At 25.0% G+C, this 57671-nt stretch carries 48 protein-coding genes and 1 riboswitch (2 of these 49 running past the window's edge); of the genes, 25 read left to right on the top strand and 23 right to left on the bottom strand.

Annotated features, from left to right (window positions below):
- The 4 genes from MTABA_RS02035 to MTABA_RS02020 all read left to right on the top strand — a co-directional run.
- Positions 1-130: the 3' end of a hypothetical protein gene (locus MTABA_RS02035; RefSeq protein WP_100679536.1), read on the top strand. Its footprint begins 386 nt before the window's first position; only the last 130 of its 516 coding nucleotides appear in the window; its start codon lies off the left edge, out of view; its stop codon occupies positions 128-130.
- 105 nt (positions 131-235) lie between these two features.
- Entirely contained in the window at positions 236-2857 is a 2622-nt protein-coding gene (locus MTABA_RS02030; RefSeq protein ID WP_100679535.1) for a valine--tRNA ligase, read from the top strand.
- An 85-nt stretch (positions 2858-2942) separates the two neighbouring features.
- Positions 2943-5456 (top strand): hypothetical protein, encoded by a 2514-nt coding sequence (locus MTABA_RS02025; RefSeq protein WP_100679534.1) that lies wholly within the window; start codon positions 2943-2945, stop codon positions 5454-5456.
- A 107-nt stretch (positions 5457-5563) separates the two neighbouring features.
- A complete protein-coding gene (locus MTABA_RS02020; RefSeq protein WP_100679533.1) occupies positions 5564-7867 on the top strand; it encodes a BspA family leucine-rich repeat surface protein in 2304 nt (767 codons plus the stop codon).
- Between the two features lie 58 nt (positions 7868-7925).
- Here MTABA_RS02020 and MTABA_RS02015 read toward each other — a convergent pair whose 3' ends face one another.
- On the bottom strand, positions 7926-8630 hold the full coding sequence (locus MTABA_RS02015) for a hypothetical protein (RefSeq protein WP_100679532.1): 705 nt from the start codon (positions 8628-8630) through the stop codon (positions 7926-7928).
- 102 nt (positions 8631-8732) lie between these two features.
- On the opposite strand from MTABA_RS02015, the gene MTABA_RS02010 reads away from it, so the two are divergent.
- From MTABA_RS02010 to MTABA_RS01985, 6 genes are all read left to right on the top strand, one after another.
- Positions 8733-9644, top strand: coding sequence for a hypothetical protein (locus MTABA_RS02010; protein ID WP_100679531.1), 912 nt, complete (start codon positions 8733-8735; stop codon positions 9642-9644).
- Complete coding sequence (yqeH, locus tag MTABA_RS02005) at positions 9629-10726, top strand: ribosome biogenesis GTPase YqeH (protein ID WP_100679530.1); 1098 nt, start codon at positions 9629-9631, stop codon at positions 10724-10726. The genes MTABA_RS02010 and yqeH overlap by 16 nt, the downstream gene beginning before the upstream one ends.
- Before the next feature lie 28 nt (positions 10727-10754).
- A complete protein-coding gene (locus MTABA_RS02000; RefSeq protein ID WP_100679529.1) occupies positions 10755-11009 on the top strand; it encodes a DUF896 domain-containing protein in 255 nt (84 codons plus the stop codon).
- Positions 10993-12960 carry a transketolase gene (gene tkt / locus MTABA_RS01995; protein WP_100679528.1) on the top strand — a complete coding sequence of 656 codons (1968 nt, stop codon included), beginning with the start codon at positions 10993-10995 and terminating at the stop codon, positions 12958-12960. The genes MTABA_RS02000 and tkt overlap by 17 nt, the downstream gene beginning before the upstream one ends.
- Before the next feature lie 36 nt (positions 12961-12996).
- On the top strand, positions 12997-13248 hold the full coding sequence (locus tag MTABA_RS01990; protein ID WP_100679527.1) for a YneF family protein: 252 nt from the start codon (positions 12997-12999) through the stop codon (positions 13246-13248).
- A gap of 143 nt (positions 13249-13391) precedes the next feature.
- Positions 13392-13892, top strand: coding sequence for a helix-turn-helix domain-containing protein (locus MTABA_RS01985; protein WP_100679526.1), 501 nt, complete (start codon positions 13392-13394; stop codon positions 13890-13892).
- A gap of 376 nt (positions 13893-14268) precedes the next feature.
- Here MTABA_RS01985 and guaB read toward each other — a convergent pair whose 3' ends face one another.
- From guaB to MTABA_RS01920, 13 genes are all read right to left on the bottom strand, one after another.
- On the bottom strand, positions 14269-15399 hold the full coding sequence (gene guaB, locus MTABA_RS01980; protein WP_167373323.1) for an IMP dehydrogenase: 1131 nt from the start codon (positions 15397-15399) through the stop codon (positions 14269-14271).
- A 2-nt stretch (positions 15400-15401) separates the two neighbouring features.
- Positions 15402-16943: a glutamine-hydrolyzing GMP synthase gene (guaA, locus tag MTABA_RS01975; protein WP_100679524.1), complete on the bottom strand. Its 1542-nt coding sequence runs from the start codon at positions 16941-16943 to the stop codon at positions 15402-15404.
- A 55-nt stretch (positions 16944-16998) separates the two neighbouring features.
- A riboswitch (nucleoside riboswitch) is annotated at positions 16999-17061 on the bottom strand.
- 208 nt (positions 17062-17269) lie between these two features.
- Entirely contained in the window at positions 17270-17500 is a 231-nt protein-coding gene (locus tag MTABA_RS01970) for a helix-turn-helix domain-containing protein (RefSeq protein ID WP_100679523.1), read from the bottom strand.
- Positions 17487-18572: an HU family DNA-binding protein gene (locus MTABA_RS01965; RefSeq protein ID WP_100679522.1), complete on the bottom strand. Its 1086-nt coding sequence runs from the start codon at positions 18570-18572 to the stop codon at positions 17487-17489. Before MTABA_RS01965 ends, MTABA_RS01970 begins: the two co-directional genes overlap by 14 nt.
- A gap of 76 nt (positions 18573-18648) precedes the next feature.
- Positions 18649-18885 carry a hypothetical protein gene (locus tag MTABA_RS01960; RefSeq protein WP_100679521.1) on the bottom strand — a complete coding sequence of 79 codons (237 nt, stop codon included), beginning with the start codon at positions 18883-18885 and terminating at the stop codon, positions 18649-18651.
- 20 nt (positions 18886-18905) lie between these two features.
- Positions 18906-20498, bottom strand: a complete 1593-nt coding sequence (locus tag MTABA_RS01955; RefSeq protein WP_100679520.1) for a hypothetical protein — start codon at positions 20496-20498, stop codon at positions 18906-18908.
- A 27-nt stretch (positions 20499-20525) separates the two neighbouring features.
- On the bottom strand, positions 20526-22523 hold the full coding sequence (locus MTABA_RS01950) for a hypothetical protein (RefSeq protein WP_100679851.1): 1998 nt from the start codon (positions 22521-22523) through the stop codon (positions 20526-20528).
- Positions 22524-22560: 37 nt separating this feature from the next.
- Entirely contained in the window at positions 22561-24375 is a 1815-nt protein-coding gene (locus tag MTABA_RS03930) for an MFS transporter (protein WP_100679519.1), read from the bottom strand.
- Positions 24376-24410: 35 nt separating this feature from the next.
- Positions 24411-26282 carry a hypothetical protein gene (locus MTABA_RS01940; RefSeq protein WP_100679518.1) on the bottom strand — a complete coding sequence of 624 codons (1872 nt, stop codon included), beginning with the start codon at positions 26280-26282 and terminating at the stop codon, positions 24411-24413.
- 1 nt (position 26283) lies between these two features.
- A complete protein-coding gene (locus MTABA_RS01935) occupies positions 26284-29172 on the bottom strand; it encodes an ATP-binding cassette domain-containing protein (protein ID WP_100679517.1) in 2889 nt (962 codons plus the stop codon).
- Between the two features lie 400 nt (positions 29173-29572).
- Positions 29573-29809, bottom strand: coding sequence for a S1 RNA-binding domain-containing protein (locus tag MTABA_RS01930; protein WP_099651182.1), 237 nt, complete (start codon positions 29807-29809; stop codon positions 29573-29575).
- Positions 29810-29937: 128 nt separating this feature from the next.
- Complete coding sequence (locus MTABA_RS01925) at positions 29938-30429, bottom strand: isochorismatase family protein (RefSeq protein WP_100679516.1); 492 nt, start codon at positions 30427-30429, stop codon at positions 29938-29940.
- Between the two features lie 51 nt (positions 30430-30480).
- On the bottom strand, positions 30481-31257 hold the full coding sequence (locus MTABA_RS01920; RefSeq protein ID WP_100679515.1) for a glycerol-3-phosphate acyltransferase: 777 nt from the start codon (positions 31255-31257) through the stop codon (positions 30481-30483).
- 103 nt (positions 31258-31360) lie between these two features.
- On the opposite strand from MTABA_RS01920, the gene MTABA_RS01915 reads away from it, so the two are divergent.
- Positions 31361-31669, top strand: a complete 309-nt coding sequence (locus tag MTABA_RS01915) for a hypothetical protein (RefSeq protein WP_100679514.1) — start codon at positions 31361-31363, stop codon at positions 31667-31669.
- A gap of 40 nt (positions 31670-31709) precedes the next feature.
- Here MTABA_RS01915 and MTABA_RS01910 read toward each other — a convergent pair whose 3' ends face one another.
- Positions 31710-32720, bottom strand: coding sequence for a hypothetical protein (locus MTABA_RS01910; protein ID WP_100679513.1), 1011 nt, complete (start codon positions 32718-32720; stop codon positions 31710-31712).
- 127 nt (positions 32721-32847) lie between these two features.
- Here MTABA_RS01910 and MTABA_RS01905 point away from each other — a divergent pair, with 127 nt between their 5' ends.
- From MTABA_RS01905 to MTABA_RS01860, 11 genes are read left to right on the top strand one after another with little or no spacing between them, the layout of a single operon-like run.
- A complete protein-coding gene (locus MTABA_RS01905) occupies positions 32848-33672 on the top strand; it encodes a riboflavin kinase (protein ID WP_100679512.1) in 825 nt (274 codons plus the stop codon).
- A gap of 4 nt (positions 33673-33676) precedes the next feature.
- The gene (locus tag MTABA_RS01900) at positions 33677-34558 is read left to right on the top strand and encodes a deoxyribonuclease IV (protein ID WP_100679511.1); all 882 of its coding nucleotides are present in this window, start codon (positions 33677-33679) and stop codon (positions 34556-34558) included.
- 39 nt (positions 34559-34597) lie between these two features.
- Positions 34598-35002, top strand: coding sequence for a transcription antitermination factor NusB (gene nusB, locus MTABA_RS01895; protein ID WP_100679510.1), 405 nt, complete (start codon positions 34598-34600; stop codon positions 35000-35002).
- Positions 35002-36216: an exodeoxyribonuclease VII large subunit gene (gene xseA / locus MTABA_RS01890; protein ID WP_100679509.1), complete on the top strand. Its 1215-nt coding sequence runs from the start codon at positions 35002-35004 to the stop codon at positions 36214-36216. Before nusB ends, xseA begins: the two co-directional genes overlap by 1 nt.
- A complete protein-coding gene (gene xseB / locus MTABA_RS01885) occupies positions 36206-36412 on the top strand; it encodes an exodeoxyribonuclease VII small subunit (RefSeq protein WP_100679508.1) in 207 nt (68 codons plus the stop codon). Before xseA ends, xseB begins: the two co-directional genes overlap by 11 nt.
- On the top strand, positions 36412-37215 hold the full coding sequence (locus MTABA_RS01880) for a TlyA family RNA methyltransferase (RefSeq protein WP_100679507.1): 804 nt from the start codon (positions 36412-36414) through the stop codon (positions 37213-37215). The genes xseB and MTABA_RS01880 overlap by 1 nt, the downstream gene beginning before the upstream one ends.
- Before the next feature lie 16 nt (positions 37216-37231).
- The gene (locus tag MTABA_RS01875) at positions 37232-38344 is read left to right on the top strand and encodes a Y-family DNA polymerase (RefSeq protein WP_100679506.1); all 1113 of its coding nucleotides are present in this window, start codon (positions 37232-37234) and stop codon (positions 38342-38344) included.
- Between the two features lie 56 nt (positions 38345-38400).
- Positions 38401-39321: a hypothetical protein gene (locus MTABA_RS01870; RefSeq protein WP_100679505.1), complete on the top strand. Its 921-nt coding sequence runs from the start codon at positions 38401-38403 to the stop codon at positions 39319-39321.
- A 1-nt stretch (position 39322) separates the two neighbouring features.
- Positions 39323-39889 (top strand): lipoprotein, encoded by a 567-nt coding sequence (locus MTABA_RS03885; protein ID WP_167373322.1) that lies wholly within the window; start codon positions 39323-39325, stop codon positions 39887-39889.
- Positions 39850-40650 (top strand): SGNH/GDSL hydrolase family protein, encoded by an 801-nt coding sequence (locus tag MTABA_RS03880; protein WP_167373356.1) that lies wholly within the window; start codon positions 39850-39852, stop codon positions 40648-40650. Before MTABA_RS03885 ends, MTABA_RS03880 begins: the two co-directional genes overlap by 40 nt.
- Positions 40638-42665, top strand: a complete 2028-nt coding sequence (locus MTABA_RS01860) for a lipoprotein (RefSeq protein ID WP_100679504.1) — start codon at positions 40638-40640, stop codon at positions 42663-42665. The genes MTABA_RS03880 and MTABA_RS01860 overlap by 13 nt, the downstream gene beginning before the upstream one ends.
- Before the next feature lie 15 nt (positions 42666-42680).
- On the opposite strand, the gene MTABA_RS01855 is transcribed toward MTABA_RS01860, so the two are convergent.
- On the bottom strand, positions 42681-43316 hold the full coding sequence (locus MTABA_RS01855; RefSeq protein WP_100679503.1) for an MFS transporter: 636 nt from the start codon (positions 43314-43316) through the stop codon (positions 42681-42683).
- Positions 43309-45540 (bottom strand): SF1B family DNA helicase RecD2, encoded by a 2232-nt coding sequence (gene recD2, locus MTABA_RS01850; protein WP_100679502.1) that lies wholly within the window; start codon positions 45538-45540, stop codon positions 43309-43311. Before recD2 ends, MTABA_RS01855 begins: the two co-directional genes overlap by 8 nt.
- Before the next feature lie 111 nt (positions 45541-45651).
- Between recD2 and MTABA_RS01845 the strand changes: the two genes are divergently transcribed.
- Complete coding sequence (locus tag MTABA_RS01845) at positions 45652-46206, top strand: hypothetical protein (protein WP_100679501.1); 555 nt, start codon at positions 45652-45654, stop codon at positions 46204-46206.
- Positions 46207-46254: 48 nt separating this feature from the next.
- Here MTABA_RS01845 and MTABA_RS01840 read toward each other — a convergent pair whose 3' ends face one another.
- Together MTABA_RS01840 and MTABA_RS01835 are read right to left on the bottom strand one after the other, a co-directional pair.
- A complete protein-coding gene (locus MTABA_RS01840) occupies positions 46255-47220 on the bottom strand; it encodes an IS30 family transposase (protein WP_100679500.1) in 966 nt (321 codons plus the stop codon).
- A gap of 137 nt (positions 47221-47357) precedes the next feature.
- Positions 47358-50492 (bottom strand): AAA domain-containing protein, encoded by a 3135-nt coding sequence (locus MTABA_RS01835; protein WP_100679499.1) that lies wholly within the window; start codon positions 50490-50492, stop codon positions 47358-47360.
- A gap of 155 nt (positions 50493-50647) precedes the next feature.
- On the opposite strand from MTABA_RS01835, the gene MTABA_RS01830 reads away from it, so the two are divergent.
- The gene (locus MTABA_RS01830) at positions 50648-51787 is read left to right on the top strand and encodes a DUF1700 domain-containing protein (protein ID WP_100679498.1); all 1140 of its coding nucleotides are present in this window, start codon (positions 50648-50650) and stop codon (positions 51785-51787) included.
- A gap of 4 nt (positions 51788-51791) precedes the next feature.
- Positions 51792-52100 (top strand): PadR family transcriptional regulator, encoded by a 309-nt coding sequence (locus MTABA_RS01825; protein ID WP_100679497.1) that lies wholly within the window; start codon positions 51792-51794, stop codon positions 52098-52100.
- Positions 52101-52116: 16 nt separating this feature from the next.
- Here MTABA_RS01825 and MTABA_RS01820 read toward each other — a convergent pair whose 3' ends face one another.
- The 4 genes from MTABA_RS01820 to MTABA_RS01805 form a co-directional block, all read right to left on the bottom strand.
- Positions 52117-53076 (bottom strand): hypothetical protein, encoded by a 960-nt coding sequence (locus tag MTABA_RS01820; RefSeq protein WP_157799982.1) that lies wholly within the window; start codon positions 53074-53076, stop codon positions 52117-52119.
- Positions 53077-53222: 146 nt separating this feature from the next.
- Positions 53223-54245 carry an alpha/beta hydrolase gene (locus MTABA_RS01815; RefSeq protein ID WP_100679495.1) on the bottom strand — a complete coding sequence of 341 codons (1023 nt, stop codon included), beginning with the start codon at positions 54243-54245 and terminating at the stop codon, positions 53223-53225.
- A 76-nt stretch (positions 54246-54321) separates the two neighbouring features.
- A complete protein-coding gene (locus MTABA_RS01810; protein ID WP_100679494.1) occupies positions 54322-55119 on the bottom strand; it encodes a hypothetical protein in 798 nt (265 codons plus the stop codon).
- A 26-nt stretch (positions 55120-55145) separates the two neighbouring features.
- Positions 55146-57671, bottom strand: the 3' portion of a protein-coding gene (locus MTABA_RS01805) for a BspA family leucine-rich repeat surface protein (protein ID WP_100679493.1). 486 nt of this gene lie beyond the right edge of the window; 2526 of the gene's 3012 nt are visible here — the last part of the coding sequence; its start codon lies off the right edge, out of view — the gene reads right to left on this strand; it ends in the stop codon at positions 55146-55148.

Genomic DNA, 57671 nt, shown 5'->3' with positions numbered 1-57671 from the left:
ATCAATGATCAACGAAGAAGGTTTTGTTGACGAAGATAAATTTGATGTATTGATTTATCAATTTAGAAAATACAAAAAAATTAATAATACTGAATTAGGAAAATCATTTAGATATATACCTTGTAAATAATAAAAAATCATTAAAAAGTGAAACTTCTACTTAAAATTGGAAGTTTCACTTTTTGTTAAAGAGTAAATATTATAAAATTAATATATTGAAATGGAGATAATAGAAATGAAAAAAGAATTAGAAGCTAAATATAGTTATGAAATAGTTGAAAAAAATAGATACGAATGATGAATTCAAAATGAGTATTTCAAAGCTAATCCAGATTCTAAAAAACCAAAATTTTCAATTGTTTTACCTCCACCAAACGTAACAGGTAAGCTGCACATTGGGCATGCATGAGATGGAAGTTTGCAAGATGCCATTATTAGATTTAAAAAATTAAATGGATTTGATGTACTTTATTTACCAGGGATGGATCATGCTGGTATCAGTACTCAAGTTAAAGTAGAAGCAAAACTTAGAGAACAAGGTATTAGTCGTTTTGAATTAGGAAGAGAAAAATTCTTAGAACAAGCTTGAAAATGAAAACATGAATATGCCGCAATCATTAGACAACAATGATCTAAATTAGGTCTTGCATTTGATTACAGTATGGAAAAATTTACATTGGATGATGATATTAATAAAATAGTTACAGAAATATTTGTTGATTTTTACAATAAAGGATTAATATACAAAGGTAAAAGAATAGTTAACTGAGACCCAATGCAAAAAACTGCAATTTCAAATGTTGAAGTTATTTATAAAGAAGTTGAAGGGTTTATGTATCACTTTAAATACATGATTCAAGGAACTAATGAATTTTTAAATGTTGCAACAACAAGACCAGAAACAATGTTTGCTGATCAATGTTTAGTTGTTAACCCTAAAGACGAAAGATATACATCATTTATTGGGAAAAATGCGATTAATCCAGTTAATAAGCAAGCAATTCCAATTATTGCTGATGATTATGTAGAATTAGATTTTGGTACTGGAGTTATGAAATGTACTCCAGCACATGATTTAAATGATTTTGAAATTGCTGTTCGTCATAATTTAGAAAAACCAATATGTATGAATGAAGACGGAACAATAAATGAAATGGGTGGACAAGAATACCAAGGTTTAGACCGTTTTGAAGCAAGAAATAAAATTATTGAAAATTTAACAAAAGAAAAAACTTTTATTAAAGCAGAACCTATGATTCATCAAGTTGGATTTAGTGAAAGAAGTAATGCAATAGTAGAACCTTATTTAAGTGATCAATGATTTGTTAAAATGGATAGTTTTGCTGACATGATTTTAAAGCTTCAAGAAAGCAATGATAAGATTAGGTTTTTCCCTGAACGTTTTGATCAAGTATTAAAAAAATGAATGGAAAACATTCATGATTGAACTATATCAAGACAATTATGATGAGGTCACAGAATTCCAGCTTGATATAACAAAGAAGATAAAACAAAAATTTATGTGGGTATGGAAGCGCCTAAAGATGCAGAAAATTGAATTCAAGATGAAGACGTGCTTGATACATGATTTTCATCTGGTTTATGACCTTTTGCCACATTAATGCGTGGAGAAGGATTTGAATCTAAATATTTTAAAGAATATTTACCAAATGGTGTTTTAGTAACCGGTCATGATATTATTTTCTCTTGAGTTTCAAGAATGATATTTCAAACAATTGAATATACTGGGCAAATACCTTTTAACGATGTATTAATACATGGTTTAGTAAGAGATGAACATGGAACAAAAATGAGTAAATCATTAGGTAATGGGATTGATCCAATGGATGTAATTGCTAACAATGGTTCTGATTCATTAAGATTTTCATTATTAACTAATTCAACACCTGGACAAGATATCAGATATAGTGATTCTAAAGTTAAAGCTGGTTGAAATTTCATTAATAAATTATGAAATGCATCAAGATATGTTTTAATGAATTTGGAAGAAGACTTTAAACCTTGAGAAGAACAAGCAATCTTAAATTCAAATTCTCTAAACGAAACTGATAAATGAGTTTTAACAGAATTTAGCAAAGTTTCAAAACAAGTTAATTACTTAATAGATAAATATGAATTTGCAATTGCTGGTAAAATGCTTTATGACTTTGTGTGAAATACATACTGTAGTTGATATATTGAATTTGCAAAAGTTAATTTAAATAATCCAAAAACAAAAGAAGCTACTCAACAAACAATTGTTTATTTATTAAAAAATATATTGATTATGTTGCATCCATACTTGCCATTTGTAACTGAACATATTTATAAATCATTAGACATGAAAAACTCTATTTTAGAAGAAAGTTGATTTGATAAAGAATTTATATTTGAAACAGATTACATTAATGTTGTTATTGAATTAATTAATTCAATAAGAGAATTTAGAGCAGCAAATAATATTAAGAATAATGTGGTTTTAAATTGAAATGCAACTAATGGTAATTTAGAAATAATAACTAAATATAATTTAGAAATAAATAACTTTTTAAATGAGTTTCTTAATGCAAATTTATCAATCAATGAATCTTTGATTAGCGAAACAACAAGTTTGTCTGTACTTGACTTCTTTATTGAAATTCCTAACGATGATTTCATTGATAAAGAAAAAATGTTAGAAGAATTAGCAACTAAGAAAAAAGAACTTGAAAATGAAATAAATAGATCTGAAAGAATGTTAAGTAATGAAAATTTCATATCAAAAGCAGCTCCTTCAAAAATAGAAGAAGAAAAAGAAAAATATGAATTATACAAACAACAATTAGAACTAATTCAAGATAAACTAAATAAAATGTAAAAAAACGGTAAAAACACCGTTTTTTTGTTATTTCTAAATAATAAAAAATATGTAAATAAAGTATAATTTAATAAAAGAGGTTAATATGAGAAGAGTTTCAATAGAATTAATAAATAAAATAAATAATTACATCTTAAAGCAAAAATTTTCAGCTGATGCAACTTTAGCAATCTTAACTAAAGAAATTTCAAATTATGATAAGCAAATTCAAGAACATATTAAAAAGTACACACTTTATTTAATATGATTGGATGATAATAAAAAAGATTCAACTAATGCATGAGAAAAATATGTTGCAAGACTTGAAGTTTTAGAAGCTAAGAATAATGTTAAAGTAGTTAATGAAAAACAAACAGAAAAATTAATTAAAGACTTACAAGATCCTTTTAGCAAAATTAATCAAAATAAACAAAAACGTAGCAGATTAAATTCTTTATCTAATAACCTATGAAAAAGACAAGAAGAAGAAAAACCAAAACAAATAGCATTTGAAGAGGTTTTATCAGATGAAGGTGAAATTTTAATTACAAATATTGTTAGTGAAACAATCGATAATGAACTTACAGAAGAAACTATTGAAGAAGTTACAGAAGATAACACATCAAAAACTTTTGAAAGTGAATCTGATGATGCTTCAGCGTTAATTGATTCAATTAATAGAACAATAAGTAATAATTTTGATAAAGCAGAAGAATTAAGCTTTGATGATGAATTAATAGATTTAACATCAACTTTTGAAGAATTAAAAACAAGTGGATCAGCTCATGATGGTGAAAAAACAATTAGTGAAATCATTTCAGCAACGTTACAAGCAGATAAAACACAAATTTTATTAGATGACTCAACAGATCCAATTTCTTATGAATCTGATAATGAAGATTTAATTTTTGAAGATTATGATGAATTACCTGAAGATGAAAAAACTTTATCATTATTTGATGACAAAATAGATGATTATTCAACAATCGATATTCTTGGTGAAATAGAGTATTCAGATGAAGAAGAACAATTAAATGTTTTAGATGATTCTTTAAAAACTGAGCATGATGATACATTCTTAAATACAGCTGATTTAAACGAGCAAAATGATGATTCTATTCAAACAGCTGATTATAATGAGTTAAATGGTGAAACATTATCATTTGAAGAACCTAACAAAGAAATTAGATTTAATTCTGAAGAAGATAAAGTTCATTTCTTACATGAAAAAGCATACATTAAAGAAGGTGTTAATAAACCATTTAAAAATGTTGTTTTAGAAGAAGAAACTGAATTAGTTGATTTCACTTTTGATCAAGATGTAATTAAAACAGAAGATTATGAAGAATTAGAAGAAGAAACATTAGCTATATTTGAAGAATCAGAAGATACAAAACATGATGATACATTCTTAAATACAGCTGATTTAAATGAGCAAAATGATGATTCTATTAAAACAGCTGATTATAATGAGTTAAATGGTGAAACATTATCATTTGAAGAACCTAACAAAGAAATTAGATTTAATTCTGAAGAAGATAAAGTTCATTTCTTACATGAAAAAGCATACATTAAAGAAGGTGTTAATAAACCATTTAAAAATGTTGTTTCAGAAGAAGAAACTGAGTTAGTTGATTTCACTTTTGATCAAGATGTAATTAAAACAGAAGATTATGAAGAATTAGAAGAAATGACAACAGCAAGTCTTTTAGGAACTGAAGAAGATAGTCTAAATAGCTTTGAATTTGATACAGATAACAGTATCTCAATAATTGATGAAGACGAGTTTGATTCTTATGATGAAATAGAAGAATTAAGTATTAAAACTGTTAATAATGAAGAAGTTCCTCATTTATCTGAGTCAAAAATTCTATATGGTGACATTGATGAAAATTTTGATCATGAAATTGAAAAAGAATTAACACAAATTGAAGAAACAATTAGCAATCTTGAAAGCTATACTGAAAAAGTTAATGGCGACCTTGATGAATTAATCTTTAGTGAAGAAGAAAGAACTCTATTTCAATTTGAACCAGAAGATTTAGATGTTGATGATACAATGTTTGAAAACGTTACACTATCATCTGGAATTGATCAAGAAACTAGCACAATGGATGCTTTAAAATTCTTAGACGATGTTGAAGATAAATATGAAAGTTTATTAACTCTTGATTTAGATGATGATAATGAAGTAAGTTCAACAATGGATGCTTTAAAATTCTTAGACGATGTTGAAGATAAATATGAAAGTATACTAAATCAGTCATTAAAAGATGAAACATTAGAAGAAAGTGAAACTGATTCAACAATGGATGCTTTAAAATTCTTAGATGATGTTGAAGGAAAATATTCAGATTTATTTGAATCAATGGATGATGATGAATTAGGTACAATTGATAACTTAAATTGACATTCTGATGATGAAGTTGATCAAATAGATATAATCAGACTTGATCATATAGCTAAAGTTGGAGAAATTATAGATTACAACAATACACAATATGTTGTTGTTGGTATGAGCGAAAAAACAAACGACTTAGGTGAAACAATTGAAACAGTATTAGTTAGTGAAAATGGAGATATCGATAACTCTATTGAATTAATAATTGAAATAAAATAAAAAACAATATTTTTTAAATCTTATTACAAGAGAAATGGATTTTTACATTTCACTTGTTTTTTTTTTTTTTTTGCAATAATTAAAATAATAGAAATGACGAGGAAAAAATGAAAGTATTATTAGGTTTTTTATGTGCTTTAAGTTTAACAACAAACGGTGTTATTTTAGCTGTTTCTTGTAGTAGTGAAAATGTAACAAATAAGAAAATTGATTTGCCAGGCTTAATTTTAGAAAAAGATTTAGGTAAATTAGAAAGTGATGATAAACAAATTGTAGAAGATGCTTTATTAAAACAAAATCCTAAATTAAAAATTAATGAAGTAAAATTAACAATTACAGCTATACCTAAAGGTTTAGAAATAAAAAAATACACAGTTACAGTTGAACCAATTGAAAATTCATTGGTCTATTCTGGTAAAGTTGAAGATATCACTTTTTACACAGAAGCTATTTATCTTGACGATTTGTCTAGCGTAATTTTAGAAAAAGATTTAGGTAAATTAGAAAGTGATGATAAACAAATTGTAGAAGATGCTTTATTAAAACAAAATTCTAAATTAAAAATTAATGAAGTAAAATTAACAATTACAGCTATACCTAAAGGTTTAGAAATAAAAAAATACACAGTTACAGTTGAACCAATTGAAAATTCATTGGTCTATTCTGGTAAGGTTGAAGATATCACTTTTTACACAGAAGCTATTTATCTTGACGATTTGTCTAGCGTAATTTTAGAAAAAGATTTAGGTGAATTAGAAAGTGATGATAAACAAATTGTAGAAGATGCTTTATTAAAACAAAATCCTAAATTAAAAATTAATGAAGTAAAATTAACAATTACAGCTATACATAAAGGTTTTGAAATAAAAAAATACACAGTTACAGTTGAACCAATTGAAAATTCATTGGTCTATTCTGGTAAAGTTGAAGATATCACTTTTTACACAGAAAAAAACTATCTTGACGATTTGCCAGGCTTAATTTTAGAAAAAGATTTAGGTAAATTAGAAAGTGATGATAAACAAATTGTAGAAGATGCTTTATTAAAACAAAATCCTAAATTAAAAATTAATGAAGTAAAATTAACAATTACAGCTATACCTAAAGGTTTAGAAATAAAAAAATACACAGTTACAGTTGAACCAATTGAAAATTCATTGGTCTATTCTGGTAAAGTTGAAGATATCACTTTTTACACAGAAAAAAACTATCTTGACGATTTGTCTAGCGTAATTTTAGAAAAAGATTTAGGTGAATTAGAAAGTGATGATAAACAAATTGTAGAAGATGCTTTATTAAAACAAAATCCTAAATTAAAAATTAATGAAGTAAAATTAACAATTACAGCTATACATAAAGGTTTTGAAATAAAAAAATACACAGTTACAGTTGAACCAATTGAAAATTCATTGGTCTATTCTGGTAAAGTTGAAGATATCACTTTTTACACAGAAAAAAACTATCTTGACGATTTGCCAGGCTTAATTTTAGAAAAAGATTTAGGTAAATTAGAAAGTGATGATAAACAAATTGTAGAAGATGCTTTATTAAAACAAAATCCTAAATTAAAAATTAATGAAGTAAAATTAACAATTACAGCTATACCTAAAGGTTTAGAAATAAAAAAATACACAGTTACAGTTGAACCAATTGAAAATTCATTGGTCTATTCTGGTAAAGTTGAAGATATCACTTTTTACACAGAAAAAAACTATATTGATGATTTAACATACTATATAGATATAGATAGTGAAAAAGAAATAAGTATAAAGGGCTCTGCGCCAGATGGAACAAAAATAGTTACTAATATAGGTTATGATAAAAATGGTTTAGCATATAAATTGCCTAACTCCATAGAGCAAGTTCCTAATTCAGTAAGCAAAAATATAACAAGTTTTAAAAATTTATTTAGGTTTACTAAAAATTTTAATCAAGATATATCAAGTTGAGATGTATCTAATATTATTGACATGTCGTATATGTTTGCTTATTCAAGTTTTGACAGTAATATATCGATCTGAAATGTGTCAAAAGTGAAAAATATGGAAGCAATGTTTACTGGAACTAATTTTGACCAAACAGTTATTGATTGAAAAGTTTCAAATGTTACTAATATGTCATATATGTTTGCTTTAAATTATAATTTTGATCAAGACTTGTCAAAATGAGATGTTTCGAAAGTCACTAATACAAAGAAAATGTTTCAAAATTCTATTTTTAATCAAAATATATCAGAATGAAATGTTTCAAATGTAACTGATATGTCTTATATGTTTAATAATTCTAATTTTAATAATGATATATCAAAATGAAATGTATTAAATGTTCGAAATCATCAAGGGTTTGATGAAAATACAAATTGACAAAATGAATATAAACCAAAGTTTAAAGACATGAGTAAACTAAATTAATTAAAAAGTAGCCTGTAGAAAAGAAGGTTACTTTTTTAATTTAAATGCATAATTATTTTTAAATTTTATTAATAACCTCGATAAACTTAATTAAAAAATTTATTGAAGTAGACATTTGTGATATTCTAATAATTTCGTCAACATCATGCATTTCTAAAATGGAATCAAAATTTATTGAGCTTAATAATTTTTCTAGTTGTTCTTTCTTATCATTTAAATTTAATTTTTCAAATTCATTGATAAATACATTTTCTAAATCTAATAAGTTTGAACTTAATTCAATATCTTCTCTTATTTTTTTAAATCTTCTTTCAATATTAAAATCAACTAAAGAATAAAACTCAATTTTATTATTTTCATTTATTTCAACGTCATTACCCATTTTTTCTAGGATTCAGTTTAAAGATATAATTATTTTTTTATAGTTTAAAAGTTTATTTTGAATGAAAATAATGAATTCAAAAACTCTTTTTTTATTTTCTTGTTCTTTTGAATGATTTAATTTAAATGTTTGCTTTTCATCAATTAACATTTTACTTACCTGCTGAGTAAAATCTTCTATAAAAATATTTATTGAAGAAAGAACATTATCTAGTTCGAACAATTCTATTAATTTATTATTATAAATCTCATGCAAATTATTGAAATTATAATCATTACTCTGGTTCAATTCCTCAACTAAATTCATATTTTTAATGCAAGAATTTATATCATCAATTAATTCATTAATTAAAATGTTACTAGTTAATTTACTTAATATCATTAAAAATGCCTCCATTTAGTGTTTATAACCTATAAATAAGATTATACAACAATGAAATAATATATTAATTTGTTAAAATATAAAAAGGAAAAGAAGAGAACTATGAAGTATAAAAATTTGGAAATTAAAGATAATTCGATAAAACTGAATAAATACCAATCAATTCATTTTAATTTTGAAGGTTTACAAAATAAATTAAAAGAAATAAAATTTCCGGTTCTAATACTAGATACAGAATTTTTTAATCGTAGTCATGACTTTGAAAACATAAAACCTAAATTATACAGTGAAGAAGAAAAAGATATAGTTTATTTAATGAACTATTCATTTGCTAAAAATTTTAATGAAGTTTTAACTAGAAATAATCATAAATCAATAAACAGTTTATCAATTAAAAGAAAAATCAATGATGATAAATATGATTTTAAAAATCAATATCAGTCAATGATTAAAAGCTTTATTAATATGTGTGTAAACAAAAACATTAGAACAATTATTTTTGCAGGACAAGATAATGATAAAAAAATAATCGAACAATGAATTAATACATACAAAGCTTTATTTAAGAATAAAAAAACTGATTTATTTATTTTCAATAAAGATACAAAAAGCTATAAGTTAAATAGTTTTGATATATATGATGCATTAGAGCAAAATTTAAGTTTTTCTAATTATTCAAAAAATGGTGAAAAATTTTATAATGAACAAAACCTTAAAAAGGGTGATGTAGATGATTCTATTAAAATAAGAAGTTTAAAAAAATTCTTTGACTACACAGAAGAATTACATAATAAATATAATTTTAAAGATGATAACATAACATTCTTGTGTAGTAGAGCTTTAAAACTATTTAGTTTAGAAAATGTTTCACAATATGAACATAATAAATTATCTAAAAGTTTAAAAGAAGCTAGATCACATTGTTATGATGATGTATTAAAAATATTAGTTTTAATAAAGTTCTTAAGTTATATTATGAACAAACAAATGGGGGAAACATGAGCAAGTGTATAGGTTGTGGAATTTTAAAACAAAATAAAGATCAAAATAAACCTGGTTATGTTATTAAACCAGAAAATGAATATTGTTTAAGATGTTTTAAAATTAAAAACTATAATGAATTAATTAATCAAGAAATAAATGCTGAACAATTTATTTTAAAACTAAAAACTTTAATTCAAAATGATAAACCAAAAGATATAGAATTCTTTTATATAATCGATATTTTTGATTTAGAAGGAAGTAGAGTTAAAGAAATTGAAGAAGCTATTAAAAGATACCCAGTTACAATTGTAGTTAATAAAATAGATTTACTCCCTAAAGCTGTGAAACTAGCAAAAATAAGAAGATATATAACTGATCTATTCTCAAAAAGTGCTATATACGATGCAAACATTATTTTAAATACAAGTTTTAAAAATAATTTTACAAATAGTTTGTTAAACAAAATTAAGAAAACTAAAACTAAAAAATATTTCATTGGTAGTTCTAACGTTGGTAAATCTTCAATTATTAATTCACTTTTAAGAGCTAACAATTTGATACCTCAAATAGTTGAATCTAAATACTTTAATACAACATTAGACTTCATTCAAATTAAATTATCAAGTGATGATATTATATTTGATACACCAGGAATTGCTAGAAGCAATTCTGCTGCTAACTTGTTAGATAAAGAAGAATGAAAATATATTTACTTCAATAAAGAAGTTGCACAAAATACTTTTCAATTAAAACCATTTAACTCAATTTTTTATGCAGGTATTGCTTGAGTTGATTTTGAATGAGAAAGTGATGAAATTAACAGTTTTCATTTCTTCAATAACAAAGAAATCAAATTACATAGAACTAATACAAAAAATGCGTTTGATTATTACACAAGAAATAAAGAAAATATTGTTCCGTATAATTTAGACAATAACTTTGTTAAAAGAGAGTTTATATTTAGTGAAAAAGATATAAACAAAGAATTTGAAATATCTATTTCAGGATTAGGTTGATTTAACTTTAAAGTTAAAAATCCAATGAAAATAACAATAAATATTCCTACAAGCAATGTTGAAGTTGAAACAACATTAAGAAAACCATTAGTTTAGTATAAAATAAGTTTAAAGGGGTATTAAAATGAGTCAATCAAAAGAAATGTCAATGCCAGAAGTTATTCAAGAAATAAATCGTTTGGCAAAAATAAAAAAAGATCGTGAACTGACATCAGAAGAAAGCACATATAGAGAAGAATTAAAAGCTCTATACTTAAAATACTTTAGAAGTGGTTTTGAACAACAATTAAAAAGCACAAAAGTAATAGATGCACAAGGAAATGATGTAACACCAAGCAAACTAAAAAATGAAGGAGATAAATATGATAAACAAAAATAACAACAATTTAAATGCTTTAAGAATTTTAGGGGTTTCTGCAATTAATAAAGCAAATTCAGGTCACCCAGGTATTGTATTAGGGGCTGCACCAATCGTTTATACTTTATTTAACAAAATAATGAAACATAATCCTAAAAATCCTAAGTGATTTGATAGAGATCGTTTCGTATTATCAGCAGGACATGGAAGTGCTTTATTATATTCAGCATTACATTTAGCTGGTTATAATTTATCAATGGATGAAATTAAAAACTTTAGACAATGAAATAGTAAAACACCAGGTCACCCTGAATCTCACTTAACTGAAGGTGTTGATGTAACAACTGGACCTTTAGGTCAAGGAATTGCTATGGCTGTTGGATTGGCAATTGCTGAATCTCATACAGCATCAGTATATAATCAATCAGATTTAAAATTAGTTGATCACCATACATTTGTTTTATGTGGTGATGGAGATTTACAAGAAGGTGTAGCTCAAGAATCAATTAGTTTAGCTGGTAGATTAAAATTAAATAAATTAATTATAATTCACGACTCAAATGATATTCAATTAGATGACAAAGTTGAAAAAGCTCAAAGTGAAAATATGCACGAAAGATTTAAAGCTGCTCAATGAAATACTTTAAAAATTAATGATGGTGAAGATTTAGTAGCTATTGAAAAAGCTATTAATGATGCTAAAGCATCAGATAAACCTACATATATTGAAGTTAAAACAATTATTGGTATAGGAGCCACAAAACAAGGGACTAGTGCAGTACATGGTGCCCCAATTGGTTCAGATATTGAAACTGTTAAAAATGCTTTTGATTGAAAATATAATGATTTTGAAATCCCAAATGAAGTTTATTCACATTGAAACGAAAATATTTCAAAAAACTTATCTATTGAATCAAAATGAAATGAAGATTTAAATAAATTAAAAGCATTAAAACCAGAATTAGCAAAACAATTTGTGAATGCGCTTAATAAAGAAATTAATTTTGATTATGAAGAATTACTTGCAAAAGCACCAGAAAAAGCTGAAGCTACAAGAGTTAGTTCAGGAAACATTTGAGACAGTATAAATGCTCAAGTTAAGTTCTTAATTGGAGGATCAGCTGATTTAGTATCATCAACAAGAATTAAAGGTGCTGATGGTCAATTTGATGTTGATAACAGAAGTGGAAGAAACATTCTTTATGGTGTTAGAGAATTTGCAATGGGTGCAATTAACAATGGTATTCATCAACATGGTGGATTAATTCCGTTTTCAAGTGGATTCTTTGTATTCTCAGATTATATGAAACCAGCAATGCGTTTATCATCAATTATGAATTCTCAACAATTATTTATCTTTACTCATGATTCGGTTGCTGTTGGAGAAGATGGCCCAACTCATCAGCCAATTGAACAATTAGCAATGATCAGAAGCATACCTAATCATATAACTTTTAGACCAGCTGATTATGCTGAAACATTAGCATCATACAAAATAGCATTACAGGATTTAAAAAACTGCCCTTCAACTTTAGTTTTAACTAGACAGGATTTAGTTCAATTACCACATAATGATGTTTATGAAGAAGTTAAAAGAGGTGCATATTTAATGTTAGATCAACCAAATGCTACTATAACTTTAATTGCAACAGGAAGCGAAGTTGGATTAGCTATGCAGACAGCTGCTAAACTAAAAGAAGAAGGTATTATTGCTAAAGTTGTATCAATGCCGTCAACAAACTTATTTGATCAACAAGAGCAATCATATAAAGACAAAATTATTGATAAATCAACTTTAAGAGTTTCAATCGAAATGGGAACAACTTATGGATGAAGCAAATATACTGCTGATAATGGCTTAAATATTGGAATCGATATTTTTGGAGCAAGTGCACCAGCTAATACAATAATTAATCAATATGGATTTACAAGTGAACAAATTTTTAATAAAATTAAAAAGGTTATAAAATAATTTTAAAATAAAGAAAAAATAGAATAGAGTGAATTTATGGTACTATTAACAACAGAATTTTCAGCAGGAGGATTAGCAGGAATGCTAATTGGAGTTATCTTAGGAGCAATTATTTTAGGAGCAATTATTGGATTTTTCATTACTAGATCAATGGTTAAAAAACAATTAAAAGATAACCCACCTGTTACAGAAAAACAAATTCGTGCAATGTACATGAGCATGGGAAGAAAACCAAGTGAATCAGACATTAAAAAAACAATGCGTGCAATGCAACAAGCTAAAAAATAATATATAATTAAAAAACTCATTTAAAATGAGTACGAATTAAAATTGGAACTGCAACACTTATGAGAAAATAATCTCATTGGAATTGCAGCTTTTTTTATACAAAAAAAGCAACTTCTGACCGATCAAAGCCCAAAGGAGTTACCATGAATAATTATAAACAAATATCTTTAAAAGAAAGAACTTTAATTGAATATCTATTAAATGTTCAAAATAAATCAGTTTTTTTCATAGCTAAAGAACTAAATAGAAATAGATCAACTATTTACAGAGAAATTAAAAGAAATAAAGCAGCTATGATTTATAAAGCCAAGGATTCACAATTTACTAGAGATATTAATAATACCTTATCTCATCAAAATAAAATAAGTAAATATAATGAATTCTTGAAATTTCTTTATATTAATTTTAATCCAAAAAGTTTTAGCATTGATGTTTGTGTTTTTAAAGCCAAAGAACTTGGGATTAAAACACCAGCAACCCAAACTGTTTACAATTGAATTAAGAATAAGCAAATAAAAATTAAATCAAAAGATTTATTGAGACCTAGGTTTTGATGAAAAAAGTCTAGTAAATATAAGCATTATCTATGAGAAATATCAAAAATGAATTCCATTCTAATTACTTATATACCTAAAAAATATTAATCAAAGAAAAGACATTGGTCATTTTGAAATTGATTTAATTGTTAGTTCTGGCAATAGTTCAAAAGCCATAATGACACTAGTTGAAAGAGTTACTAGAAAAGGTTTTGCAATTAAATTAGAAAATAAAACTATGAAACATACAAAAGAAAATTAAAAGAATTAATTGCAAAAGAAAATTTAAATGGTTTGATCAGAAGATATTTACCTAAGAAAACTAATTTTACAAATTTAAAAGGTGATATTAAATGAAATAAATAAAATGCCTCGTAAAATCCTGAATTACAAATCAGCTCAGAAATTTTATGAGACATTCGGTTAGAAGTGTTGCACTTTCATTTACAATTTATACTCACTTTTATAACAAAGTGAGTTTTCTTTATTTATAATTAGGAGCTTCAGCTGAAATTTCTACATCATGAGGATGAGATTCTTTTAAACTAGCTCCTGTTATTTTAACAAATTTAGCATTTTGTCTTAAGCTATCTATTGTATTAGAACCAGTGTAACCCATTCCACTTCTTAGACCACCAACTAATTGAAAAATAACTTCTTCTAAAGTTCCTTTAAATGGAACAACAGCTTCAATCCCTTCAGGAACTAATTTTTTAGCTCCCTTTTGAAAATAACGATCACTACTTCCACGTTTCATTGCTGCTAAAGAACCCATACCAACATAAGTTTTATATCTTTTATTATTGATAATAACTTCTTGACCAGGAGCTTCTTCAGTTCCAGCTAACATGCTTCCTAACATTACAGAATGAGCACCTGCTGCTAAAGCTTTAACAACATCTCCAGAGTATTTAATTCCACCATCTGCGATTAAAGTTACATCTTTATTAATAGATCAATTATAAACATCATTAATTGCGGTAATTTGAGGTACTCCAACTCCAGCAACTACTCTAGTTGTACAAATACTTCCAGGACCAATTCCTACTTTAATACAATTAGCACCTGCATTGTATAATGCTTCAGCACCTTCGACTGTACAAATGTTTCCTGCAATAATATCCAAGTTAGGATATTTACTTCTAATTGACTTAACAACATCAATAATGCCTTTACTATGACCATGAGCTGAATCAACTACTAAAACATCAATACCAGCACTTATTAGGGCCTCTAGACGAGTTAAAGTTTCATCATTGACTCCAACAGCTCCACCAACTCTTAAAGAACCCTTAGCATCAATACATGCGTTTTTATATTCTTCAGAGGGCTTTGATGATTTAACTATTTTGATTTCTTTTGCTTGTTGTTCAATTGTTAAATTTTTATGAACAATTCCAATACCACCAATATTAGCAATAGCAATAGCTAGTTCAGATTCAGTAACAGTATCCATAGCTGCAGAAATGATAGGAATATTTAATTCAATATTTTTAGTTAACTTAGTTTTTAAACAAACTTCATGTGGTAATACTTCTGAGTAATTGGGCACCAAAAGTACATCATCAAAAGTTATTGCTTCATTTATAATTTTTCCGTTTAAATCTTTGTTCATTTTTACTCTCATTCTATTGTTCCAGGAGGTTTTGATGTGACATCATAAACAACACGGTTAACATTATCTACTTTATTTATTATTTCATTTACTACTTCGTCTAAAAACTCTCAAGGAAGATGTGTACTTGTTGCTGTCATGAAATCAATTGTATTAACGCTTCTTAACGCAACTACATAATCATAAGTACGATTGTCTCCCATTACACCAACCGTTTTAACAGGTAATAAAGTTACAAAAGCTTGTGAAACTGAATTATATAAGTTTCAGTCTCTTAATTTTTTAATGAATATAGCATCTACTTCTTGTAATATTGCTACTTTATCTCTAGTGACTTCTTCAATTACTCTAATTCCTAATCCAGGTCCTGGAAACGGATGACGATTAATCATTTCTTCTGGTAATCCTAATTTAAAACCAACTTGTCTAACTTCATCTTTAAATAAATTTCTTAAAGGTTCAATTAGTTTAAATTTTAAATCTTCAGGTAAACCACCAACATTATGATGAGATTTAATAGTTTTTGAACTAGCACCATGTGAAGAAGACTCAATAACATCAGGATAAATAGTTCCTTGAGCCAAAAAGTCAGCATCTTTATATTCTCTTGCTGCGTTAGTAAAAACATCAATGAAACATTTGCCAATTACTTTTCTTTTAGCTTCAGGTTCTTTAATATTTTTTAATTTAGAAAAGAAAAGATCACTAGCATTAACTAATTTTATATTTATGTCAAAATTAGTTTCATATGCTTTCATTACTTCATGACTTTCATTTTTTCTTAATAAACCTGTATCAACAAAAATACAAGTTAACTGTTTACCAATTGCTTTACCAATGATAGCTGCAGCAACTGAAGAATCAACTCCACCACTTAAACCTAAAATAACTTGCTTATCTTGAACAATTTCTTTAATTTCTTTAATTTGTTCTTCAATAAAATCATCTAGGTTTCAATCTTTTGTACATTTTGCAACATCATATAAAAAGTTTTCTAACATTTCTTTTCCTTGTAAAGAGTGAGTAACTTCAGCATGAAACTGAATACCATAAATTGGCTTAGTAATATGTGAAATACCTGCAATACTTGCATTAGAATGAGCTATTTGTTTAAAATCTTTTGGTAATTTAGTTACATGATCAGCATGACTCATTCAAACTTGAGTATTTGTATCAATATTTCTGAAAAGAGGATTATTTTTATCATCAATTGTAATGATTGCCTTACCAAACTCTTGTTCATTTGCTAATTCAACAGCGCCTTCAAAATATTGGGTTAATAATTGCATACCATAACAAACTCCAAGTATGGCTATATCTAAATTTAAGATTTCAGAGTCTATTTTATAAGCATTTTGTAAGTAGACACTTGATGGTCCTCCAGAAAGAATAATACCTTTTAATAAAGGGTATTGTTTTATTTTTTCGATTGAAGTATCAAAAGGCAATACTTCAGTATAAATATTAGCTTCTCTAACTCTTCTAGCTAAAAGTTGTGTATATTGACTTCCAAAATCTAAAATTAAGATTTGAGTGTTTTTCATTTTTAATCTCCCTTCAAATAAAAAAAGTGAGGTTTTTTATAGAAAAAAACCTCATGCTTATAGTCTAAGGATAGGTCCAGAGGCAGGTCGGTAGCCCATTATGCTACCATGTATAAGATTTTTATATTTAATTATTTTAATTTATTATATATTATTGCTATATTTATAATCAACAATAAAAGTAAAAATATTAAGAAGTTATAAAAAATAGTTTAAAAATATTAGATTCTATAACTAATTTGGTTAAAAAGTTCAATGTATTAATAAAAAAGAATCCCGCACATGCAAGATTCAAAAATATAGCTTATTTGTTAAAGATAAAAGAATTATTTATTAATTAACAATTCTTGAGGTGTTATTTCAAGACCTTCAATAAGTCTTTGAAAAACTTTAATTGTTATATTTCTTCTTCCTCTTTCAAAGTCAGAAATATAATTTTTTGAAATACTTGATCTAAAACCTAACTCTTCTTGTGTTAAACCCTTACTAGATCTGATTTTTCTTAAATTAGCTGCAATAATTAAAATTAAATCATTTTCTGCATTATATTTTTTCATTATTTAATTTCTCCTTTAAACCTTTTAATGATTTAAATTTAATTGCCTTATGTGAAGGAACAAGTTTTAATTCACCTGTTTTGATGTTTCTCATTGTTGCTTCATTAACTAAAACTGTTGAAAACTTAGCAAAATTATTAATTCTAATTACTGAGTCTTCTTTAATTAAATTACTTTCCATTAATTCAAATAAGCTATCTACAATTTTTTTAATTTTAACCTTTGTTAATTTATTTTCGTTACTTACAAAAATTGAATCAATTAGATTTTTTTTAGTAATTTTGTTTTTTCTTATTAAGGACTTTTTTTGAGTTATTTTACCTGCCTCAATTATATTCTTATTTTTTGATAGAGTTTTTGATCTATTTTGATCTTGATTATCATTTTTCATAATTAAAATTGCTTGATCTACTTTACTATCTTTAGAATTAAGATTCTTATACTCATTTTCTCTTATTTCATTGCCTATTTTTTTCATAAATAGAATTAATTCTTTTTTTGTCATTTCTTCTAAAACTACTTCATCAACATTTATATTATTTAAAATGGCATAGTTTTTAATTTTTTGAGCATTTTTAACTAATTCACTTAAATTTTCTTTAATTAAAATTGATCCATCTGATTTTGCTCTTTGTTGCAGCAAAGTCAAATCGTTAATATTTTCATTATTAATTTCATCAAAAAATGTTTTGTCTTCTTCATAATGAGGATAATCATCAATATCAAAGTTTTCAACTTGTAAAATTGTTTCATTTTCAAGTTCTTTTTTCTCTTTTTTTAGCACGTTTTTTGATTGGCTTTTACTTTTAATAATTAGAATAATTAAAGTAAGAATTAAAATAGGTAAAACGATAAGCAAAATAATATTAGCTACATAATCAATTATGTTGGGTAAACTTAAATTTGCTGGCGGAATTAGTCCAATAGATTTTAATGATAGTAAAATATTAGTATTGTTTACTAGTGCATTTACTATTTTGATTAAAAAGAAAATAACTATTGTTATTATCACACTAAAAGCTAAAATTACTTTACTTTTTTTACTTTTTTGCTTTTTATTTTGTTTTTCCATTAATTTCCTTTCTTAATATTAAAACCCTTCATTAAAAAAGAAGGGTTCAAAGGTATTTTTGATAAACCATTTCTTATTATAAATTTATTCGATTTATAATATCTTCTAAATCATTAATCAATTTATTTAGTTGCGAATTGATCATTTCAGCGTCTGATATACTAACTCTGAATTCACCTAGTTTAAGTAAATTTTTATTAGAGCTAATTTCTGTAATTAAATTTTTATTTAATTGTTTTTTAAACTTAATTAAATTTTCTAAATTAGCTTCTACATCATTACCACTAAAAAATTTTTTAATTTGTTCTGTCATAATATTTTATCTTTCTATTTTTAATCAACTATAGTGATTTGCTGAAGTTGAACATGTAGAGTTCTATTAGCAGCTTTGTATGTATTCTCACTATTTTTTGTTAAAAATACTACGTAATAACTAATGTTTTGAGTATTATTAATAGTTGTTCTAGTTAATGCGTGACTTGAAGAAACTAACTCATTTAATGAATTTGTTTGTCCTAAAATACTTTCAATATTCTGATTTAAGTTTTCTTGACTTTTATCAAAGAATAAAACTTCGTCAACATTAAATAATTGACCATTTGTATCAGAAACATAGTTAAATGCAGTTGTATTATTAAAGTACTGAGTATTATTAACAAATTTATTTATTTTTGCATCTTTATCATCGCCACTATAAATATTTAAACTTTCGACAAATTGTTTTTGTTGAAGTTTATCATTTTCGTGATTTCATTCTTGCGTAATTTCTTGTTTTAATAAATAGTCTTTTTGAATTTTATTTGTATTGATATTTGAATCAAATTGAATGAATTGTGGTTCAATATATTTTTTATTTTTACTTGTCAAGACATGTCACTTTAAAGGAGTCGATTGAATTTTTAATATTTCAATATTTGTTTTTATTTTATATTTTTCTTTTTCAATTACTTCTTTTGAAAATTCATAACCAACAGATGCTTTCAAAGTAATATTTACTTCATTTGTTCAATACATTGAATCAATAGATGTTTCAAATTCGTTTATAGCTAAATTAGTAACACTTTCAATTACAATTTGTTCACTTTTTAAAATTGTTTTTTGTTGAGCTAAAATTTTATCTTTAAAATCATTATAATCGCTAAATTTTTGAGTTTTAACTCAATTATTAATTGATTCTGTTGCTTCAGTTATAACATTTTCTTCTATTATAACTGGATCCACAATTGTTCCTTCACAAGCAAATTTTTTATTTTGTTCAGTCACATTATCATCAAATTCATAGTATTCTGAATCATTATTTTTAATACCGATTGTTCCACTTACTGTAAATTTAGTAAGCTTTGGAAGTGACGGATCAGATGGTGGAGTTGGTTCAATGAATTTAACTGTAACTGTTTTGAATACTACACCTTCAGACGGAGTTCCTGGAATATTTGCATTTGGTACAAATGCGTTTTTAACAGCATTTTCGCTTTTAAAATAAATAGTATCTAAAAAGTTTTGCAATCCTATTATGGTCATTTCCAAATCTTCTTTTGTTATTTTTTTCTTAGGTGCTGGTTTATTTCCACCAAAATTATAAATTAAAGTTATAGAACCTGTATATTTATAATTATTTTTTGAAGTACCATTACCAGTTAATACAATATTTTGCTGTTTATTGGTAATTGTTCCCTCTTTAATTTCATCGTCAACTTTCACACTAATTCCACCAGATATATCAATTTTTTGATTAATTAACTCTGCTTCCAATGCCTCATTATTTCAAGGTTCTTGGTCATCTTCTTTACTATGCAATATTGTAGTCAAAAATCTTTCAATTGAATCAATATTTTGTTTTTCTGCTTTAGTAGAACATGAAACAACAATTGTTGATGCTGAACTTGTAACTACTAAACTTGATAGCGCTAATAATAATTTTTTCATTTTCAGCTTCCTTTTCTATTTTATTTATTAAATTCTTTCAATAAATGTATATCTTCCAAGTGAAGCAAAGTCAAATGATGTTGATTCATCACCTATTGCAAAATCAATTAAGTTTGAAGAAATACCAAATTTTAGAGTTGATTCTCTTGTTGCTTGCATTGTTAAACCTTTCATCAAGGGAGTCCCATTTTGACCAGTATAGTTACTATCTTGTATGTATGCACTTCTTATATTTCTATATCCGATTTGAGTATAGTCTGAGTATGTAAAATTCATATATGTGATACCTGACATTTTTGCAATTAAGTTTTCTTCTTTAATTTGCTGAGCTTCAACTCCTGTGTTTAAACTCAAAGCATTTGTAAAGTCATTAGCATTAATTTTTCCGTTAACTGCTCCAGTTTCTTTTAAGTAATCTCAAATGTTGAAATCTGTACCATCTGATTTTTTAACTCCAGTTTCACCTGACATTTTAAATTTGTTTCTCATTTGTTGTTGTGATGCATTTGGTGAAGTTCAAATATCACTTTCTTGTATTCCATAGAATGTATGGAATACATTAAACATTTCTTCAATACCTTTGTAATATGAACTGAATATTTTTGATTGTGATGAGTCTGTTGTTTCAGATATTGCTGTTGCATTGTTATCAATTGCAATTGAATATGTAAATCCAACATCACTTAATCTTTGTGTATAACCATTATTTAATGAAATAGTTAGTCCTTTAATTGTCACTGTTTCGCTTGAAATAGACATAGCTAATAGATCATCTGTTCTTTCATTTTTTTCAACATTTATTGAATTTTCTGTTCTTTTTGTATATTCACTTATAATTTTTGAGTTATATTCACTTAATGTTTTTTTTCATTGTCCATCAATACCAGCATATAAAGTTTCATCACCGCTTACTTTATTACCTTCTATTTGAATACTTCCTGTAGTTTTTATTTTTCCAAAGAATGTGTTTCAAACTTCTCAGTTATTATGACCATAGTTTAATTGTATTTTTCCAGTATTGTTTAAATGATTTGTCTGTTCTTGTCTAATGATGTCGTTTTCGTTGTAGTAATTAACTTTAATAGCACTTACAACAGGCGTACCATTTGTAAAGTATTTAGATTTTACAGTAGTTGTCATTGATTTAGCAAGATTTTGATTATATTTGTTAATTGCTGACTTATAACTAGTTGTATTAGCTGTTAATAAGTCTTGAGTTGTTAAACTTGGTTCTAATGCTTTCAATGTTGCATAATCAACATAAACAGTTGAATTTGCTTCTTTTAACATATCTCCTGCTAATTCATTACTAATTTTGTTAATTGAAGCTATAATTTCACCATTGTCTGAAACAGTAATAACAATTGTTCCCCTTACAACTTTTGTGACTGTTGCTTTTTCAGCATCTTTATATTTGTAAGTTGAAGAGAAATTTAAATTTATGCTTGAGATAAACCCTTCTCCACTCATACCAGTAGCACCATAAGTCATTTCAGCATTTTCATAATCAAATTTAAGATCATCAATTCATTTTGAACCAAAACTACCTATTAAAACACTGTATGTTGATGTACTAATAGCATTTCTTAAATTTGCCATTGCTTTAGCTGGACTTAATAAAGATTCAACGTTTGAAGTTAAATCTTTTTTTTGATCAGAATTTAAAACATCATAAAATTTAACAGCTTGATCATCAGCATATGTTGAATTTTCAGGGTTTGTTTCACCACCATTTGATGCTTGTTCGTAAATTGACTTTAAATTATCTTGTTGAAAGAAAATTAAACCATTTTTTGAAGCTTCTGTATCTAATAATGTTGCTCTTGTTGCCATTGGAGATGAAACAATTGTTGAAAATTTATTTTGAACTTCAGATTCAAATTGTCTAATTAATTCTCTAATTGCTTCTTTTTCTTTTTCTTCTGGATCAGGTCTTTCTGGGCCTGTATTACCACATGAGATAACAGCCATTGAAGAAGTACCAACTACAGCGAATGATGATAATATTAATAATAATTTTTTCATATTTTTTCCTTTTCTTTTCTTAACGTTTTTTAATTTTTTAGAAATCGAATTTTCTAAATTTATATAAAGCAATTGAAAAACTCAATGTGCTTATTCCAAATAAAATAATCAAATAATATCAAGGTTTAACATAATTTGATGTGGTATTTTTTTCAATCATATTATTAGAAGTAAGTTTTATATCATATTCTGGATATCCTAAAAATAAGTTTTTTTGTTCTTCTAAATCAATTTTTGAAAAAGAATTTGGAGAAAATCAAATATCATTATTGTAGAATCCTAAATTTTTTGTATAAACCATTCACAACCCGCTATACAAGTTAAAATAGGATAGGCTACGCATTATTTTTCTACCTTTAATATAACTATTTCAGTCTCCTGAAGTTTTAGATATCGCATTTGAAGACATAATTATGTAGTTACTTGAATATTTAATAAAATATTCCTCAATGACCCTAGCTGAATACATTAAATTAAAATTTAATTGTTTTTTAACTAAATCATTTGCATTTGTAAATCTAAATCCATCATTACGGATTCCTGCAACCGAATATTCATAGAATGAAACAATATCTTGACTTTTCAATGCATAAGTTACTTTATTTTCTTCTATTTCTTCATTAGTTGGATTAAGTTTCTCTAAATAACTTGTCTCAATACCTGAACTTAAAAATAAAAAATCATAAAATAAATCATATTTTTCAAATTGAAGATTATTGCTAAAATATTTATTAATTTCATTTGTGAAACTTCTAAATTCTATTAATATATTTTTTGTATTTTTATCTACTGTTTTATTAATCAGTTGTTCTAATTGCTCATTTGTTATAAAAGTATCTTTTAATGTTATTTGCAGATTAAATTTATCATTAATTCTTCAAGTGTCTGGAACAGAAGCATCTCGAAGTGGTTTTGAGAATAAATCTAAATTAGTTTCTGTAATAATTACAGGATTAGGATTAATAAGTCCTAAGTCTTTTCACATTTGCATTCTATAATTTATATTGCTCGTGTTATGAAAATCATCATTTATCATTTCTTTTGAAAGAAAATAGTTGTACACATACTTAGATAAATGAGGATATTTAATATTTCCTTCATTTACATGATCATATAACCCATAAGCATCATATATATCATTTAAATGAAAAATGTCACCGTTTGTAAATTGTACATAATAACTTTTTTCGTTTGCTTTTATAAAAGACATGGGGATATTTGCTATAAATGATAGAGCCAACAATAATGTACAAATAATAGTTGTAGTTTGCAATGTAAATATAAAAATTAAAAATGTTATAAAGTTAATTAAAAAGAATGTTGCAAGCAAACAATACATAGCATATATTGATGTCATTCTAAGTACAAATAGATCGTAATGAAATAATGTAAATGTTGCATAAAATATATTAATTACAGTGAAACTAATTAAAATGTTAACAGCACAAATTAATATAATTAATAAATATTGAGCTATAAAAAACTTCGTTCTACTTACTTGATTAGTTAAAACAATATATGTTGTTTTATCTTCAAAATTTTTACTAAAGAAAAATTGAATCATTCTTAAAATAAACACAAACATTAAACAACAAACAAAAAATAATATATAAAAGTTGAATATTACAACTTGTGAACTTCCTGATTTTACAAAAGCTAATATAATTCCAACTAAAATGGAAATAAGAATAGTTGCTAAATTTAAAATATAAAATAATTTTTCTTTTAATAAACTTTTAAAACTAAATTTCATCAATTTAACAAAAGGAATTCTCCTATATTTGATAAGTTTTTCTTTTATAAAATTTTGTAAAGGATTTTTCTTCTTTTTTTCATAATTTTCTTCTACCACAGTACCTTCACCTCCTTTCAATGCAACTGACTAAATTAAATTGACTCAATTAGTGTTCTTTCAAATCAATAAAATTTTTCTGACTTAATTACAAAGCTTAGGTTTAAAAATGATAGATTAAAATCAACTGAAATATTACCTACGCCTTTTTTAAATTTTTTAAAATTAAGTTGAGAATTATTTATTTCAATAATTGGAATATTTTGCAATTCTTCACTATTGTTAAATTGAAAATGAAATGATGATGTATTTGTTTTATTTAAAAAAAATGTTCGTTCAGCTTCTGTTGAATAAGTTTCGCTTTTACTATTAAGCAAACTCAGTTGTGCGTTTACATCAGAAATACTTTTATCATTAGTATTTTTTATTTTAGAATTTAGAATGTTTGAGCTTTTTAAACTTATTAATTGCTTATTATCTGATAAAGAAGTTCATGTTGTTTTAGCTGTACCATAAATATCTTGAAAATCGTTTAAAGCACTTATTGTATTTTGATAAATCGCTTTAAAAATTGAATCTTTATCTGCTGATAATGTATTTTTTTCAGTTGTTTTGTTTTCTGTTTTTAAATAGGTGTCTTCGATGTTATTAGCTGATATTGCTACATAATATGAAATAGGGCTTATTGGATGAAAATAGTTAAATTCATCAAAATATAAGCAAAAGTTTTTAAAAGTTATTTCTCCATAGTTAACTACTGAATTAGAATTAATGCCAAGTTCTTGATTAAAATCAGATTGAAAATTATTAACTCAAGTCATGTATTCTTTATTTAAATAGGTGTAAATATATTTATTACCTATTACAAACTTATTTTCCAAAACAATTTCATCATCCATTGTTAGTTCACTAAAAATTGCTTTAAATAAATTTATGTTACTTATATTTGTTGTTGAAAGTGTGTCATCAAGAATTAATTCATCAGATCCGTATTTATTTTTGCGGGGATTAAAATTACCAATTTTTTTTATTGTTTTAAACTTTTTAAATCTGTCTTCATTTTTAAAAGCAAAATTATAATTTTGAGTTGTTTTAGTTAAATTAGTATTATGCTGAGAAATATAATTTAATAAGCTTTTTTCAAATTTATCAAATCTAAAAAGATTTTCAAAATCACTGTTTTTTAAATTAAATAATCTAGCATAGTCATTTATTCTGAGATCATAAGCATCAAATCATGCTCATTGAAATTTATTTTTAATAAGATTTTCTCTTAACTCATTAGTTGCAAACATTAAATTTTCAATTATGTCATTTTGATTTGAAATTGTTATAACAATATCTTCTTGATAATTGTTATTAATTATATTGCTGTTGATATCAATATATTGATAAGTAAATACTAAATCTAAATTAACATTTGCAATATAATTTTTATTTTCTTTATCAAAACTTAAGTATCCAAAATCTATGTTGTTAAAATCATAAGTTAATCCTTTAAATCAATTTTGATCTTCTTCTTTAAAATCCAAAATAATAGAATAAAAATTTAATTCCGGTTTCATTGAATTTAAAATTGTTTCATCTAGTTTACTATTTTTTGTAATTTTATTTAAATCATTAGTTAATGCATCTTTTTCTATTTTAGATAAAAGTTCATAATTAGAAGTTACATTTTGATTTTGTTTGCGTTGATTAATTTCTTGTAAATTAAACTGAGTAAAAAAGTCAAAATTTTCACTTTGTTGCATAACTTGGTCAATATAAATGATTTTATTTTGGTTTTCAACTAATGCATTATGAAATATTGTTTCAACTTCTTGCTTAAAAGATTCACCAAGAATGTAGTAGTCATATATTGCTTTATATTCTTGTTTATTTTCTTTTGGTTTTTGACCACAACCAGTAGTTATTAAAGCAAACCCTACAATAAATGCAGAACCTAATGATAGTATCTTTTTAAACATTTTATTTTAAGAATTTACTTGATAAATTTTGCATCATCAATACTTCGTTTAATTTGTTTTTTTCTTCTTGGATTTCACGTCTAACTCTTTCAAGTTCTAAAACATTTTCACGTTGTTTCATTTCATTATCAAATTTAGCTAACTTTTGATTCATTTCTTTTTCAAAAATCATTTCTTTTCTTAATTCTTCAAAGTATTTCTTTTCTTTGTATAAATCCGATTTAATTTTTTCTAATTCTTGATCCTTAAATAAAGCTGCACTTTGTTTTTGTCACATTTCTTGTTGCATATTAAGATTATCAAAACCATTATTTCATGTTTGTGGTGTACTTGCATATCTCTTTAAATTTTGTTGTTCACTCATTTGATATTTTAATTTTTCTAATTCTTCTTTCAATTTTAAAATTTCAAAATTAGATTCATTAATACTTGATGAACCTTCATTAATTAAATTAACTTTTGAAGTTATATTGCTTTGAAGTGCATTGATTTCACTGTATTGACTTTCTAATTCTTTTCGTCTTGATTGAGTTGAAATATTTTCAATTTCAATTTTGTCTAATACATTGCTTTGTGCTTCTTTCAATTTTTTTATTTCTTCTTCAAGTTCAGTTTTTGATTGATTAATTTCGCTTGATTCAATTTGAATTTGATGCATAAATTCTTTTAATTCTGAAATACTATTTTTAATTGATTCTTTTTCTGCAAAAGCTGTCTTATTAAATTCATCATGATATTCTTTAAATTCTTTAATTTTTTCCAAGTATTCAGATTTTGATTGTTGAACAATTTGTGTTTCTGCATTAATGCTTTCAACATAAGATTTTAAATCTATAAGTTTATTTGAGAATTCAGCTTTAATTGAATCAATTTCTTTATATTCACTAATTGTTGCAACAGCAATATCTGCTTGTAATTTTTTCAATTCATCAAATTTTAAATTTAAATCAAGTCTTTGAATTTCAATATCTTCTTGTTCTAATTCAATTTCAACTAAGAATTCTTCTCTACTTTGTTTTAACGCACTTAAGTCTTTATCTAAAACATCTCTTGAATTATTAATTTCATCAGATTCAATTTGAACTTGAGTTAAATAGCTCTTAAAGTCTTTGATCTCCTCTTGAATAATTTCTTTTTGAACAGCAACTAAATCCTTGAATTGATTTTCGAACTCTTTAAATTCATTCATTTTTAATTCAATTTCAGAAGTTAATGAATTTTCTGATTCAATCTTAACTTTTTCAATATATTTTTTTAAATCTTCAAGCTTAAGTGAAAATTCAGTTTTTATTGAATCAAATTGTTGATATTCATTAGCTGAAGTTAAAATAATTTCATCTTGTAGTTCTTTTAATTCATCGATTTTAATTTGTAAATCTGTTTTTTTAAATTCTAAATTTTGAGTTTCAGCTTCTGTTTGTTGTAAAAGAACTTTTAAATTAGCTGCTTCATCTTCAAATGTTCTTTTTGCTTGATGAATTATTTCTGACTCTAATTTAACTTTTGCAAAGTAATCTTTTAAATCATCGATATTTAAATCAATTTCAGTTTTTTGTTCAGCTATTATTTGATTTATTTCTGTTTTTAAATTTTTAAGTTCTTGTACTTTATCAAAAAAATCAGTTTTTATCGTATTTATTTCAGCTGGTGATAAGACTTTTTCACTAACATAGATTGTATCGCTTAAAACTAAAGATTGATAACTATCAGATGCTGAAGTACTTGAATCATCGCTTATTAAGACATGATCATTTGATAAACCAACTTTAATTTCATCTTCACTTAAATTTAAAATATTTTTATATTTGTCTTCTATTTTGCTTAAAAAGTCCATTGCGTTATCTAAATCAACTGATTTATTATTTGAACTATCAATTGTATATTCTTTTAGCGCTTCATATTTTGGTTTATGTGGTTTGTCTTTATCTTCTAAAGCTTTTAAAATAGCATCCATATTAATAGCTTGTGCTATTACATCTTTTGGTTGTACATGATGCTTTTCTAGAATAGCTAAGGCATCATTAAATGTTTGATGTTCTTTTAAACCAATAACTAACGAGTTAGTAACTAAATCAAAATTAAACGTTAAAATATTATGTTGATTTAACAGCTTTTCAACTTCTGCTAATACAACATCTTTCTCGAATGAAACATTTATTTTCTTGTATAAATTTAATTCATTTTTTGATCCTGAGAATAATAGTTTACCTTTTTCTAGAATTACAAAATTTTCAATTATATTATATACTTCATCAATGTTGTGAACTGTTAATATAATTGTGCTATTAAATTGTTCTTTGAACTCCTTTAGTATTTTGTAAGACTGCCCTCTTCATTTAGAGTCTAAATTTGCACCTGGTTCATCCAAAATAAGAATTTCTGGCTCTTTTATGAAACACAAAATTAAATTCATACGATTTTTCATTCCTCATGAAAATGCATTTAAAGGTTTATCCTTAGAATTTCATAAGTCAAACTTTTTTAATCAGTATTCAATTCTTGACTTTACTAAATTTTTATTTAAACCCATAACATTACACATATTGTATAAAAAGTCATAAGCTGTAATTGAATATAAAGAGAAATCCATTTGAGAGTAAAACCCTACATTAGAGTTATTTTCAATTGAACTGCTTTTCTTGCGTTCCTTACCATTAATATAGATATTTCCATCATAGTTCAAAGTAGCACCAAGTAATGAGTTTAAAAATACACTCTTACCTGATCCACTACTTCCAAGCAATGCTGTAACTTTTCCTTTTTCTATATTAAAAGAAAATGGTCCTATATTTATATCTTTAAATTTTTTATGAAAATGGTCTACTATCACGGCGCTATTGTTAAAATTTTTTAACATAACACTCTTTGATTTTGAAATATTTTTTTCCATTTTGTTTTCTCCTACATCATTTTTAATATTTTGCTGGTTTGACTTTTGACTTTTATTTTTCAAACCTTAGAGTTAATTATCTAAAAAAAAAAAAAAAAGCAAGTCTTTCAATAATTTTGTTGAAAAACACTTAAATTCTTATTCAGCCAGTAAGTATAATAAGAAAAAAAGTAAGCAATATATGCTTACTAATTAAAGTTAAAAAAATATTAAATTTTCAAAAGTTTATTAAACATGTTTATAATTGTAATTAAAAAGTTAAATTATTAGTTAAAAAGTAATTTAACAAATATAAAAAAGACACAATTAGTAAAATAACTGTGTCTTTTTGTAAATATTTTAAACTCTAATCATTATTTTGATTTTTCGTAATTAGGTTTCATAGTTTGTTAATTATTAATTAAGCGTTAACTTTTTTGATTGATAATTTTGCTTGAGCTTTTTCATCGTTTAATTCTAAGATTAGAACTTCAACGTCTTGACCAACTTTAACGAAATCGTTAATGTCGTTTACAAAAGTGTTAGCAATTTCACTAATATGGATTAAACCTTTGTATTGTTTACCGTCTAATTCAAAAATAGCAAATGCACCAAAAGGAGCAATATCAGAAATTTTAACTGAGATAACTTTGTTCATTTTGTCGTCTACTTTCTATAATACTGATCAAATAGATAAAATTATGAACTATAATGTTAAAATTTTAAGATTCAATTTGTTCAAATACTAACTTTATTATATCAATTACTTTCAAAATGTTGTAGTTTTTATTTTTTATCTTGAAAACCTGCACAACCTTTCAAGTCAATAATAGTTTCATAACCTAATTCAATTGCATGATCAAATGTTGCTTTTACACAAACTTCCAGAGCAACTCCAACTATTGTTAAACTAGTTATATTGTTTACTTTTAAATATTCATCTAAATTATTTGAATTTCCTGCTTCATCAAAAAATGCGCTATAACTTTCTGTATTTTTATTAGTTCCTTTTTTAATAATCTTATCAACTTGTAAATCATTAAAATATAAATTAGTACCTTTTGTACCAGTAATACAATGTGCACCTCATTCAGAAAAAGAATAATGATCAACAGGATGAACATCTTTAGTTGCAACAACAAGATTATTATTAGTTTTATATTCTGTAATTAATGATTCTATATATTCTTTTTTAGTTTCAGCAGTTGGTACGTACAATTTTCCACTTGGATCAACAAAATCAAATTGATAATCAACTATTATTAAAGCTTTATTCATGTAAAATACCTCTTTTTAATATTATAGCAAATAAAAATGCAGCAAAAATTGCTACATTTTAGTATTTTTTTGTTTTTTTGGATATATTGGTTCCTCTGTTTTATTTTTTAATTTAATAATATTTGTCTTGTGTCTTAGAACTAAAATGACCATACCTATTAAAATCACTATTTGACCTGTTAGCATTCCATCTGCAAAATTAGTTCCATGTATTTCTGAAGAAAACTTATGAAAGAAATTGTAAAAACTAAATACAATATGTTCATTCCAAGCGACAATAAATGAATCATAACCATTGAATATACTATAGTTCATTACTCCATAGGTTCAAGGTAATCACATTAACAATAAAATTGTTGCTGTTCCTATAATTGAAGATAAACTAACTTTACGGTATTTAAATGCAAATATTCATCAAACAATAAAAAATATTAAGAAATATAAGTAATTTACAACAATTAATAACCCTAAGAAACAACTAACAGCTTTACCACCTCTAAATTTAAATCAAATTGGTCAACAATGCCCAATTAAAACAAAAATACACGGAATAAAATAACTTGTTTTACTAAATAATTCATTTGGTATCATTGACAAACCAATAGCAAATGCTGCAGTTATTAAAACTTTAAATCCATCTAGTAATGCAACTGCTAAACCTCATCTTTTTCCTAATATTCTAACAGTATTAGTAGCTCCAGGATTGTTTGAACCAACTTCGTATATGCTTACGCCTTTAACTCATCTAGTAACAGGAACTGATCAAAGAACACTACCCAATAAATAACCAAAGATTGAAGCAATAATAATTCCTAAATAGGGAAACATTTAATCAAATCCTTTCAATAACAAATTTATTATATCAAATAGTATATTAGTTTTTTGTGTTAAAATTTATTGTAGTTAAATTACTGAATATATAGGAGAAACTATGAGTGAACAAATATTAAAAAGAAACTTAGACTTAACAGTTGAAGAACTAGTAAAACAAAATGCTCAACTAAAAGTAGACAACAAGGAATTTTACAAACAAGTAAGTAAAATTGATAGTAGAACTGCTGGTTGATTGAGATTATTATGATTCATACCCATTTTAGGTTGAGTTATTTACAACGCTTTAATGGCTGGAAGAAAAACAAACCCTAAATATTTAAACCAAGTCTTACCTATTAAAGAAAAAATAGCACGTAACGAATTTCAAGTTATTTATAATGAAAAATTAATAGAAGATAAAAAATAAAAAACCTTATGAACCAACATAAGGTTTTTTATTTTGCATACTAAATTTCAAATAAGTCTAAGAAAATTGTGTCATAAATTCTTTCCAATCAGAAAAGTTTATGAACAGTTGCTTTATTGAATTTAGCTTTCATTCTATTTTCAAGTAAATCAACATAACTCTCTCAAATTTCTTTATAGCGATCTAATATTTCATTATTAATTTCAATCATTCTGCCTTGATCTGGTCTAGTTAAATCATCTTTATTAACTAAGATAAATAATCCGTTTTTTGAAGTAATATTATTTTTACTAAATTTTAAGTTTAAATAGTTTTCTTCAAACTCTACATCTTCAAATAGAGATTTATTTGAGAAGTATTGGTCTTTAATCAATTTAACATAGTTTGCATCAATTGCTTTAGATCTATCAGCAATTTTGTTAAATGAGTTTAAGAATGATGGAAGAAGCATCATATCAATAGTTGTTCTTAGAACAGCTCAAATTAAAACAGAATTATCTTGATTTGAAACAAAATTTTGTTGAATTTCAAAGTTTACTAAAATAGTTATATAAAAATTTGAAGCAACAAAGAAAATTAAGAATCATATTGGTGTAAATGAAATTTCTCTAACTGCTTTAAACTTTTGTCTATCAACTTTTGACTTATATTTAAATACAATAATCTTTTTAAAATATAAGTTTTTTGAAAATCAGTTCATATATGTAAATTTTGCAAGCATGAATGCTGATATACCCAATAATATATATCTAACAACAGCTGCTGATGTTTCTTCAAGTACAAACGCTGAAAGAACAAATAATATTGTAATTACGCTTAACATAAAAACATCCAATATAAATAAGAATAGTAAATATGGTATTGTTTGTAGTAAAAGATTTGTAATTTTTTTATGAGTTTTGATTAAAGTTAATCTTTTTTCTTTTTCAGAAACTTCACTATTGTTAATTTTACTATTTAAATCAGAAAGTAACTCTTTAGTTTGTTTGACTTCTTTTTTTAGCGGTTTGACAATTTTAATTTTACTTTTAGCTTGTTTTTTTTCAGCCATAAATTTCTCCTTTTCACATTTTATAATTATAATCTAAAATAGAAATAAATTAACAATTTATTAAACATTAATTAGATTTTTACAAATATAATTAAATTAATTCGTAATAAGTGAAAAGGAGATAAAAATGACTATACATTATAATGAAATGCTAATGATGCTTTGAAATCAACCTAAAACGGTAGCTGTTTTTGCAGAATTTGATAAGTGGGATAAAAATGAGACAAATTTAATTGAAAAAGCAAAAAAAGACAATTTAAAAGTAATTTTAATTCAAAAAGAAACAAGTAATTTTAAGAATATTATTTCTAATAAAGGAATAGAACAAAAAGCTAGTGAATTAGATTGTGAAGTTGTTTTATGACACTCTTTTAGTCAAGAATATAACTATGAAAGAATAAAACAAGATTTAAATATTAAAAAAGTTTATGTACTAAGTAATAACTCAGATTTAAAAAAAATTAATGCTGCTTTTGATCAAAAACAGGTTGTTGAGTATGATTTTAAACTTAATGATGACATTAAAAAAAGTGAAGTTTTTTTAAAACAAGGAAAAATAAAAGAATATAAAAAACTTAATGGATTTAACTTTGGTTTTAAAGGTTTTGTAGAACATGGAAATCACATTGGAAGAACAATTAATTACCCTACAGCAAATATTATTATTAATGATGAATTAATTTTAAAAGAAGCTGTTTATTTAACAACAACTAAACTACCTAATGATGATAAAACATATCCAAGTATTAGCGCTTATTGAACTAATAAAAATGGTATTAATGTATTTGAAAGTCATCTTTTAGATTTTGACCAGGATATTTATGGATGAGGGATCGATATTGAAATTATAGATTTCATTCGTGAAAGTATTAAAGTAAACAGTTTAGAAGAATTAAAAGAATTATTAAACAAAGATAAACAATACGCAATAAATTATTTTAAAGGAGAATAAAAAAATGAAAAAACCAATCTTAGGTAGTCATGTTGGAATGAGCAAATCAAATAAGCATGGTGAATATTTAATAGGAAGTGTAAATGAAGCATTGAGCTATGAAGCTAATACCTTCATGTTTTATACAGGCGCACCTCAAAATTCTATACGTACAGCAACTGATAAATTACATATTGAAGAATTTAACCAGCTATTAGTGCAAAATAATATTAATAAAGATCATTTAGTTGTTCACGCTCCTTATATAATCAATATTTCAAATCCTGTTAATCAAACTACTTGAGATTTTGGAGTTGATTTTTTAAAACAAGAAATCAAACGTTGTGAAGATATTGGAGTGAAGATTTTAGTTTTACATCCAGGTGCTAGATTAAAAGGCAATTATAATGATGCATTAAATGCTCTAGTTAAGGGATTAAATGCTGTTGCTTCAAGTCAAAATAATGTAATAATAGCATTAGAAACAATGGCTGGCAAAGGTACTGAAGTTGGTTTATCATTAAATGATTTTAAATACGTTATTGATAATGTTGATGAACCAAATAAAGTGGCTGTTTGTTTAGATACATGTCATATGCATGATGCAGGATATGACTTTAATGATTGAGATTCAATAAAGCAAGAAATTAATAATACAATCGGAAAAGAAAAAGTAATTTGTTTTCATTTAAATGATTCAAAAAATCCGTTATTAGCACATAAGGACAGACATGAAAATATCGGTTATGGTTATATAGGATTTGATAATCTTTTAAAAGTACTTTGAGATGAAGAATATATTGATATTCCAAAAATTTTAGAAACACCTTATGTAGAAGATAAACCTCCATATAAAGAAGAAATTGAAAACTTAATTAATAAAAATTTTTCCAAAAAAGTTAAGTAAAATATGAGATAATAAAATAAAAGTAGGGAAGGTGATATTATGAGTGAACAAAAATTAAGTATGGTAAAAAGACGTACATATTTAGTACAAATGTTTTATAGATATTTATTAATGAATAATGATGTTAATTATATTAAACAAGATATACTAGATGAAACACAAGAAAAATTAGATGTTGAAACAACTTTAATAGCAAATAATATCGCTGAAAAACTTTCAGATCTGAAAAATGAAATTGAAAAACATTTAAGTGAAAATTGAAAATGAAATAGAATACCAACATATATTCAATCAATTTTAATTGTTGGTACTTATGAAATTATCTTTACTCCAACTCCAAAAGCTGTAACTATTAATGAATTAGTTAATTTAGTGAAAGAAAATGAAGTTGATTTTGATTACAAGTTTGTAAATGCATGTTTAGATAAGGTTATAAAACTATAATGGAAAACAAAATATTTTCAGTAGCTGAAATAAGTCAAATTTTTAAAGAAGCAATTGAAGGTAGTAATTATTTTAAAAATATATATGTCAGAGGAGAAGTAGGTAACCTAACTTTTAACAAATCAGGACATGTATATTTTTCTTTAAAAGATAATCAAAGTACTATAGGTGCAATGATATGAAAAAGTAATGCACATAAACTTACAAATTTAAATGTAAAAGAAGGAATGGAAATAACATGTTATGGAAGATTAACATATTATGTACCAAATGGAAGAGTTAGTTTTGAAGCAGTTGATGTGAGTGTTGAGGGAAAAGGTGATCTTCAAGCAATTTTTGAAGAACGTCTAAAAGAAATAACAGCTTTAGGTTGAATAGATGAATCAAGAAAAAAACCTATTAATCGATTTGCTAAAAATATTGGTTTAGTTACAACTGATTCTGGTGCTGCTATTAAAGATTTGATTACAACTTTAAAAAGAAGAATGCCTTCAGTTAACATTTACTTATTTCCAACAATGGTTCAAGGTGAGACTGCCCAGTTTGATATAGCTAAAAAAATACAACAAGCTAACCTATTTGAACCTAAATTAGATATTTTAATTGTTGGTCGCGGTGGTGGAAGTTATGAAGACTTATGAACTTTTAATGAAATGGAAGTTTTAAAAGCAATTGTTGATTCATCAATTCCAGTTATAAGTGCTGTTGGGCATGAACCAGATGTCACATTAAGTGATTATGTTGCTGATTTAAGAGCAGCAACACCAACAGCTGCTGCTGAATTAGCATCAATTAGTACTGAAGAACTTTTAAAAGAATTAGCGTATAACTATGAAAATCAAATTCGAATATTTAAAAATGTTTATAATAATCAACAATTAAAATTAGAAGAATTGAAAAAGCAAAATGTTTTAAAAATTAATAATAAATATGATATACAATTACTAGATTTAAACTATATTAAAAAGAGTTTTATTAATAATATAAAAAATATTATTACTAGAAATGAAATGTTTATTGAAAACATTGAATCAAAAACAGCATTATTAGACCCTAAAAAGCCTATGGATAAGGGATTTGGACTAATTATGGGTAAAGATAAGCAAATAATTAATTCAATTGATAAAGTGGCTATAAATCAAGAACTGAAATTAGTCTTAAAAGATGGAGAAATTGAAACTATTATTAAAGGAGTAAAGAAAAATGGAAAATAAAACATACGATCAGTTAATTACTGAATTAAAAGAAGCAACTTTAAAATTATCTTCAAGTGAAATATCAATGGAAGAAGCAATGAAAATATTTGAAGAAAATATTAGAAGAATTCAATTAGCAAAAGAAAAGCTAACTGAATACAAAGGCACTATTAACAAAGTTTTAGAAGAAAATAAAATCGAAGAATTTAATTAATGAAAAAACGTTTAGATGAAGTACTTGTAGAAAAGAATTTAGTTTCTACAAGAAGCAAAGCAAAAGAACAAATAGTTAATAGAAAAGAAGTATACGTAAATAATAATTTAATTACAAAAGCTGGTTTTATGGTTAATGAAACAGATTTAATAGAAATCAAATTAAAGCAAAGTACTTTTGTCTCAAGAGCAGGATTAAAACTTGAAAAAACAATTAAAGATTGAAAAATAGACTTAAATAATAAAGTTTGTTTAGATATAGGAGCATCAACTGGTGGTTTCACAGAAGTCTGTTTAGAAAATAAAGCAAGTTTAGTGTATGCAGTTGATGTAGGAACTGATCAACTAGATTTTTCTTTAAAAAATAATCCTTTAGTAAAAGATATGCAAAAATATAATTTTAGATATGCAAAACCAGAAGATTTTGATCAAACAATTGACTTCTTTTGTTGTGATGTGAGTTTCATTTCAGTAGACAAAATCTTGCCTGCATTAAATAATTTAATTAAAGAGCAAACATATGGTGTTATGTTAATTAAACCTGAATTTGAAGCAGGAAATGAGTTAGCTAAAAATGGCAAAGTAAATTTAAAATCAACTCATCTACAAGTTATTAAGAATTTTATACATTATGCTAAACAAAATGGTTTCTCAGTAGATAGACTCACTTATTCACCAATTGTTGGTAATAAAAAGCAGAATATTGAGTATTTAGGTTTTTTAACTAAAACAGAAAATCAAAAAAAATGAAAAGAAGAAGAATTGAATAAGGTTGTTAATCAATCTTGAAAATATTTAACTTAAAAAGGGAGGCATCCACATGAATCAAAAAGTAATTTTGCATCTTGATATGGATGCTTTTTTTGCAAGCTGTGAACAAGCACATGATAAAACTTTGAAAAATAAGCCAGTTGTTGTTGCACGTAATAATGATAAAAGCATTATTGTTGCTGCTTCATATGATGCTAGAAAATATGGGATAAAAGCTGGTACACCTATTTTTGAAGCTAAAAAATTAGCTTATGGAGAATTAATAATAAAAGAAGGTAATAGAGATTTATATGAAGAATATAGTGAAAGAATTTTTAACTTAATTAAAGATCAGTTTACTTATAAAGTTGAGATACTAGGAATAGATGAATGCTTTATTGATGCTACTAACATTTGAAAAAAATATGGTAATGTTAAAAATCTTAGTTTAGCTATTCAAACTGCAGTTTATCAAGAAACAGGTTTAACATGCAGCATTGGTGTTAGCTTTACTAGATTATTTGCAAAAATGGGCAGTGACATGAAAAAACCAAATGGAATAACTATTATAACTAAAGAAAATTACAAAACATTAATTTGAAACAAGCCAATCAAAGACGTTATTGGAGTTGGAACTTCATCATTAGAAAAAATGAAAAAACTAGAAGTCAAAACTGTTAATGACTTTATTAAACTTGATGAAAAAGTTATTGAAAATACATTTGGATTGGTGGGACAAAAAATGTATCAAAAATTAAATGGAATAAAAAATAACGAAATAGCTTATTGAGATACATCAATGAAATCAATTTCTAAAGAAAAAACTTTTGAAAAAAGAAATATGTCAATTGAAGACATTGAGGAAGTTTTATTTGGTTTAGCTGAAAAAGTAGTTATAAGAATGAAAAACAATGATGTACTTGCAAAAACTGTTTCATTATCAATAAAGTTTTATAACCAAGAAATAAATTTTGATAAAAAAGAGCATAAAAAGCGAAAGTCATATAGTGAAACTTTTATAGAACACACTGATAATTTAGAAAAAATATATTCAACAGTAAAGGTTATTTTAGATGATATCTACGATGGGGAATCAATATCATTAATAGGTATTGGAGTAGCAAATTTAATTGAAAAAGATAAGTTGATAAAGCAACAAAGTTTTGAAAACATAATTATTTAATGTATAATCATACTTAATATTAAAAGAAACAAAATAAATAATTTAGGAGACATTTTATGAAGTTTGGACTTAAAAAACAAGGAATAACACTTATTGTGTTGTCTTCTTTATATGGAGTTGTAGCTGTTGCTTCAACAATACCTGGAGTTGGAATTGAATCAATTAGATTTATTACTTCTGTTAAAAACCAATTAAAAATTATAATGCCTAAAAATAAATATGTTTTAGATCCATCAAGCCCATTATATAAACCCATTATGAACAATGTAATTAAAAATTCATATATAGCTGATGCAATATCTACAATTGATTCATTCAATGCACAAGAAAAAGAAAAGTTTACACCTTTATATACTGATTTTTCAAACCAATGATTTACTAATAAATGACAACCTATTATTGATCAAAAACAAGAAATCGACTTTTATGATATAGCAATGGATATTATTAAATTTGATCAAGCAATTGCATCAGAATTTCAATCATATGGTTATGTTAATACTGGAACTCAATGAATATTCCATAAAAATGGTATTAAAGAGATGTTTTCAAGTGATTTAAGACAAAATGCAATTAAACAACAATCTATTTGAGATCAAGATGAATATGAGGAACTAATTCAAAGCACTGGTCCTGGTTTAACAGGAATTAAAGTTAAACAATCACCAGGAACAAAACTTGTAAATAATAAAGTTTGGTTTTTAAACCAGCAAATTGATTCAATTAAATACGCAATTAACATTCAAACTTTACAAAACCCATTTATGAATAAAAATCTTAAAGTTGATGACGTTGCTGATTATGTAACTATTGATGATTTATATCACCCTAACTTTACAAGAGGTCTAACAATGGCACAAGCAACTTTTATTATTATGCTATCAGCTGTTGTATTAACTCCTACTGGTTTAGGAATAGGAATCTGAAAATATAAAAAATGAGAAAAAACTGAAGCTCAAGAAGGCACAGGTGAATAATATGAAAAAATTATTAGCAATTTTAGCAGCAACTGCATTAATCACACCAGTTATTACTAGTGTAGTTAGTTGTGGTGAAACTGAAGAATCAATGCGTAATAATCCATTATTAATTGGTAAAGGTATTGATAAATCAAAAGCAATTGATGATAGTCAACCAGGTAAATATGGCTTTACTAATTTTTATATTGTTGGTGATAGCTTAAGTGATACAGATGGAATTACAAATTTAGTTAAAACAAAATTTGCAAATTCAATGGTTGATATTAATATTAGTTTATCTGGTGCTTATGGATATGAAACAAGTAAAGGTGTTCATCATTCAGCATTTAGTAATGGTATGACTGCTGGAACAATTCTTTCAGAAAAACTAGGTTTTGGAGAAATGAAACCAAGTAACTTTTTGTCTAAAAAAGAAGAAAGCAATTATGGTAAAAATTATTCAGTTGGAGGAGCTACTGCTGCTAAACTTGATTTACCAACAGGTATATTATTAAACGATGCAACAATTGATAGACAAACAGAAGCATTATTTTATCTCAACATAAAATTAATAATAATGATTTAGTTTTCTTTGAAATTGGAGGAAATGATTTATTTTCATTAATTGGATTTGATGGAAACGAAGCTAAACAAGCTGAATTTATGAAAGACAGTATTGATAGAGTAAGAACAGGATTATTTAATCTTTTAAATAATGGAGTTAAAAATATTATTTTCATGACTCCACCAAGAATGGATTTTCCACCAAGATATCGTGATATTTTTAATAAAGCAAATGATCAAACAATTCAATCTGAAGAACATGAAAAAGCTAAAGCAAAAGCTGAATTTATTATTAATATTTGTAATGAATATTATTCAAAAATAAATAACGTTTTAAAAGAAGTTGAACAATATTACCCTGGCTCAATCGAATTATATGATTTATTCAATAAAACCGATGAACTTGTAAGTCAGTTTAAAGATTCTCTAGGTGAAGACAACAAAAATGCAATCATTGAAGAAGCATACAGTAATGGACAAGCAATTGAAGTTAAATTAAATAATGAAAAAATAACTTTTAATACTGATCCTAATGTTGATTTATTGCAAAACGTTAGTCAAGTTATTAACGAATTTAAAGGTGATATTATATTTGGAGCAAAAAATACTTTAGATATAACCATTTCAGCAACTAGAGATAAAAGTAGAATTTCAGATCGTGATCAAGCAATGAAAAATTATTTCTTTACTGATTTTGTTCACCCAACTAAAGAAGTTCATCGATTAGTTTCTGATATTCTTTTAGGTCATGCAGAGGAGTTGAGTAAAAAATGAAAAAACTAGTTTCATTGCTTTCTGCTATTACATTAACAGCATCAGCTTCAGTATCAGTTATTGCATGCGCACAAATACAACCACCTACAAAAAAAGCAGCTCTTTATAATGAACAAGATATAAATATTTTATTAAAGCAAGTCTCTAAAGTTTATTATTTAAACTCTAGTGAATCAACAAAATATGATTTTAATTATGTTTATCAAAATATGGTTAAAAATAAGTGAATTAAAGAACTAGATAAAACTGCTGAGGCTTCTGGACAAAATGGGATTGATAATACTTCACGTATCTCTGATATTCAGTCAGTTTATTTTGGTTATCAACTAATAAACAGTAAATTAAAAGATAAAAGTAAAATAGAAATAACATCAGGACAAACTCCAAAAGATCCTAATTTATTGATGAACTTATCAAATATTTATCCAACTTTAATTTCTTTTATAACTAAAGGTCAAATACTTGAAATGCTTTTATATTTAGCTGATTTAGGAATAAATATAATGCCTCAAATTATTTCAGAACAGGGAATACTAGATTATGCAGCGGCTTTATTACCAGATGCTAATATTAAAAAATTAGCTGAAGCTTTAAATCCTTCACAATCTAAATATAAAAATTATACAATTGAACAAACTTTAAATTCAGCTATTGTTGATTTTGGAAATGCTTTAAATGTTTTTGCGAACAAAGATGAAAGATATAAAAATTCAACAGCTAATGAAGCAACTCAATGAAGAGACCCAGCATTAAATGGTGTTGTTTTAGCAATGCAAGACCTTCCAAAGCAATCTAACATAAATTTAAACATAGTTGATAATTGAGATGCTTTATGTGGAATAATAAATTTTGCAAGAATTATGATTATTTACTTAAATAATTTTGCAACTCAAAGACTACTAGTAATTGATAGTAATCCTACTACAATTAACACTCTTACATGAAAAGAATTACAAGCTATCAGAAGCACAAAATATTCTAATATAAAAAATGAAATAGACGTCAAAAACCTAATAAGATATTTGAATAAAGCAGTTAGTGAAGAAACTGGTAATGAGTTACAAAACTTATTGCAATTTTTATTTAGAGGTCAACAAAATTATAAACGAATTGATGGTGGTGGAATCATTCCAATTCCAGACATAGATGGGTTTATTTCAAATTTTACTAATAAAAATTATAGTGATATTGGTTTAAGCGGAGTATTTAAAGCACTGTTAAATGGTACTTCAACGCCAGAAAAACCAATTGGTAGTATGCTTGTTGGAGGTTTAGGTCTAATAAGTTCAAATAACAATATTGTTGGAAATCTAAGTGAAAAAATAATTAAACCATTAATTACAACAGCATTAAAGGTTGCAGTTTCACTAGGAACAATTGATGAAAAGACAGCTAATTTAATTAATAGCCTAATGGATCAAGGTGTTTTAATAAACCCATGAGATGTAACTTGAAATAGTTTATTAAAATCACTAATGGACAAAAAGTTTAATGAAAATAAAACAATTAATGTTTTAGGATTCCCTATTAGTGGAAATTATACTATTAAAACATTTTTAAGTCGCTTAACTGACTTAACAACAACAAATGAGAATGATCCTTTAAAATTAGATTTTAATAATATTGGTAATTTAGTTAACCAATTACAGGGTGTTGTTAAAGTAGCACAAGAAAATCCTAAAGAGTTGATAACAAAATTAGGATACATTAGACCATCAAAAAAAGGCGAAGAAGCTTTTATTAAAAATGGTTCATTCTTTGATTATTTAAACAAAATATTAAATGACACAAAAGGAAGCAATGGTTTATTTGAAGCATTAAATGCTAAAACAGAAGAATTTAAAGAAATGCAAGCAGAGCTGAAAAAGCAAATGCAAGCAAAATTTAATTCAGTTGAAGTAACTAATGAAAATCAATTAGATCATAATACTTTTGAATATATTATAAATAATAAAACTATTATTATTAAAATTGTTATAGTAAAAAATAAGTATTCTATTTCAGCTATTAGTATTAAAAATTAATTAGCAAAAAAGACATTAATCTTTAAATGGATTAGTGTCTTTTTCTTTTTTCTTTTTAACAGCATCAGCTTTTAATAGTTCTTCAGCTTCTTTTGTTCTTTTTTTATTTGTGTTAACTATAACGTTAGCTTCTTCTTCTGTTAGCTCATCATTTTCAGAAATCATTTTCTTAATACGTTCTTTTTTAATTATTTGTGTTTGTTCATATTCTTTTCTTGCTACATAACTTTGATATCCTAAACGACTTATCATTTCAAAAACTGATCCTATTATTAAACCTAATAATATTATTACAAGCATCACAAAAAATAATACTGTTACATTAACCATGTTATAAGAAACTATAATAAATATCAGAGTTAATAAGAAACTTAATGCATAAAGTCCTAAAGATGACATAAAGTAAATCTTTTCTTTCTTACTCATCACATATTCTTTTTCTTTTTTTAAATCATAAAATTTAACAAATCAATAAAAACCTAATAAGATACCACCGATTAATAATAATATAATTTCTGTTATTAATAAAGTTGTTAAATTTCCATTAAATATATTCTTTTTAAAATCAAAATATTTAATTAATAATGTACTTAAAAAAAATAATCCTGAAGTTGTTGCCAAGTATTTTAAATATGTCTCTTTTTTACCCATTAGTTTCTCTCTTTTCTAACATAGTTTCAATTAGTGTTGTATTTCTTCTTGGTGGAGTTATTTTAATTGCATTAAAGAACAAATCACTATCACCTAATATTACAATTTTATCTTTAGCTCTAGTTACAGCTGTATAAATTAAAGTTTTATTAATAAAGCCTGAATTATATTTAGGATTATCAATAACTAATAAAACATTATTATACTCACTACCTTGAGTTTTGTGTACACTTGTTGCATATGATAATTTTACATCACTAAAGTTTTTAGGTTGTAATAATATTTCTTTGTCATTAAATTCAGTTAAAACATCTTTTAATTTACCAATCGCATTATAGTTAATTTTAATAATCTTTCCTACATCTCCATTAGCCAAATCCAAATCAGTATCATTTTTTAAAAACATAATTTTATCTTCAACTACAAATCGATAGTCTCCTCGATCATATACTTTCTTTTTGTCTTTAACATTTTGATTAAATTCATTTTGAATTTGAGCATTAATTTCATCAATTCCTAAACTACCTCCATACATTGGACATATTACTTGTAAATGATTAGCTTTCTTTTCTAAATCATCTCAATGTTCACCAACTATTTTAGTTACTTTATTCATTGTATTTTCATTATTATAATCAAAGTTGATTTCAACATTACTCATTGATTCTAAATCACTAATTTCTAATGTTTCATTTAAAACTTTATAAGCTAAATCAACAATTCCATTTCCATTTTTTTGTCTGTGAACAGTATCTAATTTAATTGTTTTTAAAAAGTCTAGTTCCAATAAATCAGCAAATGTATTTCCATAACCAACACTTGGCAATTGATTAGCATCTCCAACTAATACTACTTTTCTAACACGATCACAAGATTGGATAAAACTTGCAAATAATTTATTATCAATCATTGAACATTCATCTAAGATTACTAATTTTTGATTTAATGGATTATTTTGTGTAATTTGAAATTTATTTAACTCTTTAGCTTCTAATAACTTATGAATAGTTGTTGCATATGATTTTTTATAAGTTTCTCTAATTCTAGCCGCTGCTCTTCCTGTTGGAGTGGCTATTGCATAATCTTCAGTTCCACTAATACGACTAAATAATTTAACTATTCCTTTAATTAATGTTGTTTTACCTGTTCCAGGCCCACCAGTAATAATTGAAAGTTTATTATTAGCAAATAGTTCCAATGCTTTTCTTTGCTTTTCGTCAAACTTAAAGTCTTTAATTTTATTTTCATAAGCAATTTCTTGCTCTATTTGATCTATTTCTCATGAAATATTATCTTTATTGGCATTTTTAGTGGGTATATTAAGCTTAATTATATTATCTGCGATAATTTGCTCTTCTCTTCATGATTCTTCTGTATAAATACGATTTTTAGTTAATTTTAAAATGCCTTTTTCTTTAGCATATAAAATACCCTCAAATAATAAATCAGTATCTTGAATTTTTAGTTTGCGCATTAAACTTCTTGATAAATAATCTTTGTTTGTATAACTATCACCAGATGCAAATAAAAAATCATCTGCTAATTTTCAAGCTCAATAAGCAATTCTTTCTGGTGAATGCAATTGTAAACCAAAATGAACAGCCACTTTATCTAGTTCTTCAAATGAAGCAATTTCTTTGTCTTTAGCAAATGATAAAAATGAATTTGAAAAAATATTTTCAATAATGTCATTATCCTGATCAAAGTGATTATCCATTCAATCTAGAATTGAAGTTTTAAGGTTGTTTTCAAAAAAGATGTATCTTAGTCTCTCTTGGCCTTCTTGTCTTATGTTTTCTTCAATACCTTTCTTAATAATTGGAATATATATTGGATTTAGTCCAGGGATTTCATTTAATAAACTAATATTTTTAACCAATTGCGTAATTGCTTTATCCCCTAAATGATTTATTATAATTTCAGCAGTTTTATCTCCTACTCCAGGAAATGCTGGACCAGCTAAAAACTTAACTTGTTCTTTTGTTGAATGAATAGGTGCTTTTCGATAAGTTTGAACATTAAAACTTTTACCATAACGGGGATGTTCTTCAAAAGAACCAGTTATTTCATATAAAGTTTTTTTATCCATACTAGTTATTGATCCTTTAATGCTCATGTGTTGTTTAAGATTGTCTTCACTAGCAAATGTTCCTGTTCCTCAACCTGCATCATTTGAAAAACCATATTTAACTACATATCCTCTAAAAGTTAATAATTCGTTCATCTTCTCATCCTTTTTATTTATATATTTTATAACAAATAGGTTTATTTACCATTATTTATTTTTAAAGATTAATTTAAACTAATGTGTAATAATTATCATAACGGAGATATTATGATTGAAATAAAATTTAAAAATCAAAATGAAATAGATTCATACAATAAATATAAAGAGCTTAAAGGTATTGAGTATCATCAATATATTGCTAAATATTTAAACACTGATGAATACGCTAAAATTGCCGCTGTGATTCAATATGATCTAAGACTTAAATATATTCTTTATCGCTATATATGTTTTTTTGAAGAATATATTAGAGCTGTATTAATGAATTGTAATATTAGAGATATAGAATTCTTTTTGAAAGAGAATGTTAATATGAGTGAAGTACAAAACTTATATTTTAAGCATTTAGATAAAATCCAAAATAAGTATAGTGACAGACCTGTCATTTTAAGAAATGAATTTGACGGTATTAGAGAACTAAGAAATCAAATATCTCACTTTAAACCAATTATTTTAGATAATATCTTAGAAAACCAATTGAATATTAACTTTTTATATAATAATTTAACTAAAAATTACCAAGCAAACTTTAAAAATGAAATAAATATGTGTGGAAATGAAATAAATTTAGTTGATCAAGTAAAAATTAAATTTAATAAGTAAAAACTAGAAGTAATCTTCTTATAAATTAAAATTGGAAGTGCAACACTTCTAACCGAATGTCTCATAAAATTCCTGAGCTGATTTGTAGTTCAGAATTTTACGAGGCATTTTATTTATTTCATTTAATATTTCAATTATATTATCATCTGTTAAATTTGTAAAATTAGTTTTCTTAGGTAAATATCTTCTGATTAATCCATTAAAGTTTTCATTAGTGCCTTTTTCACAAGAAGCATACGTATTACATGTATAAAGTGGCATGCTTAATTCTTGTGTGACTTCATGTAAAAGATTAAATTCCATACCGTTATCTTTAGTGATAGATTTAATATTTAAATTTTCTTTTCCAATTAATTCTTTTAATTTTTCATTTGTATGTTTCATAGTTTTATTTTCTAGTTTAATTGCAAAACCCTTTCGGGTAACTCTTTCGAGAAGTGTAATTATTGCTTTTGAAGTGTTACCTGCACCCACAACTAAATCTATTTCAAAATGACCTACTTCTTTTCTTTTATTAATATTTTTAGGTCTATAAGTAATTGGAATAGAGTTCATTTTTGAAATTTCTCATAGATATTTCTTATATTTACTAGACTTTCTTCATCAAAACCTAGGTCTAAGCAAGTCTTTTGATTTTATTTTTATTTGTTTATTTTTAATTCAATTGTAAACAGTTTGAGTTGTTGGGGTTTTGATTCCAAGTTCTTTGGCCTTAAAAACGCAAACATCAATACTAAAGCTTTTTGGATTAAAATTTGCATAAAGAAATCTTAAGAATTCCTTATATTTATTTATTTCATTTTGATGAGATAAGGTGTTATTAATGTCTCTAGTAAATTGCGCATCTTTAGCTTTATAAATTACAGCTGCTTTATTTCTTTTGATTTCTCTGTAAATCGTTGATCTATTTCTATTTAGTTCTTTAGCTATGAAAGAAACTGATTTATTTTGAACATTTAATAGATATTCAATTAATGTTCTTTCTTTTAAAGATATTTGTTTATAATTATTCATGGTAACTCCTTTGGGCTTTAGTCGGTCAAGGGGTTGCTTTTTTGTATCAAAAAAACTGCAATGCCTATGAGATTATTTTCTCATAAGTGTTGCAGTTCCAATTTTAATTCGTAAGAAGTAATCTTCTAGTTTTTTACTTATATTAATTCTTCTAGTAGATTATTCAACTGTCTTTCCAGCTTTTTCTTATTTATTTTAAAATCTATTTCTTTTACTCTAAAAATAGGATAACCTTTGGTTTCTAAAAAACTTTGTCTTGACAGATCACTTAAATATTTATCATAACCTTGCCCTTCATGATATGCATAACCATCAACTTCAATCCCTAATATAAATCTTCCCTTTTCATTAACTATCGCAAGATCTATTGAATAGCTACCTACTTCATATTGTTTAATAATTTTGGTTTTTTTGTGAGTTTGTACTCTTTCTTTTATAAATTCCAAAACATCTCTTTCAAATTTTGAGTCAACTTCACCAAATGATTCTTCTATTTGAAACTTATCCTTTTTTGAATATTTAGTTTTTTCTTCATAGCTCATATCTAAAAAATTTAATCACTTATAAAAAGTTTGGAAATCTTCGCTTTTGCCAGATTTGATGTTTTTAGTGTCTATTGACTTAAGCACTATCATTTTTTCTTTAGCTCTCGAAATTGCTACATTCAATGCATTTTTTCCGCCTGCTCTAGCAACATATGTAGATGAAATATTTGTATTAGGATCGTAAACTATAGAAACAACAACTAAATCAGCTTCATCACCTTGAATATTCTCAATATTTCTAACCGTTAATTGTTCATCTTCTATTGCCTTTGATAAATTAGGTCATTTTTCCAATATTTCTTTTTCGATTATTTGTCTTTGGTCTGAGTTGAAAGTTAATAAAATTATTTTTTTGTAGTTTGTTAATTGTTCATTAACTACTTCAATAGCTCTTTTAGCTTCTTTAATGTTAATTCCTTTTTCTCAAATACCATTAATATTCTCAACTTCAATTGATGTTTGTTCTTTTTTAACTTCATCGTCTATAACTTCAAGGTCTGAGTTATAGAAATTTTTAGATGAAAAGGACATTAATGAAGCTGATGACGACCTATAATTTTGGTTTAACATTATCTCATAAACACCTTTATTTCTTACATAATCTAAAAGAGAATTAGCATTTTCAGCTACGTCTTCTTCTTCATCAGACTGATCTCTTGTTTCAAATCAACTTGTTGGTTGCATTTGTTGAGGATCACCTGCTAATATTTTTATTTTTGATAAATATAGAATAGGCAAACCAATTTCAATAAACATTTGAGATGATTCATCTAATACTGCAAAATCAAAATAATTTCTTTCTCAATTGATAAATGTTGTTTCTGGTGTTGTTACTATAATTGGGAATAATTCTTTTATTATACTTATATGGTCATTTAAAAATTTATAAGGTATTCTCCTTGCTGCTCTAGCAGCATTTGCAAACCTTTTATAATCATCAAATAATGATTTATTGTAGTATTTTCAAGAATTAATTTTACTTAATATACGCTCAGATAAGATGTTTACAAGGTAATCCTCATCCATTTCAATGTTTGATATTTTGCTTGAAAGTTTCTCACATTCTTTTAATTTTAATAAAGTAGATAAATCTGTTTTACCAATTAAATCTATAAAACTATCAATTTTAATATTTGATTCATTTATTATTGAGATAGCATTTCTGCATAATTCTTTATATTTTTTAGAATATATTTTTAAACCTAAAACTTTTTTAACTATTATTTTGTTAATTTCGTAAAAATCTTTTAAAAATTTTTTCTCATTATCTTTAAATTCAGGATAAATTCATTTATCACTTAAATTAAATGCATTAGAAAGTAAATTCCAATTATCTTTAAAAATTTCCATAATTTTTAAAGAATTTAAATATTTATTATTTTTTTTCATTTCAGATATAAAGTTAAGAATGTCTATATCTTGTTTTTCTATTATTTTATTAGCTGATTTATTAATTTTTGTTTTTCTGTTTTCTACATGTTTTACAAATTCCTGAAGTGGGGTGTAAAATTCTTGCTTATCCATTTTATTGTCATTTAATATAAAAAGAACGAAAAAAGAAATTTTATTCAACCTTTTTTTCAGCACATCTAAAGCAGCTTTCTTTTGTGACATAACAATAGCTGTTTTATTATTTTCTAATATATTAGCAATAATATTTGCGATAACTTGTGATTTACCGGTTCCAGGTGGTCCTCAAATAACGGTATTCTGGATTAAAGAAGAAATTAAAGCTTTATCTTGAGAAAAATTACTTTTTTGAATTCTGATAAGATCTGATGACTTATTTAAAATATAATTTTCTACATTTTCATCATATACACTTTTATCAGGGTTAGCATCAATAATTTCATCCAAAATATCTTTTTTAATTATTTCTTGCATTGTTTTTCTCAAGTGGCCACCCGAAGGTTTAAATAATCCTAAAACAACACCCGGTTGAAATTCTATAATTCTATTTAGAATATCTTCTCTTTTAATATTTTTAAATTCATCAGACATTTCAAAATCCAATTCATTTACGTTAAAATAATTTAAAAAATATTTTTTAATTTCATTAATTTCAATTATTTCATCAAATTTTGAATTATCAAATATATATCCTTCCTCTTCAAGCATGAAAATAAGTTTTTCATTTATTTTTCAATTTTCTTCGCTCTTTAATTTAACATTGTTTTCATTAATTTCCAATTGACATTCTTTTAATATTAATGGAGCATATATTTCTTTTTTACTTGAAACAAACTTTATAAATAAAGTTCCTACATGCAATGCTCAAATATTTTCTTGCGCATTTAAATCATAAACTTTTCTTCTATATAATTTTCATCTTGTTTTTTCTTTTTGTTTTTTTTCTTTCAAATCTTTTAAAAGTTCATTTTTTTCTTCTGAAAAACTTTTTTCATTTTCAAGCAAAATTTTACTCTTATTGAAAAGTCTAAATTTATATTTTTCGTAAGCATTAATAATTTCATTATGGTCTTCACTTCTTGACACTTCATTTATTAAAGACTGTATGTCTTTTTCTTTTATTTCTAAGTTAAAAGTTTTTTGACCTAATATTTTTTTTGATACTTCTTCTCCAAACTTTGAATTAATATCGAATATTTCTGTATTATTAACTTTTGTAAAAAGCGCCTGATCTCTACTCTTTATTAAAAGAAGATTATTAAGAAGTTTTGAATACTTTTTTTCTCCTTTTTTTGAATTGTTTGAAATAGTTGACATAAATACCTCTCTTTTTTAAACTCTTTTTAAATTTTATTATATTTTATATAATGACTAAGCTTTTTTGAAAAAAATATTTTTTTTATTGTAGAGTACTTGATAACGTAGAATAGTTAGTATACGATTATCCTTGAAAGCAAAAGGAAAATATAAAAATGAATAAAAAAACAACTAAAATTATGGATAAATGACTAAATCTTTTATCTAAAAAGCTTTCTGGTTTAAAAACATCAGATCGCAAAGATATAATTGAAAACTATCGAGATTTATGAAATGAGGAATTATCATTAAATAAATCAGCTAATGAAATTTTGTTAGGTTTAAGACCTATTGATGAAATAGCAAAGGAACTTTATGAAGAATTTGAGGTAATTAAAAAATCTAAATCAGATGTAACTAAGATTAAAATAGTTAATAGTAAATCTGAAGCTACTTCTTCTTGAATAAAGAGTATAAATAATGGATTTATAAAAATCTTTGGATTTACTTATTCAGTGATGGCAATCTTATTATCTTTTATCTTTTTTATATCATTTGTCGCAATTATTATTTTAATTCCTGTGGCATTGGTTTTAGCATTTATTAATTATGAGTTCTTAGTGGTACTACCACTAGCGATTGGGGTTATGGGTATTGGTATAATTTTAGCAATATTCTTCTATTTTCTAAGCAGTTCTTCTTACTTAACTGTTAAAACTATCTTCAATAAATGATTTGGTAAATCTAAAGAATTTAAAGATAAAAAGAAAATTTTAAGTAGACTAATGCTTATAATGATAATTATTGGTGGAAGTATGGCTGGTATTGGAGCAGTAACATCAACTGTAGGAAATCATAGTATATATGGATCAGTTTTATCAGGAAATTATCTAAATCATAGCGAAGTTGAAAACTTTCAATTAAATGAAACAATTACTAAGGCTTTTGATGGAAAAGAATCAGAGTTTAGTGCTAAATCAATAGTTTATGTTGATTTTGATTGAGGTTTAACTCCTTGAACAATTTTTGAAGCTAAACAAGATAAAGATTTGTCAAATAATCAAATAGCAATTCAAAAGCATTTTAACTTTAAAGAAAGTTTAGGTAACGAATTTAAAATAACAGAAAAACCTGAAGCTAGTTATTGAGAAAAAAATGAAAATAGCTCATATGACACAGGAAGATTATATTTGAAATTTCATATCTCAGCGCCTTGAAATGCTAAATTCCTTTCAATAACACCAATTAAATACGAAATAGCATACAATTTTAAAATTAATGACACACCTGTTGAAAATATTATTGTAAGATTTTAGTGTTATGGATAAAGAACTTAAAAAAGGTATATTGGAGATGTTGGTGCTTAACTTTCTATCACAAAAAACTTTTTATGCTTATGAATTAAATAAAAAACTTAATGAGGTTGTTGAAACTAATGAATCGACAACTTATGCAATATTTAAAAAATTAGTTGATAAAGGTTTTTGTGAACACTTCTTTGAAGAATCATCAAGTGGACCAATGAGAAAATGTTATAAAATAACTTCTATTGGTAGAGAGCAATTAATGAATCAAAAAATAGCATGAAAAGATATTTCAGATAAAGTTAATTCTTTAATATCAGAGTAGTTAAATATGAAAAAAACTAGAAGTTGTTTCTTCTAGTTTTTTTCATATTTGCTTTCTTATATGGTTTATTTTTTTTAATTAAAACTTCGCTATTCATTCCTAAAATATGTGTATCATATTTTTTAATATATTCAGATTCAACATCATTTAAGCTTTTTCCAATTTTATTTCAATTTATAATGTCATATGTTTGACTGTCTTTAATATCCCTTTTATCGTATTTTTTAGATTCCAAAATTTTAAAATAAATATTACTATTAAGCTTTATCTCATTTTTATCTACCGGATTATCAATTAAAAATCTTGCTATCTCATAATATTTTTTATAAATTTTATTCGCTTTATAATCTAAAGAAATTTTAAGTTCTTCAAAATTACAATTTATTTTCTTGTCTTCTTCTTTAATTAAATTAATAGCATCATTTATTCCTGAGATATGTTCTTTAATTCTATGTATAAATCCTTTTCTAGAAGTTTTACCAATGTATATTGGAAAATAACTAACATGTTTAATATCCAATTCATTAATATTCATTTTAGGAACTATTACCATTGCATAAATACCATTATGTGTATTTATTTTTTCATATAACTTTTTATCATCAATTTCGCATCGATATTCCAGCCATTTGTAATTAAATCATCTTTCGCTTTCTGCCTTTTTATCATCAACTGAATCTCTAATTTCTTGGCAAAATTCTCTGTAAATTTTTTGTCCTTTTTCTTCAAAATGTTTATTAATATTTGTAAAATTAGATTTATTATTTATTTTTTCTGTATAAAAATTACTTATACTTTTATTATTGCTTTTTTTCAATTTTTCATTAATTTCTTTAAGTTTGTTAATATCTTGTTTATATTTTTCTATTTCGGAATGTAACTCATTTTTTTGTTTTTTCATTTTATTGTTCTTAATAATTAAAGAAATAAAAACAACAAAAACTACAATTAATCCTAATGTAAGTAAAAAAAACATTTCCATTACCTCTTTACTTTATTTTTCGTTTATATAAATTAAATATACCTTAAAATTCATAATAAAAAGTTATATTTAAATTAAATAAAAGTAGTTATTAAATAAAAAAGCATTAGTATTTATTTTACTAATACTCTTATATTTAATTATTTCTGTTTATTTCTTATTACTTCTCTTACAAAATCAATTGTTATTAAAATATATTCTTCTTGATGATCAACTATTGAACTGCTATGTTCTGAATCTTCAAATATTTTAATTTTAGTATTATTTGAATCTTTACTTTTTTCACAATACATAACTATTGAATTATTGTAATCAATAAATGAATCTAATTTACCATGAATAAATAAAACTGGCAAATCTCTAAATGAATTTAAATTTTTCTGCAAATTCATGTCTTTCAAATTTGTTTTTGAATATCTTTTAAAGAATCAATTAATTTTAAATGATGCTATTCATCAAGGCAGTCAGTTAAAGTATTTTTTTAAGAAAAATCTAATTTGTTCTACTGGTTGAGTTAAAGCACAATCTGAAATTAGTCAATCAATCTTATTTACTTGATAATATTGTTGTGCTCAATAAACAGCTGTAGCTGCTCCCATGCTTACTCCAATAACACCAATTTCATTAACTTGATTGTTATTTTTAACTCAGTTAATAACTTCATTTAAAACCTTTGAATTAGTTACTCCAAGATCCGAATATTTACCATATGTTTTCCCATGTGCATATGCATCAAAAGAAATAACATTATAGCCTTTTTTATAAAACTGAATTGCATTTCTAACACCCATAAACTTGTTTCTTTTAAATCCGTGTAATGCAACAACTCATTTATTAGAATTATTTCTCAAAATTAAACAACTGATTTTTGTTTCATCTGACCCTATTTCAAATTCTTCAATTTGATCTTTTGATAGCTCTCAATTTTTTAGTTTCTTTTCTTTGATGTCTGTCAAATAATGATTTAAAGTATTTACTTCTTGCCCATTTTCATTTGTTCCCACTCTTGGATACTTAAATAAATAAGGAGTAAAGAATTTTGACAGTAGGACACTAATAATAAACACTATTGGAAATAAAATAATCATTCCTAAAACTTTTAAAAAAGTATATTTATATTTTCTAATTTGCTTTTTTGCTTTTTTGTAATTTATATTTTCCATTATTGTTTCCGCCTTTAAACTTTAATTTAAATTATTTTAACTTAAAAAATAAAAATGATAAACAAAGTATTGTATTTTATTTAGAATTTATTGTATTTTCTTTTTTTGATTTTAAAATTAATTGTGTTTTTTTCATATATTCAATTAATTCTTTTTTTGTTAAATTTCTTAAGTTTATCTCTTGAAATTTTATTGGTAATTTGTTTTCTATTGCAAGACTTCTTAATTTATTTGAATATTTTTGTAATTCATATCTTTTTTCTTGAATTTTATTTGATCCATCAATTTTAGATCTTTCAGCAATTGATAGAGTTGAATTATTTTTATTATCCAAAATTTCTAGTTCATTAGATAAGTATTCTTTATACTTGTTTTCCATTTTTTGAATATATTCTTCTGCTTCTTCTAATAAAATTATTTTTTTATTATCTACATTAGATAATAATATTTTTTCTTTTTGATCTAAAAATTTTTCTAATTTATTAATTTTAAATATTTCTATTATTATAATTATTAAACAGAATAAAACTCCAGCAATAATTAATCAATTAATTAATAAATCTCAAAAAATTGGAATAATAAATCCATATGAATCTCCCACTTTATATACTAATTGAAATTGAATAAATGAGCTTGAACCTATTGGTCCGATAAACATTGATCAAGTAATTTTTGAATTATTAAATCAGCTATCAATAACTTTGTTATTCAAATTATCAAATGATGATATTATATTTTTTCACTCATTTGTTCCATATATACTTTGATTTATTATTTTAAATATAAATCCAATTACTATAATGAAAATCATTATCAATAATCATAAACAAATATTTATAAACTTAAATTCTTTAAATTTTTTTATTTTTTTCATTTTTAAGTTACCCTATTACTCTTTCTTTAAAATTTAAAATTTGGTTTTTTTGTATTTTCTCAAGCAGTAAAACCTTTTGAGAATAATTCTAAAAAATCTTTCAAATTGGTTCCTGGTTTTTCGGCTTTCACTTTGGAAACATCTCAATTTGATAAATCATAATTAAATTTATCGTTATCACCTGAATTAGTATATGATCCAAACATGCTATCCATTTTTTCTACATTTGATACATTTCAATTAATTATATTTACAGTCATTTTTTCACATCCAGCAAACATATTTGCCATATTTTTAACTGCAATTGTTTTTCAGTTTGCTAAACCATAACCTGTAAAGCTAATTGCTCCTTGAAACATTCCTTTAAAATTTAAACTATTTGATATAAAATCCTCGCTAAATTTTCAATCAAGTGGTTCGTTAAAATTTTTAAAATTAGTTGCTTGATTAAACATTTCTGAAAAGTTTCTACCTGCTAAAACAGTTCATTTTCCTAAATTTTTATTGAATTGACTAGCTTTCATAAACATTCTAAAAAATGAATCACATTTAGAAACATCTCAGTTTGAAATATCTTGATCGAATTTACTTGCGCCTTGAAACATTTGTTGCATATCTGTTACATTTAAAGTTTTAAAATTACTTATATAACTATTAAAGGAACTTGCACCTGAAAACATATATGACATATTAGTAACTTTAGTAGTATCTCAATTTTTTAAAGATTGATTAAAATTTTTTGCTTTAGTAAATAATTTTTTCATATTAGTAATATTTGAAGTATTTCAATAGGTAACATTTATATCATTAAAATTAGAGCAATTTTCAAAAAGTCCACTATTATTTTCTTTATTTTCATTAACAACTAGAGTTGTTACTTGAGATGGAAGTCATCTTGTTACTTTTATTATATCTTTTGGCATTTTAGAAATTGAAGTACTAGTACCAAATTCATCAGCATATCAACCAATTTGATAAACTATTGAACTTTTATAATTATCAACACTATTAAAATTTTGTTTATCTAAATATTCAATTTGATTATTTTCACTATTTAAATAAATAATACCTTGTTCTTTTTTTTCAAAATGAATATTTGAAAAAGTTATGTCTATATCAGTTGAGAGTTTAAAGTTTTCTTTATCCTTTGATTCAATAACTAAGTGCTTTTCACTTAAATCAATAGTTAGCCTTTCAGACATCGCATCATCATATGTTAAATAAACAAATGCTTCTATTGTTTTGATGAATTCATTTTCTATAACTTTAACATTATCAATACTACTTAATTGAACCAAATATTCTTTCAGTAAATCTACTTCTATTATATTTCTTGCATCTACATTTATTTCAATATTGAAAATACCATTAAATTCAGCTTGATCCCATATATATTCAGTTTCATTAATTTCTAACTTTACTTCAAAAGTTAAAGGTTTAGTTAATATTTTAGAGCTTATTACTTTTACATCTCCAGAATCTACACCTTCAATTTTTTTTCAAGCATTATTTAATGCTTCGATGGCTTCAGCTTCTGTCATTTCATCTTTAACTGATTCTTTAAGTGTATTTTCAGTATTTTCTTTTGAAATTTCTTTACGTGCATCCACATTTATTCCAATATTAAAAATACCATTAAATTCAGCTTGATCCCATATATATTCAGTTTCATTAATTTCTAACTTTACTTCAAAAGTTATCGGTTTAGTTACTATTTTCGATGTTACTACTTTTACTTGGCCATCTTTCACACCTTCGATATTTTTTCAAGCATTATTTAATGCTTCGATGGCTTCAGCTTCTGTCATTTCATCTTTAACTGATTCTTTAAGTGTATTTTCAGTATTTTCTTTTGAAATTTCTTTACGTGCATCCACATTTATTCCAATATTAAAAATACCATTAAATTCAGCTTGATCCCATATATATTCAGTTTCATTAATTTCTAACTTTACTTCAAAAGTTATCGGTTTAGTTACTATTTTCGATGTTACTACTTTTACTTGGCCATCTTTCACACCTTCAATATTTTTTCAAACATTGTTTAATGCTTCAATGGCTTCAGCTTCTGTCATTTCATCTTTAATTGATTCTTTAAGTATATTTTCAGTATTTTCTTTTGAAATTTCTTTACGTGCATCCACATTTATTCCAATATTAAAAATACCATTAAATTCAGCTTGATCTCATATATATTCAGTTTCATTAATTTCTAACTTTACTTCAAAAGTTATCGGTTTAGTTACTATTTTCGATGTTACTACTTTTACTTGGCCATCTTTCACACCTTCAATATTTTTTCAAACATTGTTTAATGCTTCAATGGCTTCAGCTTCTGTCATTTCATCTTTAATTGATTCTTTAAGTGTATTTTCAGTATTTTCTTTTGAAATTTCTTTACGTGCATCCACATTTATTCCAATATTAAAAATACCATTAAATTCAGCTTGATCTCATATATATTCAGTTTCATTAATTTCTAACTTTACTTCAAAAGTTATCGGTTTAGTTACTATTTTCGATGTTACTACTTTTACTTGGCCATCTTTCAC

The organism is Mesoplasma tabanidae (assembly GCF_002804025.1).
GTDB classification, from domain to species: Bacteria; Bacillota_I; Bacilli_A; order Mycoplasmatales; family Mycoplasmataceae; genus Mesoplasma; species Mesoplasma tabanidae.
This window is presented reverse-complemented; position numbering and strand designations above follow the sequence as displayed.